Origin of the sequence: Pseudomonas sp. NPDC079367, from assembly GCF_044542195.1 — a bacterium.
In the GTDB taxonomy this organism is placed as follows: Bacteria; Pseudomonadota; Gammaproteobacteria; order Pseudomonadales; family Pseudomonadaceae; genus Aquipseudomonas.
On the sequence record NZ_JBITTW010000017.1, the window covers coordinates 1 to 54,096 of the forward strand.

The following is a 54,096-nucleotide window of genomic DNA, read 5'->3' on the forward strand; positions in this document are numbered from 1 at the left end:
GTGTACCGCCTGATCACCAACCCGGAATGCCGCCAGTACATCCTGCGCCAGGCGGTCGAAGAAGCGAGCCACACCCACGCCTAGCCGTACTGCAGCGAATCGCTGGCCATGGATGAAGGCGAAATCTTCAACATGTACCACGAGATCCCATCGGTCGCGAAAAAAGCCGCCTGGGGCCTGAAATACACCCGTTCGATCTCCGATCCGAAGTTCGAAACCGGCACCCCGGACACCGACAAAGAGCTGCTGCGCAACCTGATCGCCTACTACTGCGTGCTGGAAGGCATCTTCTTCTACTGCGGCTTCACCCAGATCCCTCCATGGGCCGCCGCAACAAAATGACCGGCGTCGCCGAGCAGTTCCAGTACATCCTGCGCGACGAATCCATGCACCTGAACTTCGGCATCGACGTGATCAACCAGATCAAAATCGAAAACCCACACTTGTGGGATGCTGAGATGAAAGAAGAAGCGACCCAGATGATTCTGCAGGGTACGCAGCTGGAGATCGAATACGCCCGCGACACCATGCCTCGCGGGGTGTTGGGGATGAATGCGGCGATGATGGAGGACTACCTGAAGTTCATCGCTAACCGTCGTTTGTCGCAGATTGGTTTGAAAGAAGAGTATCCGGGGACGAATAACCCGTTCCCTTGGATGAGCGAGATTATGGACTTGAAGAAAGAGAAGAATTTCTTTGAGACGCGGGTTATTGAGTATCAGACTGGTGGTGCGTTGAGCTGGGATTGATGATGGCGTTGAGCCATGCTATAACAGAAAAAGCCTAAAGGATGCTTAGCTGAATAAATTAAAGCCCCGCAAGTGCGGGGCTTTTTTATAGGAAATTAAAATGCATACGCCAATACTGCTGGATTATCACGCTATTCATGGCACCTCGAAAATCAGAAGCTTCTACATCGATGAAAACTTATACATCTCGTTAGAAGATGTTGTTTTGACTCTAGCAAAAACAAATACAGCTATAAACGAACAAGGTAAAACTGGTCTAGGACAGTTAGTAAAAGCTCAACGCGATGTACTGGACAGCGACGAATACAAACACTTCCCAGTTATCGACGATTTATCTGCGCAACCGAGAACAGAGGTTTTTATTACAGAACCCGGTTTATACCGAATAATCTCTCGCGACAGCACTCCAGCCAGTAAATCATTCCAAAGATGGATATTTCACGAAGTAATACCGGCAGTAAGAAAGTACGGAACATACCCCGTACCAGTTAAACAGGGCGGCTCAGAGATAATGTCTCTAGCCCAAACCCTCGCACAGCATACCAATCTACTTATAAAAGAAATCGAAGAGCGAGAAAAACTCGCCAACGAAACCCGTTTACGCTTTGAAGAAACCGAGCGACAACTCGAAGAAATAAATCAGAAAATCGAGACAATTACGCTTCCAAGTGATAACTCCGACCTTATAGATGTGCAAAACTACTGCTCGGACAGCTCTATAATTATTGACCTGCAACATCTGAGAGCCATGTGCGCAAAACTGTGCTTGGAACAGGGCATAACTTATAACAAGAAGAAAAACCCAGAATCTCACATGGATTATCTGTACCCTCCATTACTAATAAATGAAGCCATAAAACTTATTCGGAGCTGATGATGAGCGAGCTAATGCAGTCAGAACTACCGCTAGAATTGCCCTCGGCTTCTTTCGCGGAGATCGACGGGATACAAATGGGCGTTTTGAACGACACTACCCCTTATCTCACCGAAAGAGGCTTAGCTAGGCTCTGCGGAGTAAACCCTAAAACGATCAGTGATTTAGCTAACAATTGGCACGATGAAGTATTCAAGCCCAGAGGAAAAAGAATTAAACAGCTATTGATTCAGCAAAATTTCACAACTGAACGAATAGTTATTAAAACAGAGCAAAACGGCCAAAAAATCAGCGCCTACCCAGACACAGTCTGCATGGCAATCCTAGAATATTACGCATTTGACTCAGATAATACCGACAACCAGATAGCGCAAAGAAACTTTAGGCTGCTAGCCCGCAGAACCCTGCGGGCCTTTATCTACGAAGGAGTTGGATTCTCGCCCGAGTCACTTAAACTAGACTCATGGCGCCACTACCACGACAGAATCTTACTAAACAAACTGCCTGCAGGTTTCTTTAGTGTTTTCAGAGAAATTGCAGACATCGTTGTATCTGCAATTGAGTCAGGACTGATCATTGACACACATACTGTTCCAGACATCAGTGTTGGGCAGATGTGGGCCAGACACTGGGCTTCAGAAAATCTCGAAGCAGTCCATGGTGAGAGAAAAAAATTCCCTCATGAATACCCAGACTACTTCCCTCAATCAGCAGCAAAAACCGAAGCAAATATATATCCACTGAGCGCTCTGGGCGATTTCAGAATCTGGCTAGAAAAGATATATTTACCTCAAAAATTCCCTGCATATTTACAGAAAAAAATAGCGCAAGGCCTTATTCCCCAGGGCACCGCAGGCGCACTTCTTTTGTCTCTAAAAAAATAAACCAAACCGAAAATAATCTAGGCGATATCAATACATCGCCTAGATTTACAGACAATTCCCACATAAAAAAGCACACAACCTTATTGACGCGAAAACCTATCGCACCTAAGGTACACATAGGTGCCTAAGAAACACCCAACGTAGAAGCTGACTTATTTACACATTACGATCTATATTCCATCAAGAATATATATGTTTTAATGCGTAAACAATAATGCTTGTTGGGATATTCTTAATTCCTCTACGTTGGGTTACGGCTCTTTTAACTTAAACGTAGAGGTAAGGATATGTTTGCAAAAAAATGGCTGCTGCCTCCCACTACCTCGGAGGACGACCTTGCTGAACCAATCATTCCCGCGACTTTTAAACGCCACGGCCTCTATCTGCACGGCCTTTTGGTTGAAAACCAGCCATGGTTTTGCGCCCGCGACATCGGTCGTTTGATGGGTGTGCATCTCAGCGAACGCATGGTCAACAAGCTAGACAAGGATCAACGTCGCGTCCTGTCGATTGAGTATTTCCGGCAACCCGAAAAGCTATTGATGCTCAGTGAATCCGGCGTCTATGCGCTGCTGGTTTATCACTACGTTCCGGGCAATCGGTTGCTGCGTGAGTGGCTGACTCATCAGGTAGTGCCGGCCTTACGCGATGCAGAACACTCGGGGCATTCAGATCGGCCGATGTTGAGTTTGTTGGATTGGCCGGAGATGTCTTTGAGTCTGCTGCATTGGCAGAACGAAGATTGGATTCGGCTGCGGGACATGCCTTATCTGTTGAGCGATCAGACACCACGAAAAGCGATGGCGACGAAGCCTTGGTGGCGAAGGGTCGCTCAGGCGTTTCAGGCGTCGAAGCATTCGATGGGTTGAGCGATGCTCTTGTAGGAATGCACGCGAGATCCGTCGCTATTTTTTGTAGGAATTTTCGTAGACATCTGTGATGGCCACTCAGTATCGTCCGAGGGTTTTCAACCCTCGGCGATTTTATGGATACGGAAAAAGAAAATAGTGGCTGGACGGATGAGGAGCTTGAAGCTTCGGTTGATGGCTATCTCGATATTCAGACTCGCTACCCAAATGAACAAAAATTTAATAAGTCCTTGGAGCATAAGCGTCTGCAGAACGGCGTACTCGCCGGGCGAAACACCAAGTCGATTGACTATCGACTGCAGAACATTACCGCTCTGTTCGAAGATCTTGGGCTGAAAACGATCTCTAGCTACAAACCAAAGGTGAATCTCGGTTCGGGGATTACCGCGCGTCTGATCAAAATCCTAGAATCTAAAGGCCTCATTACGCTGGATTCCGGTACACCTTCAACGCAAGAAGAATCATCACTTCGAAATGTACAACGAGCGAAACAACGTGATTTTGTGAGTGAGCCAGAGGGTGTGCAGATACCTCAGCAAATCGTCAGGACAACCAAAACCTACGCCCGCATATCCAAAGTCAAAGATTGGATTCTGTTCAACGCCAAGGGTGTCTGTGAGGGATGTGGACAATCAGGTCCGTTTGAAATGAATGGAGAACCTTACCTTGAGGTTCACCACGTTAAGCATTTGTCGGACAACGGGACGGACTTCAAGACCAACACCGTAGCGCTATGCCCAAACTGTCATCGACGCTGCCACCATTCTGACGACAGAGAGGCTTTCACTGCTTGGCTGTATGACAACGTTGGAAGACTCGAAAAGGAGTAATCGCGGTTTGTCTTACTAACCGTATCTGTTGTTCTTGGGGCTGCTTCGCAGCCCAACGGGAGCAAGCTCCCTCGCCACAGGGTGATGCGTGGCCTGCAATGACGGTGTGAGCATTGAACTCTGGTTGATGCCAAGAATCGCCAGCAGGCTGGCTCCCACAGGATTTGCATCAACCTGAAAACAATCAGTGCAACCCGCGCCGCCTCCCGCTATTAATACCCCTCCCCAACTCAAGGATCCGAGCCCCACCATGAAATTCGATCTCGCCTACTGCCTCAGCCTCGACGACAAGTTGTCGATCTATGATGTTCGCGATCTCAATTTCGATGAAACGGTGGCGTTTGACTCGGCGAAGGAACACTTCCAGTGCCCCAACGATGCCTGTCGTGCGGCGTTCGAGGCTTCCAATGAGTTGGGTACATTCAATGCCAAGAATGTGAATTACGTGCGCACGCCGCACTTCAAGAATCTGCCCACGACGCAGCATGTGGCGGGTTGTCCGTATGTGAGTTTGAAGGCGTCGGCGTCTGGTGTTGAGACGGCGGATGGCGAGGTGGATGACGGGCGTGAGGAGCATTTCCCATCGGAGTTATTGCTGACCCGGCGTGAGTATGTACGCAAGCCTGTCACGCCAGCGGGGGCGGCGGATGTGTTGCGCGATGATCCGGTTCGGATGGTGGCAGACAGTGGTAAGGAGTCAGCGAGTCGTGAGTCGGCGCCGGACAAGACCAGTGTGTTTGCGCATCCGGTGGAGTGTTTTGTTTCCAACTTCGCCGACAAGGAGTTGCTCAAGCGCATGCCGTTGAAGATTGGCGAGCATACGGCGCCGTACAGTTCGTTCTTCAAGAAGATCGAGTATCTGACGGACAACAAGGGGCTGATTTACTGGGGGCGGATCAAGAAGATTGAGGACTTCCACAGCGCCAGTTTTCGTATCGATTTCGAGGACAAGGTCTGGTTCAAGAAGCCCGAAGACAGCAAGAAGAAGCCGTATCCGGTCAGCGTTTATCTGAACAAGAAGCTGATCGACAACTACCGCAAGCGCAAGGCCTTTCTGGAAGAGATCAAGCACGCCGTGGATAGCGACAAGGCGTTGTTCTGTTTCTTCTATGGGGTGACGCCGGAGTTGAAGCAGGTGCCCGGCAAGAAGAACCCCGAAAAACCTTTCGAGGTCTTCAATGCCAATATCGAGAACCTGGATCACTTCATTATTCGTGAAGCGCCGGGGTTGGAGTGATGGCTAGCCTTGGGGCAGTTGCAGTTTTACGGCGCCAGGGTGTTGTTTGACTAGGGAGTACGGCAGGATCGACCAGTCAGGTCTATCGCAAGAGCGTTGCACGCGAGCGAAGTACGCGCCGAGGTACAGGCCCTTCTCGGTGAAGTACCAAGGCGAAGTCCCCCAGATGCTTTCGTCCTGGAAGTTGCAGTCGTCATCTCCCGTCGGTGTCTTCATTTCTGTGGGGTACAGGGCCGTGAATTGATTGATCACCCACGGCACCAACTCTTTGCTTACGTACTGATAGCGCGCGTTACTTTCGTCCTTGCTCAAAGGTTCGTCGCCCAGGCTGTCGCGTTCGGCATGTAAAAGTGGTTTGCCCTCACCGACCCACAGGACATCTTCGAGGGACAGCGGGTGGCCGGTTTTGACGTCAATGTTGAGCGGTGAATCGCCGAAGTCTGGATGCGCGCCACCGCAGTAATAGCTGGTCGAGATGTTCAGGCTGACCACGGCTGGCGAGATCATTTTCGGTTGCGCCTGTTGCATGAAGTCGACGTTTTCGCCGCCCTGCAACTGGCAGCCGTGGTAACTGATGACTTCATTCCAGAGGCGTCCAAGCAACTGCTGGTTAACCCGTTGCTGATCATCTTTCGACAATCCGGACTCCACGCTGAACAGGGAAATCTTTGTCTCAGGCTCTGTCCACCATTGCAGGTCGTAGCCCATGAAGTTTTCTTTCTTCGCCGGTTTCAGTTTGAGTCCCTGCAGGCGCAAATACTCGTAAGGCTCGCTGTAGGGCAAAGCGGCAATGAACGGCAAAGTTGATGAGGTAGGGGCGGTAAGTCTGGCCTCGGTGAGTTTCACCGGCAGCTTCTTGCCCTGCGGACTTCTCCATTCGCCCTGCCAGCCGCTGCCGGTTTCTTCCAGTTCCAACGTTGATAGCGGCTTGTCGTCACCATAGCGATTATTGCCCTCGGTCAAGGTCAGCGTGCCGTTCTGCAACGCGCCATTGAGCGGCAAATCACGATGGTATTTTTCGTAGAAGTACCGACCGGTTACTTCGTCCTGCTGCGTGATATTGAGCTCTACGACGATCGGCGTTTTGCCTAACGTGCCGGTGAACACGCGTCGGTCATCATCGGCGTGAACACTTGGAATCAGCGAGAACAGCACAGCAGCGCATGGCGCCAGGCGCATCAGTCCCTTGAGCATTGATCGTTCCTTGAAAGAGTCGGAGGTCGCGCCGGCGTTCGAGGGCCGTCGCGGATAAATTCGCGGCGATTATGGCGGGGTTGTGGTCAGGAATCGAGAGGCTGCGCATGAAAGAAAACGCCACCTCAAGGCAGTTGCAATGCAACCCCGCCCGGATGTTGTTTGACGATTGTGTACGGCAGAACGCTCCAGTCGACGAATCCGCAGACCGCCGCGACGTGGGGAAATGACGGCTCCAGCTTGATGCCCAGTTGCGTGAAGTGCCAACCGGGAAATTGCCAGGGATAACTCTCGTCGTAGTTGCAGTCGTTTTCGCCTTCGGGGGTAACTGTCATTTCACTGGAGTAGAGTTTCAGCAACTGCGCGACCAGCCAGGGTGCCAGTTCCTCACTGCGGTAGTTAGACCAGGAATCAGACGAGCCGGACGCCTCCCCGCCGAAGTCGCCCTCTCGTTGGAAATGCAATGGCTTGCCCCGCCCCACCCACAAAACATCATCAAGGGTCAGGAGTCTGCCTGTTTTAGTGTCGAAGTTGAGCGCATCCTGGCTTTGATCCGGATAGGCACCGCCGCAGAAATAATCTGATGAAATCAGAACACTCATCACTGTTGACGACATCCACAGCGGTTGGCTCGACTGCGCGTAACTGCCTGAACATCCATAAGACGACAATACCTCGCTCCACAAACGCGCCATCAATTGTTGGTTGATGCGTCGACGCTCTTCAGGGGAATAACCCGAGACCACTTCGAACAGAGAAGTGCCTGTCTTCGGCTCGCTCCACCACTGCAGCGTGTAGCCCATGAAGGTGTCGATGTTGCCTTTTTTGAGTGTAACGCCCTGCAGCCGCAGGTACTCATAAGGGTACTTGTCGTGAAGTGTGGTGAAAAAGGGCAAGGCATCATCCGGTACATCGGGGATGACGGCTGGCTGTAACTTGATCTTCAGGCTTTTCCCAGCGGTGCTCGTCCAATCGCCATACCAACCATCAGTTGTCGGCTGCAGACGCAAGGTCGGGCGTGAGTCTTCCATCCGCGAGCCTTCTTCCAGCACAAGCGTTTCACCGTCCAGAGCACCGTCGAGTGGTAGATCCTTGCGGTACTTCTTGTAAAAGTAACGTCCCTCTCCGGTACGAGGGTTTATTTCGAGGACGATAGACGATTTACCCAACGTGCCGGTGAACAACTGCGCGCCGGTCTCGGCCCAAGCTGCCGTCGAGACAAAAGAACCCGTTAGACAAAAAACAGCAAAAAGACGTAACAGTCCTCGGCACATCACTTCATCCCTGAATAAGCGAGCAACTGCCCGCGAGAGTAGCTGCGGATTATGGCGAGCTTGCGCGCTGGAATCGAGCGCCGTCACGCTCAGCTCAAGCACATGCTGATCATCACCACCATAAGTAAACCGATGTAGACGCGCGCATGCACCCGATCCGGTATCCGCCCAATCCATGGCGCGGCCAATCGAATCCCGATGAGCGACCCCACCGTCAGCACCGCAAACGCCAGCAGATCCACATACCCGACAAACCACGCCCCCAAGTCAGCCTGACTAAACCCGGCAAGCGCCATGTACGTCAGCGTCCCGGCCAACGCCACCGGCACGCTGAGCGGATTGGCCATGGAGGTCGCTTGCGACATGCTCAGCCCGCAGCGGCGCAGCAGCGGCACGGTCATGACGCTTCCTCCTACGCCGAGAAACGTCGCAATGGCCCCGATGCCTACGCCCCCGGCGGATGTTTCTGTTGCGGTCAGTCGTCGTGGGATTGTCGTTTGGGACTGTGTCAGAAATCCGCGACGCAGCAGGCAATCGACGATGGTCACGCCCAGGTAGACGATGAAGGCGTAGCGGATCACTTCGCCGCTGACCCACATCGCGCCGATGGCGCCGACGACCGCGCCCGCACCGATAAACCCGCCCAATGGCCAAAGGTATTCCCGGAGCAGATTGCCGGCGCGTTCGTGTTTGCGTGTGGCGATCAGGGCGTTGACGACCATCACGCAGGTCGAGGTGGCCACGGCGATGTGCATGGCCGATTGCGCGATGGGGTCGTCGGCTGCGTGGCTGGCGGTGAGCATGCGATAGAGCAGCGGCACGATGACGAAGCCGCCGCCGAAACCGAAGAGCACGGCGCTGATGCCGGTGAGGCAGCCGAACAGTGTAAGCAGGAGGTAGAACATGGCGGGCGTCCGGGATGGGGAAAGCCCCCGACATTAGAGCGGCATGCACTGGCCGGCTTCAGCAGTTCAGCCAATAATGTTTGCGTTTACGCCAACCGCTGGAACGCACCTGATGCGCAATATTTCGATCAATCAGCTCGATGACACGCCTCGCCCGGTCGTGGCCATCGGTACCGATTATTCCCACGGCCACCTACTCCCGTTTCATACGCATCGACGTGGGCAATTGCTCTACGGCGCCACGGGCGTGATGCAAGTCAGCACTCAGAATGGTAATTGGGTGGTGCCGCCGCAGCGCGCGGTGTGGATTGCGCCGGGTGTGGCCCACGAGGTATTGATGCTCGGGGTGAGCACACGCAGCCTCTACATCGAACCGGGCAACGTGGAATTGGGGCCGGAATGCCAAGTGCTCAACGTGTCGCCGCTGCTGCGGCATTTGCTGATGGAAGCGGTGGATGTGCCACTGATGTACAACCAGGCCGGACGCGACGGTGTGCTGATCAACCTGTTGTTGCACGAACTGACACGTAGCGCTCCCCTTCCCCTACACATTCCCATGCCCGCCGAAGGAAAGCTCCTCAGTCTGTGTCAGACCTTTCTGAACATGCCCAATACCCACCAATCGCCGCAGGATTGGGCCGATCAGTTACACATAAGCTTGCGCACCTTTAACAGATTGTTTCGGCAGCAGACCGGCCTCAGCTTTCGCCAGTGGCGACAGCAAGCCTGCGTGGTGCAGGCACTGGCACGGCTGGCGGCGGGTGAAGCGGTGACGCGGATTGCTCTGGACTTCGGCTATGAGAGTCCGGCGGCGTTTTCGACGATGTTTCGGCGAGTACTGGGACAGGCACCGTCCGTCTGGTTGGAGTCGGCGAATTAGGCAAATTCGAAAAATGCGTTTGATCCCGGCCGAAAACAACTGTACAAAAACACAGTACATTTTCAATCAGCACTTTTGAGCCCGGAGCACACCATGGCCTCTCTTGCGATGAATCACGTCCTCGAACGCATTGCCCTCTTCCAGTTCACCCCGACCCACTGCGTCCAGGCCCGCGCCATGCTGGGCTGGAGCGTTGAACAACTGTCGCGCGAGGCCGAGGTGGCTGTCGCAGATATCCAGCGGTTCGAAGCGCAGCAGGACGTGGCGGACGCCGCGAGGTTGGCACTGGCTTATCGGTTTGAAGCGCAGGGGTTGGTGTTCTTCCCGGGGTTTGCACCGGGGCGGAGTGTCAGGGCGCAGGGTATGGCGGGGGAATCGGTGGGGCGTGGGGATTTTGCGATGGCCGAATAAGGAGCGCTAAGGATGAACATCGAAAGAAGCACGGGCAACGTCTACGCAGATTTGGGACTGCAGGGTGCAGATGAAATGCTGATCAAATCGGGATATGCGACGAAAATGGCCGCGTTGATCAAGACTGCCAACCTGAACGAATCTGAAGCGGCGCAAATTACTGGCATCACCTTGGAAACACTAAGTCAGATACTTCGTGGAAAATTCAGGGATTTGTCAGTCGCTACGATGGAGGATTACCACCAGCGAATGAAGGAAATAGGAATCTGATTCATCCGGTTCGCACCGAGGCGAACCGGATGAAATCGTCAGGCGTTCTGCACTAGCGCCTCCCCCTCCTCTTCAACCGCCATCCACCACGCACTCCCCCGTTGTGGATGCGCAAGGTTGAACGCCTCCCCCATCCGCGGTGTGGTAATCGCAATACTGCGTTCCCATGCAAGCGCAAGGATGCGGTCAAAAGGTTCGTGCCAGGCGTGCATGGCCAGGTCGAAGGTGCCGTTGTGGATCGGGAAGAGCCAGCGGCCCTTGAGGTCGATGTGGGCTTGCAGGGTTTCTTCCGGTTGCATGTGCACATGGGGCCATTCGACGTTGTAGGCGCCGGTTTCCATCAGGGTCAGGTCGAACGGGCCGTACTGTTCGCCGATGCGTTTGAAGCCGTCGAAGTAACCGCTGTCGCCGCTGAAGAAAATTCGTGTGCCGGCGTCGATCATTACTCATGACGCCCACAAGGTGCTGTTGCCGTCGAAGAGGCCACGACCGGAAAAGTGCTGCGAAGGTGTGGCAACGAAGCGGATACCGGCGATTTCGGTGCCCTGCCACCAGTCATACTGGCGCACTTTGCTGGCGTCGATGCCCCACTTGATCAGGGTGTCGCCCACGCCCAGCGGGGTCAGGAAGTACGTGGTTTTGGCGGCGAGTTTGAGTACCGCTTCGTAGTCGAGATGGTCGTAATGGTTGTGCGAGAGGATCACCGCTTCGATCGGCGGCAGTTCGTCGATGCTGATCGGTGGCTGATGGAAACGTTTCGGACCCGCCCACTGTACTGGCGAGGCGCGCTCGGCGAAGACCGGGTCAGTAATCCAGAATTTGTCGCGCATCTTCAGCAACAGCGTCGAGTGCCCCAAGCGGTAAACGCTGTGATTCGGCGCTGCGACCAGATCTTCGCGAGTAAGCGGCTGCACAGGGATGGCAGCGGTTGGACGGGTGTCGCGCGGTTTGTGGAAAATCATGTTCCACATGATCCGCAGCATTTTGCGCAGGCCTTCGCGCTGTACCGGCGCATGATTGCGAAACAGCCCTTGATCCTGTCGAGAGGCTTCAGGCTTGGGAGTTTTATCCGGGAGAGAGACTGGATTGGCCATGACTGAACGACTCCGAAAAACCGTGTGCTGCACGGTATTCCACGGGAAATGAAAATGGCCAAGCTGCACGCAAGGGCCAAACGCTCTGGTTTGTAAGGTGCGAGGATTAACGCAACATTACACTGAGCGGTGTAGTTTCTAGGTTGCATCAAAGCCGACGCCAAGTAAACTGCCAAGTGTAATTCCTCTCTTCTCTGCCGAAGCCTGCCATGACCGCTCCCCGACGCCTGACCGACCGCAAACGCGAAGCCATCATCCAGGCAGCGATCGCCGAATTCCGTGCCCATGGGTTTGAAATCACCAGCATGGACAAGATCGCTGCCACCGCCGGCGTGTCGAAGCGTACGGTGTACAACCACTTCCCCAGCAAAGAAGAACTGTTCGCCGATATCCTCAACCAGTTATGGGCGCGGATCATTGCCGAGCCATCAGTTAGCTATAACCGCGAGCAACCGCTGAGCGAGCAGTTGCGGCAAATGTTGCGAGAGAAGGTGCAGATGATGGCCGACGAGAATTTTCTTACCCTCGCCCGGGTAGCGATTGCCGCCACTATTCATTCCCCCGAACGTGCGCAGAACATGATCGAGCGCATGGGCGAGCGCGAGGAAGGATTGACCGTCTGGATACGCGCGGCGCAAGCCGATGGACGGCTCAAACCGGTGGATCCAGAGTTTGCCGCGCATCAAGTGCAAGGCTTGCTCAAGGCGTTCGCGTTCTGGCCGCAGATCTCGCTCGGCCGCGCGGCCCTTGATCCAGACGCGCAGAACGCGGTTGCCGAGTCGGCACTGGAGATGTTTTTGGCGCGCTATCAAGGCTGATTCCCTGTTCAGCCGAGCAGGCGCTCAAACGTGTACAACTAATTTCGCAAAAAGTTATACAAACTCGCGAAAAATTCCTTTCTTGTACAACTTTATGAAGTTTTGTATAAGTAGCCATCTGCCAGTAACGGAACGCTGGCATTGAGCAGTCACCGCCGAATGCCGCCAGTGCATTTCGGTCTGCCGGCGCAGGAATTAGGGACTGAATCCTTTTGATTTTTCCCACTCCCGAGTATCGCAAGCATGTTTTTTAAACGCCACAAAGCCGCCCTCGAAGGACTGCAACACACCGTTTTTGACCAAGCTGCAATGCTCGAAGCGATCAACCGTTCGATGGCGGTGATCGAGTTTGATCTTGATGGCGTGGTGTTGCGAGCCAATGACAATTTTCTCCAGACCATGGGTTACACGGCTGCCCAGGCGATTGGCCAGCCGCACCGGCATTTCTGCACACCTGAATTCGGTCGCAGTGCCCAATACACTGAGTTGTGGTCGCGCTTGAAAAACGGTCAGTTCCAGTCCGGCACCTTTGAACGGGTCAACAGCAAAGGCCAGCCGATATGGCTGGAAGCCAGCTACAACCCGATCAAGGATGCGTCGGGGCGGGTGATCAAAGTGGTCAAGTACGCGATGGATGTCACCACCAAAGTTCAGCAGGAGAACGAAGCCAACGCCAAGCTGCAGGCGATCGATCGGGCGATGGCGGTGATCGAATTCGATCTCGACGGCAACATTCTTACCGCCAACCAGAATTTTCTCACGCGCATGGGCTATAACCTCGCGGAACTCAAGGGCCAACATCACCGTTTGTTCTGCACCCCGACGCTGGTCAACAGCGGTGCCTATCAGGATTTCTGGCGGCGCTTGAATCAGGGCGAGTTCTTCCACGGTCAGTTCGAACGCGTGGATAAACGCGGTCAGACCGTGTGGCTGGAGGCCAACTACAACCCGGTCTACGATGCCTCGGGGCGTTTATATAAAGTGGTCAAGTTCGCGTCGGACGTCACTGCTCGCGTCGAACAACACGATCAGGATGCGCGCAGTGCCAGCACCGCTTATCACATCTCGGTGGCGACACGAAAAGTCGCCGAGCAAGGTACGCAAGTGATTCAACAGGCTGCCAGCGAAATGCGCGAAATTGCCGAGGACATCAGCCAGTCCTCCACGCTGATCGCGCAACTGGGCGACCGCTCGGAGCAGATTACGGCCATCGTCAACACCATCCGCGCGATCGCCGATCAGACCAACCTGCTCGCGCTCAACGCCGCCATCGAAGCCGCACGCGCCGGTGAACAGGGTCGCGGTTTTGCCGTAGTGGCCGATGAAGTGCGGCAACTGGCCGCGCGCACCAGCGGCTCCACCGCCGAGATTTCCAACATGATCAGTCTGATCCAGAGCGAGACGCGGCAAGCGATAAAGAGCATGCAAGGCACCCGCGACCGCGCAGCCGAAGGCGTGGAACTGGCCAATCAGGCCGGTACGGTGATTCTGCAGATTCGCGACGGCGCCAGTGAGGCGGTGGATGCGGTTAGCATGTTTGCCAATGAGCGGGTGTCGGGGTAATGGGGTTGGTTTGAAGGAGTCGGCGGGCTTAACACTTACTCTGGCGGTGTACCGAGGTGCGGCCTTTCGCGAGCAGGCTCGCTCCCACGAGGAGTTTGTGAACGGCGCAGATTCAAGGTGTGGGGAGGCGCAACGCTCGCCCGAGCTCATCGAACAACGTCACCACCGAGCGCAAGGCCCGGCAATCGGGCCGGGTCAGCAGCCACAGCGCCGTGTCGTAGCCCGGCAACGCATCGCTCAACATCTGCAAACCATCGCTGATCAGAAAGTCGGGTAAAGCCGCCACGCCGAGGCCGGCACGCACCAGTTCCGTGACTGAAAGCATGCTGTTGCAACGATAAGCAGGGATTACACCGGGTAACTGTTGGCGGCGCCAGGCCACGGTAGGGTGATCCGGGAGGAATTCGTCCGGGGCAACCCAGGTCAGCGCCGCCAGATTCGACGCATCAATGTTCTGTAGATATCGCGCGCTGGCGCAAACGCGGTAGGAAACCTTGGCCAGTTGCCGTCCCACCAAGTGCTCCGGTGGTGTAAGTGTCATGCGCAAGGCAACGTCGGCATCGCGGCGGCTGAGGTTGGCGAAATCGTTGGAAGTGCTCAGTTCGATCGTCAGTGCCGGATACTTGGGCATGAACTGCGCCAGCGCCGGCAACAATAAGCCTTGCAGAACAGAGTCTGTACAGGTCAGGCGCACCGTGCCGCTGATCACTTCCCTACCCTGCTCCACACCGATCCGGGCGGCTTCCAGCGCCTGTTCGGCGCGTTCGGCTTGCTCAGCCAAGGTCTGCGCTAACGAGGTTGGCAGGTAACCGGCGCGGCTTTTTTCAAACAACTGCTGACCGAGCGCTGACTCCAGTCGGCGAACAGCGCGAAACACCGTCGAAACGTCGACCTGAAGCAACTGCGCCGCCCGTGCCAGCGAGCCGCTGCGCACCAAGGCCAGGATCAGCGCCAGATCGGGATAGTCGAGTCGATAGTGCGCCGCTGCATTGATCACTTGGGGAAACGCCAATATTGAATGCGTGAGCGCCAATCTATAGTGACTGCCATCCATCAGCAAGCGCAGGGAAATCCCATGGAAAATCGCGCCATTCGCATCGCCTTGGTTGGCGATTACGACCCCCAAGTCACCGCCCACCAAGCGATTCCGGTTGCACTCGGCCTTGTCGCCCCCCATCTGCAACGTCCTGTGCAGTTCGAATGGCTGGCCACTGAAGAGATCGGCACCGACACTGCGTTGAATCAATTCGATGGGTTCTGGTGTGTACCCGCCAGCCCTTATAAAAGTGAAGACGGTGCGCTAAGAGCAATCCGCTTTGCCCGCGAGCAAGGGCGACCTTTCCTCGGCACCTGTGGCGGTTTTCAGCATGCGGTTCTGGAATATTCGCGCAATGTTCTAGGATGGGCCGACGCCGAGCACGGGGAAACCTCGCCAGAATCCGAACGCGCTGTACTCACGCCGCTGAGCTGCTCGCTGGTTGAAGCCATCGACGTCATTCACCTCCAGCCCGGCTCGTTGATCGCCAAGGCGTACGAAAAGTCTGAAATTGAAGAAGGCTATCGCTGCCGCTACGGCGTGAATCCGCAGTTCGAACAGCATTTGATGAGCGATCAGCTACAAGCGGTAGGCCATGATTCAGCGGGGGATCTGCGCGCTATCGAACTGAAAAATCATCCGTTTTTCGTCGCCACGCTGTTCCAGCCGGAACGCGCCGCACTAAAAGGAAAAATGCCACCGCTGGTTCGCGCGTTTATCGAAGCCTGCGGGGAGCCAAGCTGATGACAACTTGCTACGCAGTGATTTTCACATCGACCCGCACCGAGGGTGACAACGGTTACGCCGCAGCGGCGCAGCGCATGGCCGAGCTGGCAAGTCAGCAGCCTGGCTTTCTTGACGTGGAATCAGTTCGGGGCGCGGACGGTGTCGGGATTACCGTGTCGTATTGGCAGAGCGAGGCGGCGATTCTCGCATGGAGAGATAATCCCGAGCACCGGTTGATTCAGGCAAGCGGGCGCTCTGAATGGTATTCGGCGTTTCACACCCGAGTATGCCGTGTTGAGCGCGAGTATGTATTCGGCCAGTGAGGTTGGCGGCGCCCACAACGCCGCCTTCGCGAGCAGGCTCGCTCCCACATTGGATCTGTGGCGTTCACGAAATCCCTGTGGGAGCGAGCCTGCTCGCGAAGAGGCCCGCAACCCCACTGCAAAACATCAACCGCGCACCAGACTCCGCACCGCCACAATCTCCGGCACTTCAACCTTGCTCATGTAAACCCGCAACGGTTCGGTGATGTTGATGCGGTCGTCGATGTGTTGATCGAGCAACAACTGAATCAACTCGCGCCTGAGCGTCATGGTGGTGTCCGACGCCGTCGCCCAGACGAATTCACTGGCCGCAATGATGCCGTCATCGGCCACATCCATACCGAACGAATCCTCGCTGAAGCGCACGATATATTGGCCGGTCTTGCGATTCAGGCCGACGAAACCTTTCAGATTGTCGGCGGCCTGGCAGATGAGTTGGGAGGTGATGCGCATGGTAAACCTCACGAAAGATGATCGATGGTCTACACGCAGGGCAACGCAGCGGCGCGCCCTCTGCCGGGACGTCTGCCGAGGGCAAGCGTACTGCAAACAGCGCCACAAAAGCGCAGGAAATTTCCTTTTTGCTCGGTTTATGTCGGTCTGGCGATAGCCCTGCGGCGCTTCAGTTGTTAAAAGGTACGTCTCGAAAAAGACCTGCGAAAGGAACTCGACCATGCCTGCTACTTTTACCCGAAGCGCCCTGCTGCTGAGTCTGCTGTTCGGCCTCGGTCAAGCGCACGCCGACAGCCACCCGGTGCCCAAGGCAATTGCCGCCGCCCATGGCATTCCGCATCCGGCGGTAATTGCCCACCGTGGCGCGTCGTTCGATGCCCCGGAATCCACTGCAGCGGCCTATAAACTGGCCCGTGACCTGGGCGCCGATTACCTGGAAATGGATTTGCAGCGCAGCAAGGACGGCGTGCTCTTCGTCCTGCACGACGACAACCTGCAACGCACCACCGATGTCGCCAGCAAATTCCCCGAGCGCAAGGACAGCCCGGCCACCGCGTTCACCATGGCCGAACTGAAAACCCTCGATGCCGGCAGCTGGTTCAACACCCAATACCCGGATCGCGCACGTCCCTCCTACGCCGGGCTGAAAATTCTCACCCTTGATGAAATCATCGACATCGCCCGCGCCAACCCGCAGCACAAGCCGGGCCTGTACATCGAGACCAAAGAGCCGCAGCTGTTTCCCGGCATCGAACATGACCTCAAGGAAAAACTGCAGGATCGCGGCTGGCTGAGCCCGGCCGGTTCGAAACTGGCGAAAAGTGCGCTGGGCGTCGGTCAAGGCAAAGGCAAGGTGATCCTGCAAACCTTCGATAAAAACAGCCTGCAATTGCTGGAAAAGGAAATGCCGCAAGTGCCGAAGATCCTGCTGTTGTGGGTCGGCGAAGGCAGCATCGAGCCTAAATCCACCGTGACGTTTGCAGCGTCCGGCGAGAAAGACAAAAACGTGTTTTACGGCAAGCAGGAGCCGAAGTCGGAAGCGGAATTCAAGCAATGGGTCGATTACGCCAAGGCCCAGGGCGCGATCGGCACTGGTCCATCGGCGAAGCTGACTCACGGGGGTGACCAGAGTTATTCCGACCTCGTGCAACCGTGGATGAACCAGTACACCCACGACCAGGGCTTGCTGGGGCACGTGTATACGGTCGACGAGGCCGTGGATTACGAGAAGGTCATGGCGGCGGGGGTTGATGGCATCTTTACCAACCGTGCCAGTGAACTGCTGAAATTCTACAAGCGTCCGGCTGTTGGCAGTGTTGATGAGATTTTGAAGAAGAACGGTTTCTGAATAGCTAATAAGTTGCTCACTTCGCGAGCAGGCTCGCTCCCACGAAGACGGACTTTCTCGCGATGTGGAGATTTAAGGGTGAATTAAGTTGCGCTGGTTAATCTGAACCCACTTACACAGATCAACCACTTCAACGCACTGCCAAGGAATGAACCGATGAAAACTTTGACTGCCCTGTTTACCGCTGCTGCCCTGACCCTCACCGCTGGCCTGGCTCAGGCTGATGTTCGCATCGACCAAGTGCCGCAATTGGTCAAGGACGGCAAGATCAAGTCGCTGGAATCGATGAACGCCGAAGCACTGAAACTGCACCCGGGCGCAACGATCACCGACACCGACCTGGATAATCACTTCAACGGTTACGAGTACGAAGTTGAACTTAAAACCGCTGACGGCAAAGAGTTCGACGTGGACTTTGATGCCACCACCGGCAAAGTGCTGAGCAACAAGCAAGACACTTGATAGACCGCTGTTAAAGTGCCGCACGATTGACGATCGTGCGGCTTTTTTATGCCTGATAAAAATCATTGCAGGTGTGACGCTTTGACTCGGTTACGCCCTCCCCATCAAGCACTCAACCGCGCCGTCACTTCATTCAACTGCCCCGACAAACCATGCAGGTTCTGACTGGCACTTTCGGTGCGCTGCACGTTGTCCAGGTTGGTGCTGGCAATCGCGGTGATTTCAGTCAGGTTGCGTGAGATATCCTCGGCCACTGAAGTCTGCTCTTCTGCCGCCGTGGCGATCTGACGGTTCATGTCGCGAATCGCCTCCACGGCCAAAGTGATGCGCTCCAGCATCGCACCAGCCTGGGTCACCTGCTCGACACTTTCATCACTGCGCGCCTGGCCGCTCTCGATCGCGTGCGCGGCGTCGACGGCGCCGGTCTGCACGTTCTGAATGATCTGGTTGATCTCGATGATCGACTCGGCCGTGCGCTGAGCGAGGTTGCGCACCTCATCGGCGACGACGGCAAAACCACGTCCTGCCTCACCCGCCCGCGCCGCCTCAATGGCTGCGTTGAGCGCCAGCAGGTTGGTCTGTTCAGCGATGCCGCGAATGACTTCCAGCACCTTGCCGATACGACCGCTGTCGGTTTCCAGTCGACGGATCACCGTGGCGGTGTTGGCGATTTCACCGCGCATCTGCGTGATCGAATGAATGGTGGTTTGCATGACCTTTTCGCCCTGCTGCGCCGACTGATCGGCATCGTCAGCAGCACGCGCGGCATCAGCGGCGTGCCGGGCGACTTCCTGGGCCGTGGCGGACATTTCGTTCATCGCCGTAGCCACCTGATCGGTGCGATTGAATTGCTCGCTGGTGCCGCCGGCCATGGTCGTGGCGATCGCATTGAGCTCGCCACTGGCGCTGTCCAGATTGCTGGCGCTGCGCTGCAACCGCGCGAAGGTGTCCGCCAGAAAATCGCGCAGGGTGTTTGCTGCGGCAGCGAGGTTGCCCAGCTCATCGCGACGCTCGCTGACTACACGCTCGGCCAACTGGCCACGGCTCAAGCGGGTGACGTAATCAATGAGGTTGCGGATCGGCTCGATCAGGTTGCGGCTGACCAGCCACAGGCTCAGCAGACCGATCAGCAAGCCTGACGCAAGCATCACCAGCAGCCCCAGCCACACGGTGCGATCAGCGCTGGCACTGATGAGCTTCGACTGCTGATCGCCTTGCTTGCGCAACTCGGCGACCAGTTCGCTCATCTGCTCGCTGGTGGCGCGGTCGAGGCCTTTGACAGCGGCGTCACCGGCGCCCGGATCGCCTCCGGTAGCGACGTAGGCGTCACGGCCCTTCTGGTAGGCCACGCCCAACTGGCGATGCTCTTCGCGCAAGCGTTCGATACGTGATTTGAGATTGGCCTCGATACCTTTCTGGCCGGCCAGTTCGCCGAGAATGGTCTGCACGTCGCGCTGGCGCTCTTCGAACTGGCTCCAGTATTTCGCCAGATCCGCCGGTTGCTTGCCACGCAGCAGGACGTTTTTCCATTCCTGCACCTGCACTTTGAATTGCAGGTTGGCTTCATCGATCAGTTGCGAAGTGTGCAACGGGCCGGCGATCAGTTGACTGTAGCTTTGCACACCGTTGGAGAGGAAATGAAAGCAGGCCAGCGCGATCAACAGCATCGCCAGCAGACTGCCGCTCAGCAGGGCGAGAATTTGCGCTCTCAGGGATTTTTGCAGCATTGCAAGGTACTCGAAGCAGGGATGAGGCACGCCCAAAAGCGGACGTGAAAAATGGCCGGACTTCCCTGTCGACGCACCATGGCCAGAGGCCAATGGCGCGCAACCTAACTCACCTGAGATCGGCGCGCCAGAGCCGTTCTTGAGAATCTTCCGACAGCCGGTGACACGTTGATTTGACGTCATTTTGTTGTCATAAAACGGTCATGTGAGCTTGCGATGATGCCGCTCGGGTGAACCTGAAAATCCCGCAACAGACACCCTCCTCCAGCGAGCCGTCATGAACCACAGCCTCGATATCAGCCATCGCGATCCGGACCTGTTTGGCTTGCTCTACGGATTTCGCTTTCTGCCCGGTGAGCGCGGTCGGGAAATCGATTCGGCGACGGCTTTGCGTTGTCTGCAGGACGACAGCGACAGCGGCGAATTCCTCTGGCTGCATCTCAACCTTGCCCATGCCGCGTGCGAGCGCTGGATGAAAAGTCATCTGCAATTGCCCGACGAATTTTTCGAGGCGTTGCATGAGGGCTCGCGTTCGACACGTATCGAGCATGTCGACTCGGCGCTGCTGGCGGTAGTCAACGATGTGGTGTTCAACCTCAGCAGCATGGTTTCTTCCGATGTGTCGACATTGTGGGTTTGCGTGCGCAGCAAATTGATCGTCAGCGCACGCCTGCAACCGCTGCATTCGGTGGACAAGTTGCGCTCGTCGGTGAAGGCCGGCGAGTGCTTTCGTTCGCCCTCGGAACTGCTTGTGCATCTGCTGCGCGACCAGGGTGAAGTGCTGACGCAGATCGTGCGCAAGACCAGCCTGAGCGTCGATCAGGTCGAGGACCAATTGCTCTCCTCGCGCCTGTCGACCAACCGCGCCGAGCTTGGCGGCAACCGTCGCGTGCTGGTGCGTTTGCAACGATTGCTGGCGCTGGAGCCGGGTTCGTTGCTGCGCCTGCTCAATCGCCCGCCGCCGTGGTTGCAGAAGGAGGACGTCAAAGAGCTGCGCAAATCCACCGAGGAATTCGCGCTGATCATCAACGACCTCACCGCCCTCGGCGAACGGATCAAACTGCTGCAGGAAGAAATCGCCGCCAACCTCAACGAACAGAGCAACCGCACGCTGTTCACCCTGACGGTGGTGACGGTGCTGGCCTTGCCGATCAACATCATCGCCGGTTTTTTCGGGATGAATGTCGGCGGTGTGCCGCTGTCGCAGGATCCGCACGGTTTTTGGGTACTGGTCGCGCTGGTGGCGACGTTCACGGTGATCGCCGGGCGCTGGGCGTTTCGCAAACGTGGGGATTATTGATTTCACCTGCACCGGGATCCCTGCGGGAGCGGGCTTGCTCGCGAAGGCGTTGTGTCAGGTGAGACACCGTTGACTGACACACCGCTTTCGCGAGCAAGCCCGCTCCCACAGTCAGCTTGTTCTGCAGATCAACGGTCGGACTAATAGGCCAAACACTGACCTGCCGGGCGTGGCCGGGACCATGGTGGCCAACGGCGCCGGGTTGCAGATGCGCACCATCCGTAATCTGCTGATGGCCTGGGTGTTGACGCTGCCGGCGGCCATCCTGCTGTCGGGCAGCCTCTATTGGTTGTTCACCCAAATCTTCTGAAACACACGCGCAACCAATGTGGGAGCGGGCTTGCTCGCGAAGGCGGTTTGTCAGACTCATCTGTATCACCTGACACATCGCCTTCGCGAGCAAGCCCGCTCTCACAACTGGATTTGTGTGGGTCAGTCAGAGCGTTGAGCGAACCACATCGCCGAGCCAATCCATAAACACTCGCACCCGCAGCGGCAAATGCCGTTGTCGCGCATACAACAACGAAATCGCCATCGGCGGTGCGGTGTATTGCGCCAGTACGGTCAGCAGTTCGCCATTTTCCAGATGCGGTTGCATGCCGGTACGCGGCACCTGCGTCAGGCCGAAACCGCCCAGGCACGCCGCTTCATAGGCATCGGTGCTGTTGACCGTGACACTGCCGGCCATCGCCACGCGCCGCACCTCGCCGCCCGCCTCGTAGACAAACCCCTCCGAACGCGAGCCCAGCACGCCGACGTAATGCACCAGCCGATGCTGCGCCAGATCCTCGAGCGACTGCGGCACGCCGTAACGCTCCAGGTAAGCCGGGCTGGCGCAGTTGACCATCGGAAAGTCGCCGAGATGGCGGGCAACCACCGACTGATCCGGCTGCGCGCCGATGCGCAAAACACAGTCGAAACCCTCGCTTAGCAGATCGACACGACGGTCGGTGCTGCTGATTTCCATCTGCAGATGCGGGTGGCGTTCCATGAATTCCGGCAGTCGCGGCATGATCAGCCGCCGCGCCAGAATATTCGGCATGTCGACCCGGATGCGCCCGGTCAGCGACGCCTCGTCCTGACGAAACAACCCCTCGATTTCATCCATGTGCGAGAGCAAATCCTTGCTGCGCTCATACAGCACCAGGCCGTCCTGAGTGGCCTGCACCTTGCGCGTGGTGCGCTGCAACAGGCGCGTGCCAAGCAAGGCTTCGAGCGCTTGCACCTGCTCGGACACGGTGGAGCGCGGCAGGCCGAGGCTTTCCCCGGCGAGGGTGAAACTCGACAGTTCGCTGACCCGGACGAACGTTCGCAGCAGTTCCAGTTTGTTCATGACAAGCCCCGATGATTGTTCGGCTGAGCCGATCAGTGATTCCGCTTTTGCTGTGTTTATCACCTCCGGGCGGACAAATAAACTTCTTCCATCCCCACTCAATGCAATCGAGGAAGTCAGCATGAACCGCAAAATCGCACTGATCACTGGCGCCAGTCGTGGCCTGGGCCGTAGCGCCGCCCTGCACCTCGCCGCGCAAGGCATCGACGTCATCGGCACCTACAACAGCCGCGCCGACGAGGCGCAAAATCTGGCCAACGAATTACAGGCACTCGGCGCGAAAGCGGCGATGCTGCAACTGGACGTCGGCCACAGCGAAAGCTTCGCCGCGTTTGCCGCGCAGGTTGCACAGACTCTGCAACACACCTTCGAGCGGCAGCGTTTTGATTTCCTCATCAACAATGCCGGGATCGGCGTGCACGCGCTGTTCAGCGAAACCACCGCGGAGCAGTTCGATCTGCTGATGAACGTGCAATTGAAGGGGCCGTTCTTCCTGACTCAGCAACTGCTGCCGCTGATCAATGACGGTGGGCGCATCGTCAATATTTCCAGCGGCCTGACCCGCTTCAGCCTGCCGGGCTACGGCGCCTATGCGGCAATGAAAGGCGCAATGGAAGTGCTGACCCGCTATCAAGCGAAGGAGCTTGGCGCGCGGCAGATTGGCGTGAACATTCTGGCGCCGGGTGCGATTGAAACCGATTTTGGCGGTGGCACGGTGCGCGACAACGGTGCTGTCAATGCGATGGTCGCCAGCAACACCGCGCTGGGTCGGGTCGGGCAACCGGATGATATTGGCGGTGCACTGGCGCTGCTGCTGTCAGAGGGCGGGCAGTGGATCAATGGCCAGCGGGTCGAGGCGTCCGGCGGCATGTTTCTCTGATTGCAAATACCGGACCTGTAGGAGCTGCCGAAGGCTGCGATCTTTTGACTTTGATTTTTTAAACCAAGATCAAAAGATCGCGGCCTTCGGCAACTCCTACGGCGGATCGGCGTTAGCTTTCACATGTGCGGCGGGCCATGAAGCGCTCGCGCAGTACGTCATAACCCCAGTGATAGATGTAGGTGTACGGCAGGAAAAACAGCAGCACGCCGATGTCGAGCAACAACGCCTGCCACAGGCTGACTGACAGCCACCAGGCAATCAGCGGTACGCCCATCACGATCAGTCCACCTTCGAACAGCAACGCATGCACCACTCGCACCCAGGCGTTGTGCGCCAGATTCATCCGCGCCAATGCACGGTCGAAGAAACGGTTGAACACCACGTTCCACCCCAGCGCCAGCATCGCGATCAATACGGTCACCGCGCCCATATCGAGCAGCGGCTTTTGCATGATCCACGCGAGCAACGGCGTGCAGATCAGGATCGCGAGAAATTCGAAACCAACAGCCTGGAAAACGCGTTCGGTGATGGACTTGTGGGCAGTCATTGCCTGACTCCTTATTGACGTTGGTTGCCATTTTCCAAGTGAATCCCGATACTTCATAACCAATAACCATCGATCAAGGCGATAGTTCATGGCTTCGCAAGAAGTGCTGTTGGCGTTTGTTCAAGCGGCAACGCAAGGCTCGTTCTCAGCGGCGGCGCGCAAATTGGGACGCAGTCAGTCGACCATTAGCGCAGCGGTGGCGAGCCTGGAGATCGATCTGGATTTGCAACTGTTCGATCGCAGCAGCCGCAAACCCACGCTCACCCCCGCCGGCCACGTCATGCTGCAAAAAGCCGAGGCGATTCTGGCTGCCACCAGTCGCCTGGAGATGAGCGCACGGCAACTGGCGCAAGGCGTGGAACCAAAGCTGACCGTGGCGATTTCCGATACCTATCAGTCCTATCGTTTCGAGGCAGCGCTGGTGGGGTTCGAGCAGCGTTATCCGGAGCTAGAGCTGGAGTGTCTGATTGCCGAATGCGACGACCTGGTCGAATTGGTCCAGCGCGGCCGGGCGCATCTGGCCTTCGCGGAGATGCAGGACAACTACCCGCCCGATCTGGTGACCTCGACCGTCGCCGAGCGCACGGAGATCGCCCTGTTCGTCAGCCGCGAACATCCGTTGGCCAAACTTGAACATGTCGATCAGCAGATACTCGAGCAACATCGCGAGCTGCGTCTGGCGACCATCGTCAATCCATATGACAGCCGTGGCAAAGGCCGGGTGTGGTCGGCGCCGAGTTATCTGATGTTGCTGGAAATGGCCGAAAAGGGTTTCGGCTGGGCACCGCTGCCCAGGTGGCTGGTGCAGCGTTATGCCAATGATTTGCTGATCGAGCTGAATGTGCGCGGCTGGCCGAAACCGGTATTTGTCGATGCCTTGTGGTCGCGGTTGTACCCGCCGGGGCCGGCGGGGAGCTGGTTGCTCAGCAAGATGCTCGAATAAGCAGTGCTGCCATTCGCGAGCAGGCTCGCTCCCACAATTGGAATGCGCTCACCTGTGGGAGCGGGCTTGCTCGCGAAGAGGCCGGCCCTGCAGTTAAAGAATTCAGATCAATCCAGTTCCTTCAGTCGCCCCTCGATAAACCGCCGCTCCGGCGCCTGCCGCGTCAGCTCCAGCGCGCGAAGATAAGCGCTACGCGCTTCCTCGACACGCCCCAACTGCCGGCAAAACTCCGCCCGCGCCGAATGCGCCAGGTGGTAATCCGGCAACTCGCCTCGCGTCAGAATCCCTTCGATCAACAACAACCCGGCCAGCGCTCCATCACGCTTGGCCACCGCCACCGCCCGGTTCAACTCGATCACCGGCGACGGCACCGCGCGCAGCAATACGTCATACAGACCGACAATCTGTTGCCAGTCGGTTTCCGGCGCCGACGGCGCTTCGGCATGCACCGCTGCAATCGCCGCTTGCAGGCAATACGGCCCGAAGCGCCGCGTACTCAGCGCGCGCTCTACCAGCGCACATCCTTCAGCCATTAAACCGGCATCCCACAACGAGCGATCCTGATCGTCGAGCAACACCAGTTCGCCGCTCGGCGAGGTGCGCGCCGGGCGCCGTGATTCGTGCAGCAACATCAGCGCCAGCAACCCCATGACCTCCGGTTCCGGCAACAACTCCATCAATAAGCGCCCCAGGCGGATCGCTTCGCGAGTCAGATCCTCGCGGGTCAGCTCAGCGCCGACCGAGGCCGAATAGCCTTCGTTGAACACCAGATAAATCACCCGCAGCACACTGTCCAGGCGCTCGGGTAATTCATTCAACGTTGGCACTTGATAAGGGATTTTCGCGTCGCGGATCTTCGCTTTGGCACGCACGATACGCTGGGCAATTGCCGCCGGTGCAGACAGAAAAGCGCGGGCGATTTCCTCGGTGGTGAGGTCGCAGACTTCGCGCAAGGTCAGCGACACTTGCGCATCTGCCGCCAGGGCCGGGTGGCAGCAGGTGAAAATCAGCCGCAAGCGATCGTCTTCCACGTCCTCGCCGCTCCAGTCGGCCTGTTCCAGTTCGTCGAGTTGCGCCAGCAGCAGCGGTTGCGAAGCCTTGAACCGTGCGCGCCGGCGCAACACATCGATGGCTTTGAATCTTCCGGTTGAGACCAGCCAGGTGCGCGGGTTGTCCGGCACACCGTCGCGTTGCCAGCGTTCAACCGCGACGAAGAACGCCTCGTGCAAGGCTTCTTCGGCGAGGTCGAAATCACCGAGCAAGCGGATCAGCGTTGCCAGAATCCGCCGCGAATCCTCGCGGTAGACCTGCTCGACCCGCGCCCTGACCTCAGACATTCAACTGCCGCACCGGGCGCACTTCAACGCTGCCGACCCGCGCTGCCGGTATGTGGCCGGCAACCTGAATCGCTTCATTGAGATCCTTCGCATCGATCAGGTAGAAGCCGGCCAGTTGCTCCTTGGTTTCAGCGAAAGGCCCGTCGGTGATCGACAACTTGCCGTTGCGCATCCGTACGGTGGTTGCGGTCTGCACCGACTCCAGCGCTTGGGCGGCGATCATCCGCCCGCTGCCCTGAATCGACTCGGCGTACGCCCAGCATTCGGCATCCTCCGGGCTGTCCGGCGAGGTGTGCAGCAGGCGCTCATCGCTGTAGACCAGGCATAGATATTTCATGGCGATCTCCTGATTCGAACGGATCAACTATGGCTGAAGATCAGGGGGTCACATCGAACAGCGTCGCGCCGCTCATCGGATCGAACGGTGCCGACCAGTGTTCATGAGCAATCTTCCACGCCCCGCCGATCTGCCGATAACAGGCGGTGACGCGCATCCAGCAGCTCTGGGTTTCGCCTTTCTCGTTGGTGCCGCCGCAATTGGCCACCCAGTGCGCGAAGGCAATGGTGTCAGCGCTTTCGATGGCGACTTCGTGAAACTCGAAAACGTGTGGCCCGGGGCACATTTCCATGCACTCGATCCAGTGCGCGCGATACGCCGCTTTGCCTTTGAATTGCAGGGCCTTGATCGCATCGAACGAGACGATGTCATCGGCATACAGGGCCATGACTTTCTCGACGTCCTTTGCCATCACCGCTTCGCGGTAGGTGTTGATCAGGATCTGGATTTCGCTTTGTGCGCTCATGGTGTTCTCCGTGGTTTTTGTTGTGAAGACACCCTTAGTCGTTTGCCCTTTGCGCAGATCGACAGGCCAAACAAAAAAATTTCACCGACAACAATGTCGCTAGAATCCGAGCTTCAATCCTTGTAGGAAAAAGGAAATTCCCGTGTCAGCCCAACTCGTGCCTTACGACAGCCTCAGCCCTTTGCAGCGTGAGCAAGTCGCGGCGATTGAAATCCACCCGGAGCAAGTCAAATTTTCCGGCGACATCCACGGTGCTTTGCACACGCTGCTGTCGAAGCCCGGCCCAGGCGTCAAGGGTTTCGCCCTGCTGACGGACGACGTGCCCGTGGCGTTTTTGCTGCTTAAACGCCCGCCGGTATTGCCCGCCTGGGCCGACGAGCACAGCGCCACATTGCATGCTTTGCAGGTCGATCGCCGCGCGCAGGGCAAGGGTTACGGCAAGGCTTGCCTGCAAGCACTGCCCGCCGTCGCGCGGGAAGCGTGGCCGGAAATCAAGGGACTGGAATTGTCAGTGGATGCCGACAATGCAGCGGCAATTGCGCTGTATGCCAGGCATGGCTACGTCGACAGCGGCGAAGCGTACAAGGGCCGGATCGGTTACGAGCGGCGCATGGGGCTGTTTTTCTGAGTCGTGTGAAATGCCGAATCCGTTACACACCACGATCCCTGTAGGAGCTGCCGCAGGCTGCGATCTTTTGATCTGGCTTTTGAAGATCAAGATCAAAAGATCGCAGCCTGCGGCAGCTCCTACAGTTGTGATAGGTGTTGGCTTCAGAGGGTCAGGATCATCTCGTACCACGCCATGCCGCCGTGGTCGGACTCGGACGGTTTGATGTAGGCAAAACCGAAGCCTGCATACAGCGCGATGTGCTGTTCCTTGCACATCAGATGAATCGTCGCTTTATCTAGGGCGCGCATGCGTTCGATGAACTCGGCCATCAAGCGCTTGGCCAGACCCTGGCCCTGGTAATCCGGGTGCACCACTACCGACATGATCACCACGTTCGGGCCTTTCGGGTCATGACCGATCAATTCCTTGAAGGCCTCGTCGGACATCTGCACGTCGAACGCCGCGCCGGAATTGATGAAACCGACGACTACGCCGTCTACCTCGGCAACGATGAAGCCGTCCGGCCAGGTGGCAATGCGCGTGGCGATCTTTTCGCGGGTGGCGGCTTCGTCGCCTTCGTAGGCGACGGTTTCGATGGCGTAGCAGCGGTCCAGGTCGGCGGCGCTGACGTTGCGGATCACGGTGTTCATGGCAGCTCTGAAATCTGTGGAAACGAGGCCCGCAAGCATAAAGCAGAACCACCGGGGCGGACATGCTGCGCCTCGATTCGAACGCTGTTCAGGCCTTGAGCGGCAGCCAGATTTCCAGCGTGCCGGTGTTGAGCCTGGGGTTGAAGTCCTCGCTGTAGCGCTCGAATTCCGGGGCATCTGCCGCTTCGTACCCCGACTGCGGCAGCCAGGTATTCCAGATGTACTGGAAGGTGTCGGGCAGTTGCGTCAGTGGCCCCTCGTGCTCGAACACGGCATATTTTTGCGGCTGGATTTCAACCCAACGGTACTTCTCCGGCAGGTCGTCGAGCTTGTCGATCTGCACGCCGGCGATGTATTCGAAACCGCCCTCGCCGTCCGCGTTGCAGCAAACGCCATAGGTCACTTCGTTGACTTGCGCCGGGATTTTCCCCAAGTGCGGGATCAGTTTTTCCCACAACGCGGGAATGTCTTCGGTGGTTGCCTGGGTGAATCGTCCACCGAAGCCGGCAATCAGCAGGAACTGCCCATGTTCGAAGCGAGGTTCAGCTATTTCGACGCGTGTTTGTTCATCCATGACGCGACTCCTCAGAACGGGAAAGTGGGTTCGGCTGGGAGTATAGAAAGCCCGAACCGTTTCGCACGTTTACAGCGAATGCAACTGCTCGACGGCGCCCGGGCCGACGAATTCGTTGTAACCGGAAACGATCACGTATACCGCGAAATAGCAGAAGATCGCCGCCGATGCCAGGTAGGAATAGCGCAACAGTTTGTCGCCCAGCAGCTTGCCACCGTGGCTGGCGGCGAAGCACAAACCGGCCGACCACAGCAGCCCGGCGCAAAGGAAACCGCCGAGAAACAGCGCCGAACTCAACGGCCCGCCGCCACCGGACCGGGCGATCAACGTGCCGCCGACGGCAGCGAACCAGAGAATCGCACTGGGCGACGACATGGCGAGAAAAATACCGCGAAAAAATTCCTTGCGATGGGAGTTCTGCCCTACTTGCGCCGTCTCCGCCAGCAGCGCTTCGTGATGAATCGCCGAGTAAATCATCTTCGCCGCGAAATAGATCAACAGCGCCGAACCGCCAATCCACAGGACCCAGCGCACGGTTTCGTATTGCAGCAGGACGGTCATCCCGGCCAGCGCCAGCACCGCATAAACCAGGTCGCCGACGCAGGTGCCGAGGCCCAGTGCAAAGCCCTGAAAGTAGCCGCGCTGCATGGCCAGGGTGATCATCGCGATGTTGGCCACGCCGATATCCAGGCACAGCGAAAGGCTCAGCAAGAAGCCGCTGGTGAATTCCATTGGGCGATTTTCCTTGAAAAAAATGTTTACAACCGTGCTGGACAGTATGCCATCACTGCACTTATCTTCCGCCACAGGTCACCGCAGTGACCAGCGTCGCTCGGACGGTTCCGGGCGCTTACGTTATCCGAGGCAACAATGGCCGAACAAGGTTCGCCGCGCCGCTTTGCGCGCATAGATCGACTCCCCCCTTACGTTTTCAACATCACCGCCGAGCTGAAAATGGCCGCTCGCCGCCGTGGTGAAGACATCATCGACCTGAGCATGGGCAACCCCGACGGCGCCACGCCGCCGCACATTGTCGAAAAACTCGTGCAAGTCGCCCAGCGTGAAGACACTCACGGTTACTCGACTTCCAAAGGCATTCCACGCCTGCGTCGGGCGATTTCCAACTGGTACAGGCAGCGTTACGAAGTCGATATCGACCCGGAAAGCGAAGCCATTGTCACCATCGGTTCCAAGGAAGGCCTGGCGCATCTGATGCTGGCGACCCTGGATCAGGGCGACACCGTGCTGGTGCCGAACCCGAGCTACCCGATTCACATTTACGGCGCGGTGATTGCCGGCGCGCAGGTGCGTTCGGTGCCGCTGGTGCCGGGCGTGGATTTCTTCGACGAACTGGAACGGGCGATTCGCGGCTCGATCCCCAAGCCGAAAATGATGATCCTCGGCTTCCCGTCGAACCCGACCGCGCAATGCGTGGAGCTGGATTTCTTCGAACGGGTGATTGCGCTCGCCAAGCAGTACGACGTGTTGGTCATCCACGACCTGGCTTACGCCGACATCGTCTACGACGGCTGGAAAGCGCCGTCGATCATGCAGGTGCCGGGGGCCAAGGACATTGCGGTGGAGTTTTTCACCCTGTCCAAGAGCTACAACATGGCCGGCTGGCGTATCGGTTTCATGGTCGGCAACCCGGAACTGGTCAACGCCCTGGCGCGGATCAAGAGCTACCACGACTACGGCACGTTCACTCCGCTGCAAGTGGCGGCAATTGCTGCGCTGGAAGGTGATCAACAGTGCGTGCGCGACATCGCCGAGCAATACCGCCAACGCCGCAACGTGCTGGTCAAAGGCCTGCATGAATTAGGCTGGATGGTCGAGAATCCAAAGGCTTCGATGTACGTCTGGGCGAAGATTCCAGAGGCGTATGCGCATCTGGGCTCGCTGGAGTTTGCCAAGAAACTGCTGGCCGAGGCCAAAGTCTGCGTCTCGCCGGGCGTGGGTTTTGGCGAATATGGCGACGACCATGTGCGCTTTGCCCTGATCGAGAACCAGGACCGTATTCGTCAGGCTGTGCGTGGGATTCGCGGGATGTTCCGCGCGGACGGCTTAGTTACCAAATGACTGACACACATCCCCTGTAGGAGCTGCCGAAGGCTGCGATCTTTTGATCTTGTTTTTTGCAATCAGAAGATCGCAGCCTCGTTTCACTCGACAGCTCCTACAGGTGCCGTGTTTACACAGATCATCACGCACAAAAAAACCGCATCACTGCGGTTTTTTTGTGTCTGCAAGAAGCTGGTTAAACGAACAGCGACAACAGCAGAATGAAGCCCAACGCGACGATGGACAGAATGGTTTCCATCGCGGTCCAGGTCTTGAAGGTTTCGGCCACGGTCATGTTGAAGTACTGCTTGACCAGCCAGAAACCGGCGTCGTTAACGTGCGACAGGATCAGCGAACCGGCGCCGGTGGCCAGCACCAGCAGCTCACGGTTGACGCCCGGAATCATGCCGACAACCGGCACCACAATGCCGGCGCCAGTGATGGTCGCCACAGTGGCCGAACCGGTTGCAATACGGATCACCGCCGCCACCAGCCAGGCCAGCAGGATCGGCGAGATCTGCGCGCTGACCGCCATGTGGCCGATCACGTCACCCACGCCGCTGGTCACCAGCATCTGCTTGAAGCCACCGCCGGCGCCGATGATCAGAATGATCGCAGCGGTCGGCGCCAGACTGGCGTCGAGCCATTTGAGCATCTGGTTGGAACCGATGCCCTGCTTGTAGCCGAAGGTGTACAGCGACAGCAGCAATGCCAGCAGCAGCGCGGAGATCGGGTGGCCGATCATGTCCATCCAGATACGGAAGAAATTGCCGTCCGGCAGCGCCACGTCAGCGAAGGTTTTCAGCAACATCAGAAACACCGGTAGCAGCACGGTGACCAGGGTGATGCTGAAGCTCGGCAGGTTGGCCGAGTCGTTTTCGCGGGCCAGTTGATCGACCAGTTCCTGATTCGGGTGGCCGGGAATATGTTTGGCAATGAAAGTACCGAAGATCGGACCGGCAATGATGGCGGTCGGCAGCGCAACGATCAGACCGTAGAGAATCGTCTTGCCGATGTCAGCGCCGAATACCCCGATGGCCAGCAGCGGGCCCGGGTGCGGTGGCACCAGACCATGCACCGCAGACAGACCGGCCAACAGTGGAATACCGATCTTGATGATCGACACACCGGTGCGGCGCGCGACGATGAACACCAGCGGAATCAGCAGCACGAAGCCGATTTCGAAGAACAGCGGAATGCCCACCAGGAACGCGGCGAACATCATTGCCCACTGGACTTTGTCCTTGCCGAAGGCGCGGATCAGGGTCTGGGCGATCTGATCGGCACCGCCGGATTCGGCCATCATCTTGCCGAGCATGGTGCCCAGGGCGAGGATGATGCCGACGAAACCGAGCACGCCACCGAAGCCGTCCTGGAACGCCTTGATGATGGTGTTGATCGGCATGCCGGAAGTCAGGCCGAGGAACGCGGCGGCGATGGTCAGTGCAATGAACGGGTGAAGCTTGAATTTGGTGATCAGGATAATCAGGCCGATTACCGTGACCACTGCATCGAGCAGCAGGAACGTCTCGTGGGACATGCCAAACATGGGGGGTGTCTCCTGGATTGTTGTTGTTATTAAAGCGGGTTGAACAGAAGTCGGGAGGACAGCGCTGTCTTTTTCAACATACTCATACCGCCTGTTTCAGACCGTTGGCCTGCCACCAGACGTGAGCCTGCAGTGCCAGCTCTTCAACGCTGTGTACCGAGGCGTTGAGCGCCAGGGTCAGCGGCTCGCCCTTGGGCGATTCGAGGGTGGCGAACTGGCTTTCGATCAACGTCGCCGGCATGAAGTGGCCCGGGCGGTGCGATACACGCTCGGCGGCGACTTCCGGGGTCAATTCAAGAAACACGAAGCCCAGGCCCGGCAAGGCACTGCGCAGACGTTCGCGATAACTGTGTTTAAGCGCGGAGCAGGTCAACACCGGCCGCTGGCCGTCGGCATCGACGCGACGCAGTTCATCGCACAGGCTGTCGAGCCAGCCGGCGCGGTCGTCGTCGTTCAGGGGGATCCCCGCGCTCATCTTTTCGATGTTCGCGGCCGGATGGAAAGTATCGCCTTCAATGGCAGTGGCGCCGCTCAAATGGCACAGGGCCTGGCTGACGCACGTCTTGCCGCAACCGGCAACGCCCATGATGACCAGGGCGGTGATGGGATGACTCATATAACACCTCAGCGCGCAGACAGCGCTACCTTTGCTAGCTATGACTCTAGTGCACAGGCAGAAGTTGCCGACGCCTTCTTGTCGTTTTTTTGGGTTGCAGCAGGTTTGTTCCTAACGCCAAAGCGCGCAGATCAGGCAGGATCGCGCTCACGCATTTGCAGCTGCATCAGGACAGCGCTACCTTAGTGCCTTGATTTTTGTTTGGCAAGCCGCCCGATGACCTCCCCCAAGAACGATAAAAATACCCGCACCACCGGCCGTCCGACCCTCAACGAAGTAGCCCGCCTGGCCGGCGTCAGCCCGATCACCGCCTCGCGCGCCTTGCGCGGGGTGAGCACAGTCGCCACCGAACTGGTGGAAAAAGTGCAGAAAGCCGCGCTCGAGCTCAACTATGTGGTCAACCCCGCCGCCCGCGCGCTGGCTTCGGCGCAGAGCCATTCAGTGGTGGTTCTGGTGCCATCACTGTCCAACCTGCTGTTCATTGATACGCTGGAAGCCATTCATCGGGTGCTGACGCCCAAGGGCTTCGAAGTGCTGATCGGCAACTTCCACTACTCGCGCGATGAAGAAGAAAACCTGCTGCGCAATTACATGGCCTATCAGCCGCGCGGGCTTCTGCTGACCGGTTTTGATCGCACGGAAAGTTCGCGGCGGATGATCGAGGTCAGCAACATTCCCTGCGTGTACATGATGGAGCTGGACAGCGCCGCCGGGGTCAATTGCGTGGGCTTCTCGCAGCTCAGCGCCGGTGAAACAGCGGCGCAGCATTTGCTCTCGCGTGGGCGCAAGCGCCTGGCCTACATCGGCGCGCAGCTGGATCAACGCACGTTGCTGCGTGGCGAGGGTTTTCGCAAGGCATTGCAGAAGGCTGGCCGCTACGACCCGGATCTGGAAGTGCTGACGCCGCGTGCCTCTTCGGTGGGCTTGGGGGGTGAGTTGTTTATGCAACTGCTGGCAGCGCATCCGGATGTCGATGCGATTTTCTTTGGCAACGATGACCTGGCCCAGGGTGCCCTCCTGGAAGCGTTGCGTAACGGCATCAGGATTCCCGAGCAAGTGGCGATTCTGGGTTTCAACGACTTGCCGATGTCCGAGCACATGGTTCCCCGCCTGAGCAGCATCAATACTCCGCGTGAAGCAATCGGCCGGCGCGCAGCGGAGCAGATGCTGACATTGATGGCGGGCAACAAAGTAGCGCGACCAGTGGAAGATATGGGCTTTGAGCTCAAGATCCGCGAGAGCACCTGAAACTCACGCAATCCCCTGTAGGAGCTGCCGAAGGCTGCGATCTTTTGATCTTGATCTTCAAAAGCCAGATCAAAAGATCGCAGCCTTCGGCAGCTTCCACAGGGTTTTGTGTTGGGCTCAATGGCTGAGCAGGTCCACCAGTGCCTGCGCGCCCTTCTGCAGGGGCTGGCTCTTGAGCCACACCGCATGCACCGGCAGCACCAGGCCATTTTCGATGTTACGAAAATTCAGCCGTTTCAAACGTCCCGTGTCCAGCCACGGCTGCACCACCGATAGCGGAAAATTACCCCACCCCAGTCCTGCTTCGACCATTTCCATTGCCGTCTCAAGATTGTCCGTGCGCCAGTAAGATTCAGCCACCAACGGCCGCGTTTCGCTGATCGGCAAGTCGCGGCTGGCGACGATGATCTGCCGCACTTGCACCAGGTCTTCAAGAAACACATCCCGCCCCTGCAACAACGGACTGTCTGCCGCCAGCGTGGCGATCATCCGTTCGCTGCCGACGAACTGAAACCGCTCCAGCGCATTCACGCTTAACCCCGCAAACGCCAGACACACGCTGACCCGGCCACCGTGCAACATCGCCAGCACATCATCCTGAGGCGCGGTCAGCACTTCGATGTCGAGCAACGGATGGCGCTCGGCAATTACCTTGATCGCTGCCAGCAAACGCCGCCGATCAATGTCCGCGACCACACCAATCGACAACCTGCTTTCCAGGCCCAGCGATAACTCCACCGCGTGCACTCGCAGCTGCTTGAGCTGTTCGGCGATCAATCGCGCGTGGGGCACCAGCGACTGTGCCATCGCCGTGGGTTGCGGCTCACGATGACTGCGGTCGAACAACGGGTAACCAAGCTCGGCCTCAAGGTTGGCAATGCCCATGCTCACCGCCGACGGCACCTTGCCCAATTGCCGAGCGGCGGCGGAAAACGAACCGCGTTCGATCACCGCCAGAAACAACTCGATGCTGTCGCTGTTGAAATTCAAGTTTCCCACCTATCAATAAAACTGAAAGCTACCGACTTTTTCTGTCAGGTCTATTGAAGCTATCTTTCGCCGCCTTCGCCAGCCCTGCTGGTCACAATTGGCAAGAAAGAGGCAAATCTGTATGCAAGGCGTGAAACGCAAACTGGTCTACGTGTCGCTCTACGAAGTGATCGGCATGACCTTCTCGGCGCTCGGTCTGGCGTTGCTGTCGGGCACATCGCCAGGCAGCACCGGGCCATTGGCGGTAATCATCACCAGCATCGCCGTGAGCTGGAATTTTATTTACACCTCATTGTTCGAGCGCTGGGAAAGTCGCCAGGTCTCGCGTAACCGTACGGTGAAACGGCGCATCGCCCATGCGGTCGGCTTTCAACTGACGCTGATCGTGTTTCTGATTCCGCTGATTGCGTGGTGGATGAACATCAGTCTGGTGCAGGCGTTTCTGCTGGATCTGGCGCTGATCATTTTTATCCCGTGCTACACCTTCGTCTTCAACTGGCTGTTCGACCGGATCTTCGGCCTGCCGAACTCGGCGCTGCCAGATTCTGCCGCTGCGGCATAAATCGCTAATTCGTAAGTAGATATTGCAAAAAATCAGCGGTTCACCCGAGTAAACTGCCGACATTCACAATCCGCGAACTCCGATAGCAGGCTAAGCTTTTCCATCAATAAAAAATGGATCAGCTTATGACTGCTCACGCATCCGCCGCCGCGCACAGTGACGGCATCGACCCGGTACGCGCCGCCGGGATTTCCGCCCGCATCGATCGACTGCCCGCGGTAGCCACGATCTGGCGTCTGGTGGCGCTGCTGTCGATCGGTGGTTTTTTCGAGCTCTACGACCTGTTTCAGACCGCTTACATCAGCCCGGGGCTGATTCGCGACGGTCTCTTCGCCGCTGGCAAGCAAGGTGTGTTCGGCTTTTCCGATCAGGCAGCGTTTGCTTCGGCGACCTTCCTGGGCCTGTTTCTCGGCGCCAGCCTGCTCAGTCCGTTGGCCGATCGTTTCGGTCGCCGGGCGATCTTCACCTTCGCGCTTATCTGGTACACGCTGGCCACGGTGCTGATGGGAATTCAGACCTCGGCGCTGGGCATCATCGGCATGCGTTTTCTGGTCGGCATCGGTCTGGGTATCGAATTGGTGACGATCGACGCCTACCTCTCGGAGCTGGTGCCCAAGCGCATGCGCAGCTCGGCGTTTGCCTTTGCGTTTTTCGTGCAGTTCCTGTCAGTGCCGGCGGTGGCCTTGATGTCGTGGTGGCTGGTGCCGCAAGCGCCGTTTGGTGTTTCCGGCTGGCGTTGGGTGGTGTTGGCCAGCGCGGTGTTCGCGCTGTTCATCTGGTGGCTGCGCAAGCGCTTGCCGGAATCCCCGCGCTGGCTGGCACAGCATGGCCGCTTCGACGAGGCCAACCGCATTCTCGACAACCTCGAAGCGCGCTGCGCCAAGGATCACGGCCAAGCGCTGGATGCGCCGGAACCGGTGGCAGTCGATGTCGAAGGCAAAGGCCGCTTCGCCGATATCTGGCAACCGCCCTACCGCCGCCGCGCGTTGATGCTGATCGTCTTTCATATCTTTCAGGCGATCGGTTTCTTCGGTTTCGGCAACTGGTTGCCGGCGCTGCTTTCGGGCCAAGGCGTGAGCGTCACGCACAGTCTGATGTACGCGTTCATCATCACCCTCGCTTACCCGCTCGGGCCGTTGCTGTTTGTGAAGTTCGCCAACCGCTTCGAAAACAAATGGCAAATCGTCGGCTCGGCCCTCGGCGCGATGACTTTCGGCACCCTGTTCGCCCTGCAGACCAGCGCGTTCGGGCTGATCTTCTGCGGCGTGATGATCACCTTCTGCAACGCCTGGCTGAGCTTCAGTTATCACTCCTACCAGAGCGAACTGTTCCCGACCAACATCCGCGCTCGCGCGGTCGGGTTCTGCTATTCGTTCAGTCGGTTGTCGACAGTGTTCAGCAGTCTGTTGATCGGCATGTTCCTCGACAACTTCGGCACGCCGGGAGTGTTGGCGTTCATCGTCAGCAGCATGCTGATCGTGATGCTGACCATCGGCTGGTTCGGCCCGCGTACGCGTAATCTGGCCTTGGAGAATATTGCGCATCGCTGATGGCCAGCACAGGACTCAACTGTGGGAGCGGGCTTGCTCGCGAAGGCGTCGTGTCAGCTGGCATTTTGCTGGTCTGGCACACCGCTTTCGCGAGCAAGCCCGCTCCCACGGGTTTTGTATGGTCTGAAGATTTCAGTTCAATTGCAGGGTTTCATTAAACTGGCTGATCGCATCCACCACATGCCGCGAGCCCTGCTGAATCTCGAGGATCACCTCGCCCGCCTCGTTCGCCAGTTCCACGCCCAACCCGGTACGGCTCAGACTCGACTGCATGCTCGACACTGCGCTGAGCGACAGGTCGTGGTTTTTGCGCACCACGTCGACGATTTCCAGCGTTGCCTGGCTGGTTCGCGCAGCGAGGCTGCGCACTTCATCGGCGACAACCGCAAAACCGCGTCCATGCTCACCGGCCCGCGCGGCTTCAATCGCCGCGTTGAGCGCCAGCAAATTGGTCTGATCGGCAATCCCGCGAATCGTCTGGACGATGGTGCCGATGATGTCCGACTGTTTGCTTACCGCATCGATACTTACCGCCGCTTCATTCAGGTCGCGCGAAATATCCTGAATGATCTGCACGGTCTGCTGCACCACCTGTGAGCCTTTCTGCGCGCAAGCGTCGTTTTGCACCGAGGTGCTGTGGGCCGATTCCGCAGCGCTTTGCAGGGTGGTCATCTGCCGAGTGATGTCGCTGGCAAACTTGACCACTTTGTACAAGCGGCCCTTGGCATCGAACAGCGGATTGTACGACGCCTCCAGATAAACCATCTGCCCGGACTTGTTCTTGCGTTCGAATCGGTGCGAGTGATATTCGCCGCGATTGAGCGAAGCCCAGAACGCCTTGTATTGCGCGGATTCGGCTTCGGCGCGGTGACAGAACAGGCTGTGGTGCTGGCCGACGATTTCATTGTGCGAGTACTGCATGGTCTGCAAAAAGTTGTCGTTGGCGCGGATGACATGGCCTTCGGGGGTAAACTCGATCACCGCCATGGACCGGCCGATCGCCGCCAGCATGGCTTCTTCTTCATGCTCCTTGTTGATGCGCGCGGTGATGTCCGCCGCCACCTTGATGACACTTCTGACCTGTTTGTCCGGACCGAACACCGGCATGTAACTGGCTTCAAGCCAGATTTCGCGGCCGCTCTTGTTCAGGCGCAGGAAAGTGCCGCTGAGCGGTTCACCACGGGCCAGATCGCGCCACAACTTCGCGTAGTCCTCGCTGCGATAAAAGCTCTCTTCGCAGAAGATCCGATGGTGCTTGCCGCGAACCTCATCGGCGGTGTAGCCCAGGGTCTTGCAGAAGTTCTCGTTGGCGTCGAGGACGATCCCTTCCGGGGTGAACTCGATCATCGCCATCGAGCGGCTGATCGCTTCTATCTTCGCGTTGGCTTCGGTCAGCGCACAGCTGAAGCGCTCGATTTCCCGCAGGTCAGCCTTGTGATGTAGGTTGAACATGGTTGTATCACCTTCCGCGCGTTCTTTTGATTGGATGAAAGTTCAGGTCTTTCACGATCCACCACTACGTTCTACAGAACAGGCACACGCCTTCCTCCAAAGGAGGAAGTTGTCAGGTGATAAATGATGATCAATCGGAGGGTTCGTGCAGCGACGCTCTGATCAAGACATCCTTTTCTTGATAGCCCGCATGCGGGCCAGCCCTAACGCGTAGAAGAACTTCCATTTAGGTGACGCTCCTTGTTGGTTCAGTGTCGGTGCCTTGGACGGCGCACTCTGGCAGCATGAATCACGGACCAACCGGTGCCGTCGGCCGGTTGGCATGACGGTCGACATGGTTAGTTACCTGCAAAGCATAGCTATCCCGACGCCGGGCGCAAGGCCACTAGTCGGCCAGTATCTGGCATTTTTTGCACAAGAAACGGTTCAGCGCGGGAAACGGCGTGGTGAAAACGGACGTTTTCGCCAGCGAAGCGGAAGCCCGCGAACCGGGCTTCTGTAGGGTTTGCTCAATGGCCGAAGATGTCGACCTTCTTGGCTTTCTTCTCGGCGCGTTTTTCAATCGCAGTCTTGGCCGGCTTCTTCTTCGCGGCTTTCTTTGAATCCATACCTTTGGACATGATCGATACTCCACTCACAGGGGATGTGAGTTCAGGTATACACCTATCCCGAGACGCGCGTTCTTTTATAATCGGCGCTTTTCGCACGACAGCCGACCTCATGTCCGACATCCACTACAGCCAGCTCGACGAATCGTTGTGGCCGCTGATGAACAAGTTCTACCGCAGCCACCAATCGTCGATGAAGGCCGTGCGCGAGGCGCAGTTGTGGGTCGCAAGGCGCGGCGAGATCGTTGCGGCGCTGTGCCTGCGTCCGGTATCGGGCGGGCACTGGCTGACGGGGTTGTTTGTTGATCCGCAGTGTCGGGAACGAGGTGTCGCTGCGCAGTTGATCGCAGCGGCGGTCGCCCCCGTGGACGAGCCGGTGTGGTTGTTCTGCCACCCGGATCTGCGCGGGTTTTATGAGCGGCGCGGGTTCAGGTTCGATCCGCCGCTGCCGCAGGCGATGGCCGAGCGGTTGAGCCGGTATGCGCGCAGCAAGCCGATGATTGCGATGGGGCTAAATCCCGCAGATTTACGCTGAACCCGTGTGGGAGCGAGCCTGCTCGCGAATGCGGTGTGTCAGCACCGAAGTTGGTTCTGATACTCCGCCTTCGCGAGCAGGCTCGCTCCCACAGGTATCGATGGTGTTCTGACAATCAGTCGTCAGCGTTGGGATCAAGGTCCGGGAACAGCACTTCGGTAAAGCCGAACTTGCTGAAATCGGTAATCCGCGACGGATACAGCCGGCCGATCAAGTGATCGCATTCATGCTGCACCACCCGCGCATGAAACCCGGAGGCCACGCGCACAATCGGCTCGCCCTTCGGATCAAAGCCTTCGTAGCGAATCTGCTGATAGCGATCAACCGCGCCGCGCAAGCCCGGCACTGACAAACAACCTTCGAAGCCCTCTTCCATCAACGGATTCAACGGCGTGATCAGCGGATTGATCAGAATCGTCTGTGGTACCGCTTCAGCGTCCGGGTAACGCTCGCTGTGCTCGAAACCGAAGATCACCAGTTGCAGATCGACGCCGATCTGCGGCGCCGCCAGGCCAACGCCGCCGACGCTTTCCATGGTCTGGAACATGTCATCGATCAATTGCCAAAGCTCGGCGCTGTTGAACATTTCCGGCGGTACCGGCGGTGCGATGCGCAGCAGGCGCTCGTCGCCCATTTTCAGAATTTCACGAATCATGGTCGTGCTTCATCAGTGTCCGGCTTGAGCGAATGATCACGCCCCAGACCCGAAACGTGTTGTTTGGTCGATTCATCGGGGTCGCCAGGGGCTTTTTCGCCCTTGTCCTTGCCTTCGGCAGACATGTGCTCGATCACCGCATTCATTTCCGCGCCGAGCAACAGCACCGCGGCGGAGATATAGAAATACAGCAAGAGCACGATGATCGCTCCGATGCTGCCGTACATCGCGTTGTAGTTGGCGAAAGTTTTCACGTAGAAGGCAAAACCCAGCGACGCGAGGATCCACACCACCACGGCCAGCACCGAACCTGGGGTGATGAAGCGGAAATCCTGTTTGACGTCGGGCATCACGTAGTAGATCAGCGCCACCGCGACCATCATCAGAATGACGATCACCGGCCAGCGCGCAATCGTCCACACCGTGACGATAAAGTCTTCCAGGCCCACTTGTGCGGCAATCCAGCCCATCACCTGCGGCCCGAGCACCATCAGCGCAGCGGCGATCAGCAGCATGCCGGCAATGCCGACGGTGTACACGATCGACAAAGGGAAACGCTTCCAGATCGGCCGGCCTTCGACTACGTCATAAGCCGCGTTCATCGCGCTCATCATCAGGCGCACGCCGGCGGAAGCGGTGTACAGGGCGATAACGATACCGATGGAAAGCAGGCCACCCTTCGATTGCTGCAGCTGATCGATCACCGGATTGACCTGCTCCAGCGCTTGCGGCGGCAGAACCAGTTCGGTTTGCAGACGCAGCCAGGAAAAGAAGTCCGGCAGGTGCAGGAAACCGATCAGGGCGATCAGGAAGAGGATGAAGGGAAACAGCGAGAACAGCATCTGGTAGGCCAGTGCCGAGGCGTAGGTCGACATTTCGTCATCGACGAACTCAGTGACCGTGCGCACCATCACCCGGTGCAGGGGCAGACCTTTCATGTCCGGAAATATCATTCGCGTCTCCTTGCGCCGCAAAAGGTTGAAGTCGTGGCGACTCAGGGGCCGTTTTTTACCTCAAGGTAGCCTACTTGGCGATCCTTCGGCGGATGACCGCAGGGTTCTGATACAAAAACGGCCATCCTTGGATGGCCGCTCGTGTGATTCGTTCAAGGCTCGCTTACGCCTTGTCGACGCCTTTTTTCACGGCGTCCTTGGCGTTGCCAACCGCTTGCTGGGCTTCGCCTTTTTTCTCTTGAACTTTGCCTTCCGCGCGCAGCTTGTCGTTGTCAGTAGCTTTGCCGACGCCTTGCTTGACGTTACCAACGGCTTCGTTGGCCATGCCTTTTACTTTATCGCCTGTGCTACTCATGGTGTTTCTCCGTGAAGCATAAAGGGAAGAAAAGTCATTACGTAACGATTGACCGGTGCGCTTTGCGCCGAGTTTCATTTATTTTGCGGGCATTTCGTCGCGACGCGCAGGTTGCGCTTTATGTTTGCCAGCGTTGCCCCGAGAATGCTCAGCCTATGGGCGTTGCGCCCCGCACACCGATTCGCAGGAATGTCATGAAGCTCAATAAAACCCAGGCCATCGCCCGTCGCAACCAGCAACTGGGCGGCGCCGTACTCGGCACCAACAACTGCCACTTCGCCGAACTGAACCGCAACCGCAACATCTGGTGGTTCGACCTGCCGGTATCGCGTCTGGCCATCGGTCAGTACGAGTGGATTCACTTGCTGCTGCACACCCCGGCCACTGATGAGCTGCTGCATTTGAAAGTGCCAACCGTGTTTCTGCGCGAGAAGCTCGAAGGGCTGGTGATTCGCAACGAAGGCAAGCGCAAGGCGGCATTGAGCCTGGAACTGAGTGCGGACAAGGATTCGTATCTGCAGGACATGCGTCCGGCGGGCACCAATGTGAATTTTGCGCCGTTCCGTCAGTAGCCAAAAAGCTTCGCGAGCAAGCCCGCTCCCACATTCAACTGCATTCCGTCAGTTGGAATACAGTCAAATGTAGGAGCGGGCTTGCTCGCGAAGACGGCATCACAGGCAACGCACGTCTACAGTCTGCATCAACAAAAAGCCCCGCATCTGCGGGGCTTTTTGTTTTAAGCGGCGCTCTTGGCCTTGAGCTTCTTCAGCTCTTCATCACGCAACTCGCGGCGCAGGATCTTGCCGACGTTGGTGGTCGGCAGCGCATCGCGGAATTCCACCGAGCGCGGCACCTTGTAGCCGGTGACGTTGGCGCGCATATGGTCCATGACCTGCTCTTTGGTCAGGGTTACGCCTGGTTTGGCAACGATGAAAATCTTGATCGCCTCACCCGACTTCTCGTCCGGCACGCCGATCGCCGCGCACTGCAACACGCCCGGCAAAGTCGCGAGCACGTCTTCCAGTTCGTTCGGATAGACGTTGAAGCCAGACACCAGAATCATGTCCTTCTTGCGATCAACGATGCGCATGTAGCCATCCGGCTGGATCAGCGCGATGTCACCGGTTTTCAGCCAGCCGTCGCTGTCGAGCATTTCATCGGTGGCTTCCTGACGCTGCCAGTAGCCTTTCATCACCTGTGGGCCCTTGACGCACAGCTCGCCGATTTCGCCCAGTGGCTGCTCGACACCGGCGTCATCGATGACTTTGCACAGGGTCGACGGCACTGGAATGCCGATGGTGCCGATCTGGATATGCTGAATCGGATTCACCGTGGCCACCGGGCTGGTTTCGGTCATGCCGTAACCTTCGCAGATCGCACAGCCAGTGACGGCTTTCCAGCGCTCGGCCGCCGCCAGTTGCAGGGCCATGCCGCCGGACAGGGTGACCTTCAACGCGGAGAAATCCAGCTTGCGGAAACCTTCGTTGTTACACAGCGCCACAAACAGCGTGTTGAGGCCGACGAAGCCGCTGAACTTCCACTTCGACAGTTCCTTGACCATCGCCGGCAAATCTCGCGGGTTGCTGATCAGAATGTTGTGGTTGCCGATCAGCATCATCGCCATGCAGTGAAAGGTGAATGCATAGATGTGATACAGCGGCAACGGCGTGATCAGGATCTCGCAGCCTTCGTTGAGGTTGGAGCCCATCAGCGCCTTGCACTGCAACATGTTGGCCACCAGATTGCGGTGCGTGAGCATCGCGCCCTTGGCCACGCCGGTGGTGCCGCCGGTGTATTGCAGCACGGCGACATCGCCGCTGTCCGGGTTTGCTTCGGCCACTGGCTGGCCGTGGCCCTTGCTCAGGACGTCGTTGAACTTGATGGCCTTGGGCAAGTGATAGGCCGGAACCATTTTCTTCACGTACTTGATGACGCTGTTGATCAGCAGGCGCTTGATCGGCGGCAGCAGATCGGCGACTTCGGTAACGATGACGTGTTTGACCCCGGTCTTCGGCACCACGGCTTCGGCCAGGTGCGCCATGTTCGCCAGGCAAACGAGGGCTTTGGCGCCGGAGTCGTTGAATTGGTGTTCCATTTCCCGCGCGGTGTACAGCGGGTTGGTGTTGACCACGATCAACCCGGCGCGAATGGCACCGAAGACCGCGACCGGGTATTGCAGGACGTTGGGCAGTTGCACGGCGATTCGATCACCGGGCTGCAAGTCGGTATGCTGTTGCAGATACGCGGCAAAGGCACCGGACAGCTCGTACAGCTCACCGTAGGTGATTGTCTTGCCCAGGTTGCTGAAAGCCGGTTTGTTGGCGAAGCGTTGGCAGGATTGCTTCAACACTGCCTGAATGTTCGGATACTCGTCTGGATTGATCTCGGCTGCGATTCCAGCCGGATACTTATCCTTCCAAAAGTCTTCGATCATGGAAGCCCACTCCTCAGCAACGCGAATTCTTCACCGCATTTGATGCGATTATTATTGGTGTGTGTTTTGTATTGGTGAATCCGGCGTTTTACAGGCCGAGAAGTCACAAAGCGCGCCGAGAGTAGCAGCTTTGCAAAGGGCCGACCAGAGCCAAAAGCGGCCCCTACAGTCACATTGATGACTCAAGACTTGCCAGCAGTCATTTTAGAGCAAAAATCCTATTATCATGTGAAAGCCCCGTTATCAGGGGGCTCAGAAGCAAAAAGATCGCAGCCTTCGGCAGCTCCTACAAGGGAACGCATTCCAAGTGTAGGAGCTGCCGCAGGCTGCGATCTTTTCGCTTTTAAGCTTTATGCGATGTCGCGCAACTCGCGCCGCAGAATTTTCCCTACAGGCGTCATCGGCAACGACTCACGCAGCACGATGTGTTTCGGCACCTTGTAGGCGGTGAAATTCTCTTTGCAGTAAGCCTTCAGTTCTTCCAGGCTGACGCCGGTTTCCCGCGCCACGACAAACAACTTCACCGCCTCCCCCGAACGCTCGTCCGGCACGCCGATCACCGCACAGTTGGCGACTTTCGGGTGAGCCATGACCACGTCTTCGATTTCGTTGGGATACACGTTGAAGCCGGAGACGATGATCATGTCCTTCTTGCGATCGACGATGCGCACGAAACCGTCCGGGTCGATCACCGCGATATCACCGGACTTGAACCAGCCCTCGGCGTCGAGCACTTCGGCGGTGGCCTCGGGTTTGTTCCAATAGCCTTTCATGATCTGCGGGCCTTTGATGCACAGCTCGCCGCGCTCGCCCAGCGGCTGTTCGACGCCGTCATCATTGATGATTTTCACCAGCGTGCCTGGTACCGGCAGGCCGACGGTGCCCAGTCGCGACTGGTCGCCGTAAGGATTGGTGCAGGCCACTGGCGAGGTTTCGGTCAGGCCGTAGCCTTCGGTGATGCGGCACCCGGTCATCTGTTCCCAGCGCTCGGCGGTGGCCTTGACCAGCGCGGTGCCGCCGGAGTTGGTCAGCTTCAGGCTGGAAAAATCCAGACTCTTGAAATCAGGATGGTCCATCAGCGCGACGAACAAAGTGTTCAAACCCAGCAGCGCCGAGAACCGCCAGTTCTTCAACTCCTTGATGAAGCCGGCAATGTCGCGCGGATTGGAGATCAACACGTTGTGGTTGCCCGACACCATCATGCACATGCAATTCGCGGTGAAGGCATAGATGTGGTACAGCGGCAGCGGCGCAATCATCACCTCCTGGCCTTCGCGCAACAGCGGCTGACCGTCCGGGCCGAGTTGAGCCAGGCAGGCGCGCACCTGCTGCATATTCGCCACCAGATTGCCGTGGGTGAGCATCGCGCCCTTCGCCAGGCCTGTGGTGCCGCCGGTGTATTGCAGCACGGCGATGTCATCGAGGCCGACGTTCAGCGGCTTGATACCCAGGCCGCGGCCCATGCGCAGCGCGCTTTTGAACGAGGTCGCTTGCGGCAACGAATACTCGGGGACCAGTTTCTTCACTTTGCTGACCACTGTGTTGACCAGCCAGCCCTTGGCGGCGGGCATCAGGTCGCCCATCTTCGCTTCGATCAGGTATTGAATGTCGGTGTCGGGCAGCACTTGCTGGACTTTCTGCCCGAACAGGTTCAGGTAGACCAGCGCCCGCGCGCCGGAATCCTTGAACTGGTGGCGCATCTCCCGTGGCGTGTACAACGGGTTGGTATTGACCACGATCAGCCCGGCGCGCAGAGCGCCGAACACCGCAATCGGATAATGCAGAACGTTGGGCATCTGCACCGCAATGCGATCGCCCGGCACCAGGTCGGTGTGGGCCTGCAGGTAACCGGCGAATGCCGCACTCTGACGGTCGAGTTCGGCGTAGGTCAGGGTGATGCCCATGCTGCTGAACGCCGGGCGATCAGCGAACTTCTTGCAGGAACGCTCAAACACTTCGATCACCGACTTGAACTCGCTCATGTCGATGTCCAGCGGTACGCCGGCCGGGCGTTTGTCATTCCAGAAATCAGGTTGCATTGTTCTTGTCCTCTTTACCTGAGCCGATCCGGGAGCCGCTTTCTGTCGTTTCTGCTTCATCCATGGAAGGCGAAAAGCACAAAGCGGAGCTCCACGGACACTAGCAGCTATGGCCAATCAGGCAAATATGGCCAAAGCCGTCATTGATCGCGTGAATCTTCCTGCCGTGGCGTGGGCTGATCAGACGCGCTATACACTCTGGCGATGCTGAGCAAAGGAATCGCCATGACCCACGACACCTTCTGGCTGGACGCGAGTGACCGCAGCCGCCTGTCCGTCAACCGCTGGCGGCCGGCCACGCCATTGAAAGCGGTGATACTGCTGGCTCACGGAATGGCCGAACACAGCGCTCGCTACGCGCGGCTCGCCGACACGTTTTGCGACAAAGACTATGGCGTCTACGCGCCGGATCTGCGCGGCCATGGTCGCACTGCGGACAACGCCACCCTCGGCCATTTCGCCGACGACGATGGCTGGTGCAAGGTCGTCGGCGATCTGGCCAGCCTCAACCAGCACATCGGCCAGCAACACCCCGGCGTGCCGATCATCCTGCTCGGCCACAGCATGGGCAGCTACATCGCCCAAGCCTATCTGCTGCACCACAGCGCCAGTCTGCACGGGGCGATTCTCAGCGGTTCGAATTACCAGCCAGTGGCGCTGTATCGCGCAGCGCGGCAGATTGCCCGGCTGGAAAAACTGCGCCAGGGCGGCAAGGGCCGCAGCGCGTTGATCGAATGGCTGTCGTTCGGCTCCTTCAACAACCGATTCAAACCGGTACGCACCCGCTTCGACTGGCTGAGCCGCGATCCGGCCGAGGTCGACAAGTACGCCGCCGACCCGTTGTGCGGCTTTCGTTGCACCAATCAACTGTGGATCGACCTGCTCGGCGGCTTGCAGCAAATCAGCAAAGCGTCCAATCTCGCGCAGATCGATCCGGGCCTGCCGCTGCTGGTGATTGGCGGCGAATGTGATCCGGTGAGCGAGGGCAAGCGTCTGACAGATCTGGCCAATGCGTTGCGCAGGGCCGGCAGCCAGCATCTGCAACTGAAGATCTACCCGCAGGCCCGGCACGAATTGTTCAACGAAACCAATCGCGACGAAGTGACCGCCGATGTGCTCGCCTGGATCAACCAGGCCCTGAGCCATCCGCGCCCGCAGCGCAGCGAATAATCTTTTGTGGATTCACTGAAATCCGTCACAGGAATCGAAACCGATGACTCAGGTTACCAACATCCCTTACGAAGCCCTTGAAGTCGGCCAGACCGCCAGCTACAGCAAGACTGTCGAAGAGCGCGACATTCAGCTGTTCGCCGCAATGTCGGGCGACCATAACCCGGTGCACCTGGACGCCGAGTTTGCCGCCGCAAGCATGTTCAAGGAACGCATCGCCCATGGCATGTTCAGCGGTGCGCTGATCAGCGCTGCCGTGGCCTGCGAACTGCCTGGGCCGGGCACTATTTATATCGGTCAGCAGATGAGCTTTCAGAAGCCGGTGAAGATTGGCGACACGCTGACGGTACGCCTGGAGATTCTGGAGAAACTGCCGAAATTTCGCGTGCGCATCGCGACCCGCGTGTTCAACCAGCGCGATGAGCTCGTGGTGGATGGCGAAGCGGAGATTCTCGCGCCACGTAAACAGCAGACGGTGACATTGCCGACATTGCCGGCGATCAGTATTGGTTAATTACGAGGACACATAACGAATGTGGGAGCGGGCTTGCTCGCGAATGCGGTGTGTCCCGCAACGAAGATGTTGCTGACACTGCCTCTTCGCGAGCAAGCCCGCTCCCACAGTTGTTTCAGTGCAGCTTAAGAGTTGGCACGAGCCTGGTTACGCAGGGCTTTCACCTGATCGTGGTTGCGTTGTACGCCGTGGTACTGACGCTCCACCAGATCCTTGATGCCTACCAGATTGTGCTTGTTGATTTTCTCGAGGGCTTCGCGATATGCCTTCAGCGCATGGTCTTCACCGCGCTCGGCCTCGTTCAGTACGGCCTCTTCATCTTTACCGGTGAACATCGATTTCACATCGACCCAGCGACGGTGCAGGTCACCGCTCATGCTGGTGGAAGTTTCCGGATCGCCACCCAACGAACGAACCTGAGCCTGCAGCTCAGCGGCCGCGGTAGCGCAGTCGGCGGAGCGAGTCACAAACAGGGTTTTGAGTTCTGGATGCTTGATGTCTTCGGCGCAAGTCTTGAACCCTTCCTGACCGTCCTTGCAGGTTTCAATCAGGTCGTTGAGTACAGAGATGGCTTCTTTATTCATGTCGGTCATTTTTCAATTCCTTGCGATGGGTTGAAGATGCAAGGGATATTGCAGCGTGCGTGCCAGCTTCGCTTATAGAAATAAAACCTTTATTTTCAGCAACTTATAAAAGATTGAACCATCTGTATGCTGGTTTTTTGCATGATCTGTCATTTGGCCTGCATGCAGAATGCCTGTATTTTTCAGGCTGATCTGGAAACCAATTGAAGCGTGCCGATGAATCCGGAAAAACTCGAACTGTTGATCACTCGCCAGATGCCTTTCGGCAAGTACAAGGGCCGAATCATTGCCGACTTGCCTGGCCCCTATCTGAACTGGTTTGCCCGAGAAGGCTTTCCCCATGGCGAACTCGGTGGCCTGCTGGCGCTGATGCAGGAGATTGACCACAACGGCCTCTCCGATTTGCTCCAACCGCTACGTGCCAAACACGGCAGACCCGCCCCGCGCCACTGATGCGCCCTCCTCTCTTGAGCCATGTCGACCATGCCTGACAACACCCGCCGCGCCCGTGACGAAGCCTTCTGGCAAACCTTCGCCGACCGATACGATGTCCAGCCCGGCCCGGTCAATCTGGAGAACGGTTATTTCGGGCGCATGTCGCGCACGGTGATCGAGGAATACCAGCGCAACATCGAGCTGATCAACACCAGCAACTCGGTTTACGTGCGCCAGCGCTTTGAACAGCACGACAACCTGGAGATTCGCGCGCAACTGGCCGAACTGATCGGCGTGCGCGCGCAAAGCGTAGCCCTGACGCGCAACGCCACCGAAGGCTTGCAATCACTGATCCGCAATTACAACCGCCTGCAGCCGGGTGATCAGGTGCTGATCTGCGACCTCGAGTACGACACGGTCAAAGGCGCCATGCGCTGGCTGGCGAAACACCGTGGCGTGGAGGTCATTGAAATTGTCCACCGCCATCCGGCCAGTTTCGACAGCCTGCTCGAAACCTACCGCGAGGCTTTTGTTCGCCATCCGAAACTCAAACTGATGGCCCTGACTCACGTCACCCACCGCACCGGGCTGGTCATGCCGGTGCAGGCCATCGCCGCGCTGGCCAAAGAGCACGGCGTCGATATCATCCTTGACGGCGCCCACGCCCTCGGCCAGATCGAGTTCGATCCGCAGGCCTTGGGCATCGCTTTCGCCGGTTACAACCTGCACAAATGGATCGGCGCGCCGCTGACCCTTGGCTTCATTTATATCGACCCGCTGCGTCTGGCCGACATCGATCCGGACATGGGCGAGATGCATTATCCGGTCGCCGATATTCGCTCGCGCACCTCGTACAGCACGCCGAACATCCCGGCGCTGATGACTTTGCCACTGGTGTTCGAAGAGCACGATGCGCTCGGCGGCGCCGCTGCCAAGGGCGCACGCCTGAATTACTTGCGCAACCTGTGGGTCGGCGCCGTTCGCCACTTGCCGGACATCGAGGTGCTGACGCCGGATGATCCGCAACTGTATTGCGCGATCACCTCACTGCGTTTCACCCGGCATGACAATCAACAAGTCATGGCCGAGCGACTGCTGAGTGAGTTCAACCTGTTCACCGTGGTGCGCACCGGCGCCGCATGCGGGCCGTGCATTCGCATCACGCCGGGGCTGACGACCACGGCTGCCGAGATGGAGCTGCTCGTGAGGGCCCTGAACCAGCTGCGCTAGAGCGCCACACCGGCGCTCTTTGCGTAGCCTTCAAGCCCGAGTTGCGACGACACGGCAAAGGTGTCGATGCCAAGGGTCTGGCAGGCGAAGGCTCCGTCTTCGAGATTCTCGCCGGCGATTGGCAGCAATATCAGTTGCGCAGCGTCATCGGCGATGCCTCCACAGCTGCAGCGGCCGGGCAGGTGCAAGGTGCCGGCCCAGGCCTTGTGGTGAGACTGCGCACCCGCCTCGTCGCCGGGAATGAATACGTTCAGGGTCAGGCAAGAAGTGCCGGGCGCCGATCGATCCGGATAGACACTGGTGAAACGGACGATGCCATGGCTATCGGTCGATTGGCTGCCGCCCAGGCGCGTGTCGCCATCGACACGCTGCTGAATGCGCACCAGCGCGCCGATGACCGGCTCGCTGGTCATCGCATCGACCAGCGACAGGCGCAGGATCAGCGGCAGACCTTCGACACCTTGACTGATATTGCGCACCTCGGGCTGGGCAACAGGCCGATCGGTGCGACCAGGGAATGGCGGCTTCGGTTGACAGGGAGATTGTGGCGTAGGGGTCAGAGACTGAAGGTCGTCCATGAGGCGTTCTCTCTTCCATAAGGTGAACGCAGGTTAACCCCGTGAAAAAGCCAGCGTGCGGTAACTATGTATCGCAAGATGTACCGGCACTTTTTCAGCGCAAAAAAAAGGTGCGCCGACCAAGCGCACCATAAAGCCGTACAGCACACAACGAAGTGTCAGGTAACAATCAGTCCAGCAGCGCCAGCGCTTCGGCGGTGCATTCCTGAATGCGGGCCCAGTCGCCGTTCTTGATCCACTCCGGATCAAGCATCCAGCTACCGCCCACGCACATGACGTTTTTCAGCGCCATGTAGCTCTTGATATTGGCCGGGCCGACGCCGCCAGTCGGGCAGAATTTCACTTCGCCGAACGGGCCGCCGAGGGCCTTGATTGCCGCCACGCCACCACTGACTTCCGCCGGGAACAGTTTGAAGCGGCGATAGCCCAGGCCGTAGCCCTCCATGATGCCGGAGGCGTTGCTGATGCCCGGCAACAGCGGGATCGGGCTGTCGACGCTGGCTTCGAGCAGGTCGCGGGTGATGCCGGGCGTGACGATGAATTGCGAGCCAGCCGCTTCCGCCGCCGCGAGCATGTTGCGGTCAAGTACGGTGCCGGCACCAGTCATCAGTTCCGGGCGCTGTTCGCGCAGGATCTGAATGGCCTTGAGGCCGAACTGCGAACGCAGGGTCACTTCCAGCGCGGTCAGGCCACCGGCGGCCAGGGCGTCGGCCAATGGCAGCACGTCCTGTTCGCGAGCGATGGTGATCACTGGCAGGATCCGCGCCTTGGCGCAGAGACTGTCGATCAGGGCAACTTTGTCCGCCATGGAAACGGTCGGGGATGGGGTTGTCATAGCGGCTGTTCCTTGGCTCATGGGCACCAGTAAATCTCTAACGTAGGTTGCAGGAATGCGCGCACCGGCATGGCCGCGACGTCATTGGATGCCAGCGCGGCATTCAGAGTGGTCAGTTTCGATTGACCGGAAATCGACAGGATCTTGTGTCTGGCCGAAGCCAGCAGCGCGCGGCTCATGGTCAGGCGCTGACGTGGCACGCTGGGCGCCAGCATCGGCCAGCAACGGCGCGTGCCATCGGCTTGCAGGGCCGCCGCGAGGTTCGGGCTGTCGGGGAACAGCGACGCGGTGTGGCCATCGTCGCCCATGCCCAACACCAGCACGTCAATCGGCGGCAGCTCGCCGAGCAGACGATCGGCCTGTTCAGCAGCTTGCTCGACATTCGCCGCAGCGCTGTAAAGGCTGAGGAACTGCGCCTTGGCCGCCGGGCCTTTGAGCAGATACTGCTTGAGCAGGCCGGCATTGCTGTCGGCGTGTTCCACCGGCACCCAACGTTCGTCAGCCAGCGTGATCACGACTTTTGACCAGTCCAGTTCCTGCTTGGCCAGATGCTGAAAAAACGCTACCGGGCTGCGTCCACCGGACACCACCAGCACCGCGTTACCGCGTGCCGCGATGGCTTCGCTCAGTTGCTTGGCAACGTTCAGCGCCAAGCCTTCGGCGAGCAAAACCGGGCTGTTGAATTCGCGAGCAGTCACGCCCGCCGGCAGTTGCACATCAGATATCGCCATACCACGACCTCCCGTCCCGCGTGATCAGTGCGATGGAGCTCATCGGCCCCCACGACCCGGCCGCATACGGCTTGGGCGCGTCACCGGATTTTTTCCACCCGGCGATCAGTTGGTCACACCACTTCCACGCGGCTTCGATTTCATCTTTACGGACAAACAGGTTCTGATTGCCGTTCATCACTTCCAGCAACAACCGCTCGTAGGCATCGGGGATCCGCGCGCTACGCCAGGTGTCGGAGAAATTCAGTTGCAGCGGCCCGCTGCGCAGTTGCATGCCTTTATCCAGGCCCTGCTCTTTGGTCATCACCCGCAAGGAGATGCCTTCGTCCGGTTGCAGGCGGATGATCAGTTTGTTGCTGATCTGCAGGCGCTGCTCCGGGGCGAAGATGTAGTGCGACGGTTCCTTGAAGTGAATAACGATCTGCGACAGCTTCTGCGGCATGCGCTTGCCGGTACGCAGATAAAACGGCACGCCGGCCCAGCGCCAGTTGCGAATATCGGCACGCAGGGCGACGAAGGTTTCGGTGTCGCTCTGGGTATTGGAATTCGGTTCTTCGAGGTAACCCGGGACGGATTTGCCTTCGCTATGGCCGGCGATGTACTGGCCGCGCACCACTTGTGTGGTCAGGCCTTCCGGGCTGATCGGCGCCAGCGCCTTGAGCACTTTCACTTTCTCGTCACGGATGCTGTCGGCGGACAGGTCGGCCGGCGGGTCCATGGCAATCAGGCAGAGCAGCTGCAACAGGTGATTCTGGATCATGTCGCGCAGTTGGCCGGCCTTGTCGAAATAGCCCCAACGCCCTTCGATGCCGACCTTCTCGGCCACGGTGATTTCCACGTGGGAGATGTAATTCTGGTTCCACTGGGTTTCGAACAGGCTGTTGGCGAACCGCAAGGCGATCAGATTCTGAACGGTTTCCTTGCCCAGGTAGTGGTCGATGCGGTAAGTGCGGTCTTCCGGAAAGAACTGCGCCACGGCGTCGTTGACCTTGCGCGACGATTCCAGGTCAGAGCCGATCGGTTTTTCCAGCACCACGCGGGTATTCTCGGCCAGACCGACTTTTTCCAGATTCTCGCAGATCGCGCCGTACACCGCCGCCGGGGTGGCGAAGTAGGCAATCATGCGCTGGCTGCTGCCGGCCAGCTCCGCCAGCGAAACGTAGTCTTCGGCCTTGAGAAAGTCGACGTGCAGATAGGTCAGGCGCGCAAGAAAGCGCTCGGCCACGGTTTCGTTCAGCTCTTTGCCGACGTAGCGGCGCAGTTCGGCGGCGATGAACGCCATGTGTTGCTGCTCGCTTCCGGGCTCACGGGCCAGCGCGATGATCCGCGTGTCCTCGTGCAACAGGTCAGCGCCATCGAGGTGATAAAGGGCAGGAAACAGCTTGCGCAGGGCCAGATCGCCAAGCGCGCCGAACAAGGCAAAGGTGCACGGTTCAACCGTTATGGAAGGCATGATGTTTGTTCTTTTATCAAGTTAAGCTACAAATACCTTTTTTCAAGGCATC

The 54,096-nt window shown here is 58.1% G+C and carries 56 protein-coding genes and 5 pseudogenes; 30 read left to right on the top strand and 31 right to left on the bottom strand.

Translation table 11 applies throughout. The features are described 5' to 3' along the window. The 6 genes and pseudogenes from ACIGDJ_RS15275 to ACIGDJ_RS15300 form a co-directional block, all read left to right on the top strand. Positions 1-749: pseudogene (locus tag ACIGDJ_RS15275) on the top strand (ribonucleotide-diphosphate reductase subunit beta); the annotation flags it as partial. A 100-nt stretch (positions 750-849) separates the two neighbouring features. Then, complete coding sequence (locus ACIGDJ_RS15280) at positions 850-1,623, top strand: Bro-N domain-containing protein (protein WP_397479131.1); 774 nt, start codon at positions 850-852, stop codon at positions 1,621-1,623. A gap of 2 nt (positions 1,624-1,625) precedes the next feature. Then, positions 1,626-2,507 (top strand): hypothetical protein, encoded by an 882-nt coding sequence (locus ACIGDJ_RS15285; RefSeq protein WP_101155906.1) that lies wholly within the window; start codon positions 1,626-1,628, stop codon positions 2,505-2,507. Positions 2,508-2,794: 287 nt separating this feature from the next. Continuing rightward, positions 2,795-3,376 (top strand): Bro-N domain-containing protein, encoded by a 582-nt coding sequence (locus ACIGDJ_RS15290; protein ID WP_397479132.1) that lies wholly within the window; start codon positions 2,795-2,797, stop codon positions 3,374-3,376. Between the two features lie 116 nt (positions 3,377-3,492). Next, positions 3,493-4,206: an HNH endonuclease gene (locus tag ACIGDJ_RS15295; RefSeq protein ID WP_397479133.1), complete on the top strand. Its 714-nt coding sequence runs from the start codon at positions 3,493-3,495 to the stop codon at positions 4,204-4,206. Positions 4,207-4,456: 250 nt separating this feature from the next. Continuing rightward, the gene (locus ACIGDJ_RS15300; protein ID WP_130902296.1) at positions 4,457-5,443 is read left to right on the top strand and encodes a hypothetical protein; all 987 of its coding nucleotides are present in this window, start codon (positions 4,457-4,459) and stop codon (positions 5,441-5,443) included. A gap of 3 nt (positions 5,444-5,446) precedes the next feature. On the opposite strand, the gene ACIGDJ_RS15305 is transcribed toward ACIGDJ_RS15300, so the two are convergent. From ACIGDJ_RS15305 to ACIGDJ_RS15315, 3 genes are all read right to left on the bottom strand, one after another. Further along, positions 5,447-6,637, bottom strand: coding sequence for a hypothetical protein (locus ACIGDJ_RS15305; protein WP_397479134.1), 1,191 nt, complete (start codon positions 6,635-6,637; stop codon positions 5,447-5,449). 125 nt (positions 6,638-6,762) lie between these two features. Then, positions 6,763-8,013, bottom strand: coding sequence for a hypothetical protein (locus ACIGDJ_RS15310; protein ID WP_397479135.1), 1,251 nt, complete (start codon positions 8,011-8,013; stop codon positions 6,763-6,765). Then, positions 8,001-8,816, bottom strand: a complete 816-nt coding sequence (locus ACIGDJ_RS15315) for a sulfite exporter TauE/SafE family protein (RefSeq protein ID WP_397479136.1) — start codon at positions 8,814-8,816, stop codon at positions 8,001-8,003. The genes ACIGDJ_RS15310 and ACIGDJ_RS15315 overlap by 13 nt, the downstream gene beginning before the upstream one ends. Before the next feature lie 112 nt (positions 8,817-8,928). On the opposite strand from ACIGDJ_RS15315, the gene ACIGDJ_RS15320 reads away from it, so the two are divergent. The 3 genes from ACIGDJ_RS15320 to ACIGDJ_RS15330 all read left to right on the top strand — a co-directional run bounded on the left by ACIGDJ_RS15320 (position 8,929) and on the right by ACIGDJ_RS15330 (position 10,377). Then, complete coding sequence (locus ACIGDJ_RS15320) at positions 8,929-9,696, top strand: helix-turn-helix domain-containing protein (protein WP_101155895.1); 768 nt, start codon at positions 8,929-8,931, stop codon at positions 9,694-9,696. A gap of 93 nt (positions 9,697-9,789) precedes the next feature. Further along, positions 9,790-10,107, top strand: coding sequence for a hypothetical protein (locus tag ACIGDJ_RS15325; protein WP_039758012.1), 318 nt, complete (start codon positions 9,790-9,792; stop codon positions 10,105-10,107). Positions 10,108-10,119: 12 nt separating this feature from the next. After that, the gene (locus tag ACIGDJ_RS15330) at positions 10,120-10,377 is read left to right on the top strand and encodes a helix-turn-helix domain-containing protein (protein ID WP_397479137.1); all 258 of its coding nucleotides are present in this window, start codon (positions 10,120-10,122) and stop codon (positions 10,375-10,377) included. Between the two features lie 38 nt (positions 10,378-10,415). Here the strand turns inward: ACIGDJ_RS15330 and ACIGDJ_RS15335 are convergent. Further along, positions 10,416-11,471 (bottom strand): annotated as a pseudogene (locus tag ACIGDJ_RS15335) (MBL fold metallo-hydrolase). 209 nt (positions 11,472-11,680) lie between these two features. Here ACIGDJ_RS15335 and ACIGDJ_RS15340 point away from each other — a divergent pair. Continuing rightward, on the top strand, positions 11,681-12,289 hold the full coding sequence (locus tag ACIGDJ_RS15340) for a TetR/AcrR family transcriptional regulator (RefSeq protein WP_101155889.1): 609 nt from the start codon (positions 11,681-11,683) through the stop codon (positions 12,287-12,289). Between the two features lie 243 nt (positions 12,290-12,532). Continuing rightward, positions 12,533-13,852 (top strand): methyl-accepting chemotaxis protein, encoded by a 1,320-nt coding sequence (locus tag ACIGDJ_RS15345; RefSeq protein ID WP_397479138.1) that lies wholly within the window; start codon positions 12,533-12,535, stop codon positions 13,850-13,852. Between the two features lie 112 nt (positions 13,853-13,964). Here the strand turns inward: ACIGDJ_RS15345 and ACIGDJ_RS15350 are convergent, their stop codons facing one another. Next, the gene (locus ACIGDJ_RS15350) at positions 13,965-14,912 is read right to left on the bottom strand and encodes a LysR family transcriptional regulator (RefSeq protein WP_397479139.1); all 948 of its coding nucleotides are present in this window, start codon (positions 14,910-14,912) and stop codon (positions 13,965-13,967) included. A gap of 15 nt (positions 14,913-14,927) precedes the next feature. On the opposite strand from ACIGDJ_RS15350, the gene ACIGDJ_RS15355 reads away from it, so the two are divergent. After that, positions 14,928-15,632, top strand: a complete 705-nt coding sequence (locus ACIGDJ_RS15355; protein ID WP_397479176.1) for a CTP synthase — start codon at positions 14,928-14,930, stop codon at positions 15,630-15,632. Beyond that, positions 15,632-15,937, top strand: a complete 306-nt coding sequence (locus ACIGDJ_RS15360; protein ID WP_101155881.1) for an antibiotic biosynthesis monooxygenase — start codon at positions 15,632-15,634, stop codon at positions 15,935-15,937. Before ACIGDJ_RS15355 ends, ACIGDJ_RS15360 begins: the two co-directional genes overlap by 1 nt. A gap of 126 nt (positions 15,938-16,063) precedes the next feature. On the opposite strand, the gene ACIGDJ_RS15365 is transcribed toward ACIGDJ_RS15360, so the two are convergent. Next, a complete protein-coding gene (locus tag ACIGDJ_RS15365) occupies positions 16,064-16,390 on the bottom strand; it encodes a DUF2025 family protein (protein ID WP_101155878.1) in 327 nt (108 codons plus the stop codon). Positions 16,391-16,610: 220 nt separating this feature from the next. Between ACIGDJ_RS15365 and ACIGDJ_RS15370 the strand changes: the two genes are divergently transcribed. Further along, complete coding sequence (locus ACIGDJ_RS15370) at positions 16,611-17,738, top strand: glycerophosphodiester phosphodiesterase (protein ID WP_397479140.1); 1,128 nt, start codon at positions 16,611-16,613, stop codon at positions 17,736-17,738. Between the two features lie 156 nt (positions 17,739-17,894). Then, positions 17,895-18,200: a PepSY domain-containing protein gene (locus tag ACIGDJ_RS15375; protein ID WP_039758030.1), complete on the top strand. Its 306-nt coding sequence runs from the start codon at positions 17,895-17,897 to the stop codon at positions 18,198-18,200. 104 nt (positions 18,201-18,304) lie between these two features. On the opposite strand, the gene ACIGDJ_RS15380 is transcribed toward ACIGDJ_RS15375, so the two are convergent. Both ACIGDJ_RS15380 and ACIGDJ_RS15385 read right to left on the bottom strand, forming a co-directional pair. Next, positions 18,305-19,072 carry a methyl-accepting chemotaxis protein gene (locus ACIGDJ_RS15380; RefSeq protein WP_371918364.1) on the bottom strand — a complete coding sequence of 256 codons (768 nt, stop codon included), beginning with the start codon at positions 19,070-19,072 and terminating at the stop codon, positions 18,305-18,307. 117 nt (positions 19,073-19,189) lie between these two features. Next, positions 19,190-20,110, bottom strand: a pseudogene (locus tag ACIGDJ_RS15385) (hypothetical protein); the annotation flags it as partial. A gap of 94 nt (positions 20,111-20,204) precedes the next feature. Between ACIGDJ_RS15385 and ACIGDJ_RS15390 the strand changes: the two are divergent. Further along, a complete protein-coding gene (locus tag ACIGDJ_RS15390) occupies positions 20,205-21,227 on the top strand; it encodes a transporter (protein ID WP_397479141.1) in 1,023 nt (340 codons plus the stop codon). Positions 21,228-21,393: 166 nt separating this feature from the next. Continuing rightward, positions 21,394-21,537: pseudogene (locus tag ACIGDJ_RS15395) on the top strand (hypothetical protein); the annotation flags it as partial. Between the two features lie 126 nt (positions 21,538-21,663). Here the strand turns inward: ACIGDJ_RS15395 and ACIGDJ_RS15400 are convergent. Then, on the bottom strand, positions 21,664-22,560 hold the full coding sequence (locus tag ACIGDJ_RS15400; RefSeq protein ID WP_397479142.1) for a LysR family transcriptional regulator: 897 nt from the start codon (positions 22,558-22,560) through the stop codon (positions 21,664-21,666). A gap of 121 nt (positions 22,561-22,681) precedes the next feature. Here ACIGDJ_RS15400 and ACIGDJ_RS15405 point away from each other — a divergent pair, with 121 nt between their 5' ends. Continuing rightward, positions 22,682-23,440, top strand: coding sequence for an SDR family NAD(P)-dependent oxidoreductase (locus ACIGDJ_RS15405; RefSeq protein ID WP_101155869.1), 759 nt, complete (start codon positions 22,682-22,684; stop codon positions 23,438-23,440). Between the two features lie 112 nt (positions 23,441-23,552). Here ACIGDJ_RS15405 and ACIGDJ_RS15410 read toward each other — a convergent pair whose 3' ends face one another. Further along, a complete protein-coding gene (locus ACIGDJ_RS15410) occupies positions 23,553-23,990 on the bottom strand; it encodes a multidrug/biocide efflux PACE transporter (RefSeq protein ID WP_101155867.1) in 438 nt (145 codons plus the stop codon). An 88-nt stretch (positions 23,991-24,078) separates the two neighbouring features. Between ACIGDJ_RS15410 and ACIGDJ_RS15415 the strand changes: the two genes are divergently transcribed. Next, complete coding sequence (locus ACIGDJ_RS15415; protein WP_101155865.1) at positions 24,079-24,933, top strand: LysR family transcriptional regulator; 855 nt, start codon at positions 24,079-24,081, stop codon at positions 24,931-24,933. Between the two features lie 107 nt (positions 24,934-25,040). Here the strand turns inward: ACIGDJ_RS15415 and ACIGDJ_RS15420 are convergent, their stop codons facing one another. The 3 genes from ACIGDJ_RS15420 to ACIGDJ_RS15430 are packed head-to-tail and all read right to left on the bottom strand — an operon-like array spanning position 25,041 to position 27,073. After that, positions 25,041-26,270 carry an RNA polymerase sigma factor gene (locus ACIGDJ_RS15420; protein ID WP_397479143.1) on the bottom strand — a complete coding sequence of 410 codons (1,230 nt, stop codon included), beginning with the start codon at positions 26,268-26,270 and terminating at the stop codon, positions 25,041-25,043. After that, on the bottom strand, positions 26,263-26,607 hold the full coding sequence (locus ACIGDJ_RS15425; protein ID WP_101155861.1) for a YciI family protein: 345 nt from the start codon (positions 26,605-26,607) through the stop codon (positions 26,263-26,265). Before ACIGDJ_RS15425 ends, ACIGDJ_RS15420 begins: the two co-directional genes overlap by 8 nt. Positions 26,608-26,647: 40 nt before the next feature. Beyond that, on the bottom strand, positions 26,648-27,073 hold the full coding sequence (locus tag ACIGDJ_RS15430; protein ID WP_101155859.1) for a nuclear transport factor 2 family protein: 426 nt from the start codon (positions 27,071-27,073) through the stop codon (positions 26,648-26,650). A 142-nt stretch (positions 27,074-27,215) separates the two neighbouring features. Between ACIGDJ_RS15430 and ACIGDJ_RS15435 the strand changes: the two genes are divergently transcribed. After that, positions 27,216-27,701, top strand: a complete 486-nt coding sequence (locus ACIGDJ_RS15435) for a GNAT family N-acetyltransferase (protein WP_397479144.1) — start codon at positions 27,216-27,218, stop codon at positions 27,699-27,701. A 143-nt stretch (positions 27,702-27,844) separates the two neighbouring features. Here the strand turns inward: ACIGDJ_RS15435 and ACIGDJ_RS15440 are convergent, their stop codons facing one another. From ACIGDJ_RS15440 to ACIGDJ_RS15450, 3 genes are all read right to left on the bottom strand, one after another. Beyond that, on the bottom strand, positions 27,845-28,333 hold the full coding sequence (locus ACIGDJ_RS15440; RefSeq protein ID WP_397479145.1) for a GNAT family N-acetyltransferase: 489 nt from the start codon (positions 28,331-28,333) through the stop codon (positions 27,845-27,847). 88 nt (positions 28,334-28,421) lie between these two features. Beyond that, positions 28,422-28,907: a GyrI-like domain-containing protein gene (locus ACIGDJ_RS15445; protein ID WP_397479146.1), complete on the bottom strand. Its 486-nt coding sequence runs from the start codon at positions 28,905-28,907 to the stop codon at positions 28,422-28,424. Between the two features lie 69 nt (positions 28,908-28,976). Further along, positions 28,977-29,639 (bottom strand): LysE family translocator, encoded by a 663-nt coding sequence (locus ACIGDJ_RS15450; RefSeq protein ID WP_397479147.1) that lies wholly within the window; start codon positions 29,637-29,639, stop codon positions 28,977-28,979. Positions 29,640-29,777: 138 nt separating this feature from the next. On the opposite strand from ACIGDJ_RS15450, the gene alaC reads away from it, so the two are divergent. Continuing rightward, the gene (alaC, locus tag ACIGDJ_RS15455; protein WP_397479148.1) at positions 29,778-30,986 is read left to right on the top strand and encodes an alanine transaminase; all 1,209 of its coding nucleotides are present in this window, start codon (positions 29,778-29,780) and stop codon (positions 30,984-30,986) included. 178 nt (positions 30,987-31,164) lie between these two features. Here alaC and ACIGDJ_RS15460 read toward each other — a convergent pair whose 3' ends face one another. After that, positions 31,165-32,517 carry a GntP family permease gene (locus tag ACIGDJ_RS15460; protein ID WP_397479149.1) on the bottom strand — a complete coding sequence of 451 codons (1,353 nt, stop codon included), beginning with the start codon at positions 32,515-32,517 and terminating at the stop codon, positions 31,165-31,167. Positions 32,518-32,599: 82 nt separating this feature from the next. Further along, entirely contained in the window at positions 32,600-33,133 is a 534-nt protein-coding gene (locus ACIGDJ_RS15465) for a gluconokinase (RefSeq protein WP_101155849.1), read from the bottom strand. Between the two features lie 216 nt (positions 33,134-33,349). On the opposite strand from ACIGDJ_RS15465, the gene ACIGDJ_RS15470 reads away from it, so the two are divergent. Continuing rightward, entirely contained in the window at positions 33,350-34,381 is a 1,032-nt protein-coding gene (locus ACIGDJ_RS15470) for a LacI family DNA-binding transcriptional regulator (protein ID WP_101155847.1), read from the top strand. Between the two features lie 117 nt (positions 34,382-34,498). On the opposite strand, the gene ACIGDJ_RS15475 is transcribed toward ACIGDJ_RS15470, so the two are convergent. Continuing rightward, positions 34,499-35,371 (bottom strand): LysR family transcriptional regulator, encoded by an 873-nt coding sequence (locus tag ACIGDJ_RS15475; RefSeq protein WP_397479151.1) that lies wholly within the window; start codon positions 35,369-35,371, stop codon positions 34,499-34,501. A 121-nt stretch (positions 35,372-35,492) separates the two neighbouring features. Between ACIGDJ_RS15475 and ACIGDJ_RS15480 the strand changes: the two genes are divergently transcribed. Both ACIGDJ_RS15480 and ACIGDJ_RS15485 read left to right on the top strand, forming a co-directional pair. Continuing rightward, entirely contained in the window at positions 35,493-35,933 is a 441-nt protein-coding gene (locus ACIGDJ_RS15480) for a PACE efflux transporter (protein WP_397479152.1), read from the top strand. Between the two features lie 125 nt (positions 35,934-36,058). Continuing rightward, positions 36,059-37,483 (top strand): MFS transporter, encoded by a 1,425-nt coding sequence (locus ACIGDJ_RS15485; protein WP_101155843.1) that lies wholly within the window; start codon positions 36,059-36,061, stop codon positions 37,481-37,483. Between the two features lie 132 nt (positions 37,484-37,615). Here the strand turns inward: ACIGDJ_RS15485 and ACIGDJ_RS15490 are convergent, their stop codons facing one another. Both ACIGDJ_RS15490 and ACIGDJ_RS15495 read right to left on the bottom strand, forming a co-directional pair. Next, a complete protein-coding gene (locus ACIGDJ_RS15490; protein WP_256589680.1) occupies positions 37,616-38,155 on the bottom strand; it encodes a methyl-accepting chemotaxis protein in 540 nt (179 codons plus the stop codon). 9 nt (positions 38,156-38,164) lie between these two features. Next, positions 38,165-38,935 (bottom strand): annotated as a pseudogene (locus ACIGDJ_RS15495) (PAS domain-containing protein); the annotation flags it as partial. A 720-nt stretch (positions 38,936-39,655) separates the two neighbouring features. Between ACIGDJ_RS15495 and ACIGDJ_RS15500 the strand changes: the two are divergent. Then, positions 39,656-40,078, top strand: coding sequence for a GNAT family N-acetyltransferase (locus ACIGDJ_RS15500; protein WP_397479153.1), 423 nt, complete (start codon positions 39,656-39,658; stop codon positions 40,076-40,078). A gap of 115 nt (positions 40,079-40,193) precedes the next feature. On the opposite strand, the gene def is transcribed toward ACIGDJ_RS15500, so the two are convergent. The 3 genes from def to ACIGDJ_RS15515 all read right to left on the bottom strand — a co-directional run bounded on the left by def (position 40,194) and on the right by ACIGDJ_RS15515 (position 42,041). Then, positions 40,194-40,733, bottom strand: a complete 540-nt coding sequence (gene def / locus ACIGDJ_RS15505) for a peptide deformylase (RefSeq protein ID WP_039758091.1) — start codon at positions 40,731-40,733, stop codon at positions 40,194-40,196. Then, positions 40,730-41,686 carry a YihY/virulence factor BrkB family protein gene (locus ACIGDJ_RS15510; RefSeq protein ID WP_397479154.1) on the bottom strand — a complete coding sequence of 319 codons (957 nt, stop codon included), beginning with the start codon at positions 41,684-41,686 and terminating at the stop codon, positions 40,730-40,732. Before ACIGDJ_RS15510 ends, def begins: the two co-directional genes overlap by 4 nt. Positions 41,687-41,849: 163 nt before the next feature. Continuing rightward, positions 41,850-42,041, bottom strand: a complete 192-nt coding sequence (locus ACIGDJ_RS15515; protein WP_042607250.1) for a CsbD family protein — start codon at positions 42,039-42,041, stop codon at positions 41,850-41,852. A gap of 194 nt (positions 42,042-42,235) precedes the next feature. Between ACIGDJ_RS15515 and ACIGDJ_RS15520 the strand changes: the two genes are divergently transcribed. Beyond that, positions 42,236-42,613: a hypothetical protein gene (locus ACIGDJ_RS15520; RefSeq protein WP_042607251.1), complete on the top strand. Its 378-nt coding sequence runs from the start codon at positions 42,236-42,238 to the stop codon at positions 42,611-42,613. A gap of 164 nt (positions 42,614-42,777) precedes the next feature. Here ACIGDJ_RS15520 and fadD1 read toward each other — a convergent pair whose 3' ends face one another. Together fadD1 and fadD2 are read right to left on the bottom strand one after the other, a co-directional pair. Beyond that, the gene (gene fadD1 / locus ACIGDJ_RS15525; protein ID WP_397479155.1) at positions 42,778-44,475 is read right to left on the bottom strand and encodes a long-chain-fatty-acid--CoA ligase FadD1; all 1,698 of its coding nucleotides are present in this window, start codon (positions 44,473-44,475) and stop codon (positions 42,778-42,780) included. A gap of 350 nt (positions 44,476-44,825) precedes the next feature. Further along, positions 44,826-46,514 (bottom strand): long-chain-fatty-acid--CoA ligase FadD2, encoded by a 1,689-nt coding sequence (gene fadD2, locus ACIGDJ_RS15530; RefSeq protein ID WP_101155833.1) that lies wholly within the window; start codon positions 46,512-46,514, stop codon positions 44,826-44,828. Between the two features lie 225 nt (positions 46,515-46,739). Here fadD2 and ACIGDJ_RS15535 point away from each other — a divergent pair, with 225 nt between their 5' ends. Together ACIGDJ_RS15535 and ACIGDJ_RS15540 are read left to right on the top strand one after the other, a co-directional pair. Beyond that, complete coding sequence (locus ACIGDJ_RS15535) at positions 46,740-47,684, top strand: lysophospholipase (RefSeq protein ID WP_397479156.1); 945 nt, start codon at positions 46,740-46,742, stop codon at positions 47,682-47,684. Between the two features lie 43 nt (positions 47,685-47,727). Continuing rightward, complete coding sequence (locus tag ACIGDJ_RS15540; protein WP_003227420.1) at positions 47,728-48,198, top strand: MaoC family dehydratase; 471 nt, start codon at positions 47,728-47,730, stop codon at positions 48,196-48,198. 125 nt (positions 48,199-48,323) lie between these two features. Here ACIGDJ_RS15540 and ACIGDJ_RS15545 read toward each other — a convergent pair whose 3' ends face one another. Further along, complete coding sequence (locus ACIGDJ_RS15545; protein ID WP_397479157.1) at positions 48,324-48,791, bottom strand: PA2169 family four-helix-bundle protein; 468 nt, start codon at positions 48,789-48,791, stop codon at positions 48,324-48,326. A 207-nt stretch (positions 48,792-48,998) separates the two neighbouring features. Here ACIGDJ_RS15545 and ACIGDJ_RS15550 point away from each other — a divergent pair, with 207 nt between their 5' ends. Both ACIGDJ_RS15550 and ACIGDJ_RS15555 read left to right on the top strand, forming a co-directional pair. Further along, entirely contained in the window at positions 48,999-49,235 is a 237-nt protein-coding gene (locus tag ACIGDJ_RS15550) for a DUF3820 family protein (protein ID WP_101155827.1), read from the top strand. A 30-nt stretch (positions 49,236-49,265) separates the two neighbouring features. Continuing rightward, complete coding sequence (locus tag ACIGDJ_RS15555) at positions 49,266-50,447, top strand: aminotransferase class V-fold PLP-dependent enzyme (RefSeq protein ID WP_397479158.1); 1,182 nt, start codon at positions 49,266-49,268, stop codon at positions 50,445-50,447. On the opposite strand, the gene ACIGDJ_RS15560 is transcribed toward ACIGDJ_RS15555, so the two are convergent. From ACIGDJ_RS15560 to zwf, 4 genes are all read right to left on the bottom strand, one after another. Then, the gene (locus ACIGDJ_RS15560; protein WP_397479159.1) at positions 50,444-50,926 is read right to left on the bottom strand and encodes a hypothetical protein; all 483 of its coding nucleotides are present in this window, start codon (positions 50,924-50,926) and stop codon (positions 50,444-50,446) included. The genes ACIGDJ_RS15555 and ACIGDJ_RS15560 overlap by 4 nt on opposite strands. Positions 50,927-51,194: 268 nt before the next feature. After that, positions 51,195-51,860 carry a bifunctional 4-hydroxy-2-oxoglutarate aldolase/2-dehydro-3-deoxy-phosphogluconate aldolase gene (locus ACIGDJ_RS15565; RefSeq protein WP_016773539.1) on the bottom strand — a complete coding sequence of 222 codons (666 nt, stop codon included), beginning with the start codon at positions 51,858-51,860 and terminating at the stop codon, positions 51,195-51,197. A 17-nt stretch (positions 51,861-51,877) separates the two neighbouring features. After that, entirely contained in the window at positions 51,878-52,591 is a 714-nt protein-coding gene (gene pgl, locus ACIGDJ_RS15570; RefSeq protein ID WP_397479160.1) for a 6-phosphogluconolactonase, read from the bottom strand. Continuing rightward, positions 52,578-54,044, bottom strand: a complete 1,467-nt coding sequence (zwf, locus tag ACIGDJ_RS15575; RefSeq protein ID WP_101155821.1) for a glucose-6-phosphate dehydrogenase — start codon at positions 54,042-54,044, stop codon at positions 52,578-52,580. Before zwf ends, pgl begins: the two co-directional genes overlap by 14 nt. Between the last annotated feature and the right edge of the window lie 52 nt (positions 54,045-54,096).

Excerpts from the sequence above, each read along its gene's own strand:
- ACIGDJ_RS15280 (WP_397479131.1), top strand. The coding sequence starts at position 850 with ATGCATACGCCAATACTGCTGGATTATCACGCTATTCATGGCACCTCG.
- ACIGDJ_RS15285 (WP_101155906.1), top strand. The coding sequence starts at position 1,626 with ATGAGCGAGCTAATGCAGTCAGAACTACCGCTAGAATTGCCCTCGGCT.
- ACIGDJ_RS15290 (WP_397479132.1), top strand. The coding sequence starts at position 2,795 with ATGTTTGCAAAAAAATGGCTGCTGCCTCCCACTACCTCGGAGGACGAC.
- ACIGDJ_RS15295 (WP_397479133.1), top strand. The coding sequence starts at position 3,493 with ATGGATACGGAAAAAGAAAATAGTGGCTGGACGGATGAGGAGCTTGAA.
- ACIGDJ_RS15300 (WP_130902296.1), top strand. The coding sequence starts at position 4,457 with ATGAAATTCGATCTCGCCTACTGCCTCAGCCTCGACGACAAGTTGTCG.
- ACIGDJ_RS15305 (WP_397479134.1), bottom strand. The coding sequence starts at position 6,637 with ATGCTCAAGGGACTGATGCGCCTGGCGCCATGCGCTGCTGTGCTGTTC.
- ACIGDJ_RS15315 (WP_397479136.1), bottom strand. The coding sequence starts at position 8,816 with ATGTTCTACCTCCTGCTTACACTGTTCGGCTGCCTCACCGGCATCAGC.
- ACIGDJ_RS15320 (WP_101155895.1), top strand. The coding sequence starts at position 8,929 with ATGCGCAATATTTCGATCAATCAGCTCGATGACACGCCTCGCCCGGTC.
- ACIGDJ_RS15325 (WP_039758012.1), top strand. The coding sequence starts at position 9,790 with ATGGCCTCTCTTGCGATGAATCACGTCCTCGAACGCATTGCCCTCTTC.
- ACIGDJ_RS15330 (WP_397479137.1), top strand. The coding sequence starts at position 10,120 with ATGAACATCGAAAGAAGCACGGGCAACGTCTACGCAGATTTGGGACTG.
- ACIGDJ_RS15340 (WP_101155889.1), top strand. The coding sequence starts at position 11,681 with ATGACCGCTCCCCGACGCCTGACCGACCGCAAACGCGAAGCCATCATC.
- ACIGDJ_RS15345 (WP_397479138.1), top strand. The coding sequence starts at position 12,533 with ATGTTTTTTAAACGCCACAAAGCCGCCCTCGAAGGACTGCAACACACC.
- ACIGDJ_RS15355 (WP_397479176.1), top strand. The coding sequence starts at position 14,928 with ATGGAAAATCGCGCCATTCGCATCGCCTTGGTTGGCGATTACGACCCC.
- ACIGDJ_RS15360 (WP_101155881.1), top strand. The coding sequence starts at position 15,632 with ATGACAACTTGCTACGCAGTGATTTTCACATCGACCCGCACCGAGGGT.
- ACIGDJ_RS15365 (WP_101155878.1), bottom strand. The coding sequence starts at position 16,390 with ATGCGCATCACCTCCCAACTCATCTGCCAGGCCGCCGACAATCTGAAA.
- ACIGDJ_RS15370 (WP_397479140.1), top strand. The coding sequence starts at position 16,611 with ATGCCTGCTACTTTTACCCGAAGCGCCCTGCTGCTGAGTCTGCTGTTC.
- ACIGDJ_RS15375 (WP_039758030.1), top strand. The coding sequence starts at position 17,895 with ATGAAAACTTTGACTGCCCTGTTTACCGCTGCTGCCCTGACCCTCACC.
- ACIGDJ_RS15380 (WP_371918364.1), bottom strand. The coding sequence starts at position 19,072 with ATGGCCGGCGGCACCAGCGAGCAATTCAATCGCACCGATCAGGTGGCT.
- ACIGDJ_RS15390 (WP_397479141.1), top strand. The coding sequence starts at position 20,205 with ATGAACCACAGCCTCGATATCAGCCATCGCGATCCGGACCTGTTTGGC.
- ACIGDJ_RS15400 (WP_397479142.1), bottom strand. The coding sequence starts at position 22,560 with ATGAACAAACTGGAACTGCTGCGAACGTTCGTCCGGGTCAGCGAACTG.
- ACIGDJ_RS15405 (WP_101155869.1), top strand. The coding sequence starts at position 22,682 with ATGAACCGCAAAATCGCACTGATCACTGGCGCCAGTCGTGGCCTGGGC.
- ACIGDJ_RS15410 (WP_101155867.1), bottom strand. The coding sequence starts at position 23,990 with ATGACTGCCCACAAGTCCATCACCGAACGCGTTTTCCAGGCTGTTGGT.
- ACIGDJ_RS15415 (WP_101155865.1), top strand. The coding sequence starts at position 24,079 with ATGGCTTCGCAAGAAGTGCTGTTGGCGTTTGTTCAAGCGGCAACGCAA.
- ACIGDJ_RS15420 (WP_397479143.1), bottom strand. The coding sequence starts at position 26,270 with ATGTCTGAGGTCAGGGCGCGGGTCGAGCAGGTCTACCGCGAGGATTCG.
- ACIGDJ_RS15425 (WP_101155861.1), bottom strand. The coding sequence starts at position 26,607 with ATGAAATATCTATGCCTGGTCTACAGCGATGAGCGCCTGCTGCACACC.
- ACIGDJ_RS15430 (WP_101155859.1), bottom strand. The coding sequence starts at position 27,073 with ATGAGCGCACAAAGCGAAATCCAGATCCTGATCAACACCTACCGCGAA.
- ACIGDJ_RS15440 (WP_397479145.1), bottom strand. The coding sequence starts at position 28,333 with ATGAACACCGTGATCCGCAACGTCAGCGCCGCCGACCTGGACCGCTGC.
- ACIGDJ_RS15445 (WP_397479146.1), bottom strand. The coding sequence starts at position 28,907 with ATGGATGAACAAACACGCGTCGAAATAGCTGAACCTCGCTTCGAACAT.
- ACIGDJ_RS15450 (WP_397479147.1), bottom strand. The coding sequence starts at position 29,639 with ATGGAATTCACCAGCGGCTTCTTGCTGAGCCTTTCGCTGTGCCTGGAT.
- alaC (WP_397479148.1), top strand. The coding sequence starts at position 29,778 with ATGGCCGAACAAGGTTCGCCGCGCCGCTTTGCGCGCATAGATCGACTC.
- ACIGDJ_RS15460 (WP_397479149.1), bottom strand. The coding sequence starts at position 32,517 with ATGTTTGGCATGTCCCACGAGACGTTCCTGCTGCTCGATGCAGTGGTC.
- ACIGDJ_RS15465 (WP_101155849.1), bottom strand. The coding sequence starts at position 33,133 with ATGAGTCATCCCATCACCGCCCTGGTCATCATGGGCGTTGCCGGTTGC.
- ACIGDJ_RS15470 (WP_101155847.1), top strand. The coding sequence starts at position 33,350 with ATGACCTCCCCCAAGAACGATAAAAATACCCGCACCACCGGCCGTCCG.
- ACIGDJ_RS15480 (WP_397479152.1), top strand. The coding sequence starts at position 35,493 with ATGCAAGGCGTGAAACGCAAACTGGTCTACGTGTCGCTCTACGAAGTG.
- ACIGDJ_RS15485 (WP_101155843.1), top strand. The coding sequence starts at position 36,059 with ATGACTGCTCACGCATCCGCCGCCGCGCACAGTGACGGCATCGACCCG.
- ACIGDJ_RS15490 (WP_256589680.1), bottom strand. The coding sequence starts at position 38,155 with ATGACCACCCTGCAAAGCGCTGCGGAATCGGCCCACAGCACCTCGGTG.
- ACIGDJ_RS15500 (WP_397479153.1), top strand. The coding sequence starts at position 39,656 with ATGTCCGACATCCACTACAGCCAGCTCGACGAATCGTTGTGGCCGCTG.
- def (WP_039758091.1), bottom strand. The coding sequence starts at position 40,733 with ATGATTCGTGAAATTCTGAAAATGGGCGACGAGCGCCTGCTGCGCATC.
- ACIGDJ_RS15510 (WP_397479154.1), bottom strand. The coding sequence starts at position 41,686 with ATGATATTTCCGGACATGAAAGGTCTGCCCCTGCACCGGGTGATGGTG.
- ACIGDJ_RS15515 (WP_042607250.1), bottom strand. The coding sequence starts at position 42,041 with ATGAGTAGCACAGGCGATAAAGTAAAAGGCATGGCCAACGAAGCCGTT.
- ACIGDJ_RS15520 (WP_042607251.1), top strand. The coding sequence starts at position 42,236 with ATGAAGCTCAATAAAACCCAGGCCATCGCCCGTCGCAACCAGCAACTG.
- fadD1 (WP_397479155.1), bottom strand. The coding sequence starts at position 44,475 with ATGATCGAAGACTTTTGGAAGGATAAGTATCCGGCTGGAATCGCAGCC.
- fadD2 (WP_101155833.1), bottom strand. The coding sequence starts at position 46,514 with ATGCAACCTGATTTCTGGAATGACAAACGCCCGGCCGGCGTACCGCTG.
- ACIGDJ_RS15535 (WP_397479156.1), top strand. The coding sequence starts at position 46,740 with ATGACCCACGACACCTTCTGGCTGGACGCGAGTGACCGCAGCCGCCTG.
- ACIGDJ_RS15540 (WP_003227420.1), top strand. The coding sequence starts at position 47,728 with ATGACTCAGGTTACCAACATCCCTTACGAAGCCCTTGAAGTCGGCCAG.
- ACIGDJ_RS15545 (WP_397479157.1), bottom strand. The coding sequence starts at position 48,791 with ATGACCGACATGAATAAAGAAGCCATCTCTGTACTCAACGACCTGATT.
- ACIGDJ_RS15550 (WP_101155827.1), top strand. The coding sequence starts at position 48,999 with ATGAATCCGGAAAAACTCGAACTGTTGATCACTCGCCAGATGCCTTTC.
- ACIGDJ_RS15555 (WP_397479158.1), top strand. The coding sequence starts at position 49,266 with ATGCCTGACAACACCCGCCGCGCCCGTGACGAAGCCTTCTGGCAAACC.
- ACIGDJ_RS15565 (WP_016773539.1), bottom strand. The coding sequence starts at position 51,860 with ATGACAACCCCATCCCCGACCGTTTCCATGGCGGACAAAGTTGCCCTG.
- pgl (WP_397479160.1), bottom strand. The coding sequence starts at position 52,591 with ATGGCGATATCTGATGTGCAACTGCCGGCGGGCGTGACTGCTCGCGAA.
- zwf (WP_101155821.1), bottom strand. The coding sequence starts at position 54,044 with ATGCCTTCCATAACGGTTGAACCGTGCACCTTTGCCTTGTTCGGCGCG.